General features: G+C 71.0%; 52 protein-coding genes, 7 tRNA genes and 1 pseudogene (1 of these 60 running past the window's edge). 41 read left to right on the forward strand and 19 right to left on the reverse strand.

What is annotated here, in order from left to right; translation table 11 throughout:
- On the forward strand, positions 1-461 hold a 461-nt coding region (locus tag OF819_RS24425), incomplete at its 5' end, for a phosphotransferase family protein (protein WP_267245785.1).
- 68 nt (positions 462-529) lie between these two features.
- On the forward strand, positions 530-823 hold the full coding sequence (locus OF819_RS24430; RefSeq protein WP_267245786.1) for a zf-TFIIB domain-containing protein: 294 nt from the start codon (positions 530-532) through the stop codon (positions 821-823).
- A 70-nt stretch (positions 824-893) separates the two neighbouring features.
- On the opposite strand, the gene OF819_RS24435 is transcribed toward OF819_RS24430, so the two are convergent.
- The 5 genes from OF819_RS24435 to OF819_RS24455 form a co-directional block, all read right to left on the reverse strand.
- Positions 894-965: transfer RNA gene (locus tag OF819_RS24435), tRNA-Val, on the reverse strand.
- Positions 966-999: 34 nt separating this feature from the next.
- Positions 1000-1071: transfer RNA gene (locus OF819_RS24440), tRNA-Val, on the reverse strand.
- A 21-nt stretch (positions 1072-1092) separates the two neighbouring features.
- Positions 1093-1164: transfer RNA gene (locus tag OF819_RS24445), tRNA-Val, on the reverse strand.
- A 1-nt stretch (position 1165) separates the two neighbouring features.
- Positions 1166-1239, reverse strand: a tRNA-Cys gene (locus OF819_RS24450).
- 36 nt (positions 1240-1275) lie between these two features.
- Positions 1276-1348: transfer RNA gene (locus OF819_RS24455), tRNA-Gly, on the reverse strand.
- A gap of 156 nt (positions 1349-1504) precedes the next feature.
- Here OF819_RS24455 and OF819_RS24460 point away from each other — a divergent pair.
- The 3 genes from OF819_RS24460 (at position 1505) to OF819_RS24470 (ending at position 4317) form a co-directional block, all read left to right on the forward strand.
- Positions 1505-2554 carry a chorismate-binding protein gene (locus OF819_RS24460; RefSeq protein WP_267245787.1) on the forward strand — a complete coding sequence of 350 codons (1050 nt, stop codon included), beginning with the start codon at positions 1505-1507 and terminating at the stop codon, positions 2552-2554.
- Positions 2551-3381, forward strand: a complete 831-nt coding sequence (locus tag OF819_RS24465; RefSeq protein ID WP_267245788.1) for an aminotransferase class IV — start codon at positions 2551-2553, stop codon at positions 3379-3381. The genes OF819_RS24460 and OF819_RS24465 overlap by 4 nt, the downstream gene beginning before the upstream one ends.
- A gap of 96 nt (positions 3382-3477) precedes the next feature.
- Entirely contained in the window at positions 3478-4317 is an 840-nt protein-coding gene (locus tag OF819_RS24470) for a GNAT family N-acetyltransferase (protein ID WP_267245789.1), read from the forward strand.
- A 6-nt stretch (positions 4318-4323) separates the two neighbouring features.
- Here the strand turns inward: OF819_RS24470 and OF819_RS24475 are convergent, their stop codons facing one another.
- Complete coding sequence (locus tag OF819_RS24475; RefSeq protein ID WP_267245790.1) at positions 4324-4845, reverse strand: DsbA family protein; 522 nt, start codon at positions 4843-4845, stop codon at positions 4324-4326.
- Between the two features lie 162 nt (positions 4846-5007).
- Here OF819_RS24475 and OF819_RS24480 point away from each other — a divergent pair, with 162 nt between their 5' ends.
- Both OF819_RS24480 and OF819_RS24485 read left to right on the forward strand, forming a co-directional pair.
- Complete coding sequence (locus tag OF819_RS24480; protein ID WP_267245791.1) at positions 5008-5493, forward strand: hypothetical protein; 486 nt, start codon at positions 5008-5010, stop codon at positions 5491-5493.
- A gap of 141 nt (positions 5494-5634) precedes the next feature.
- Complete coding sequence (locus tag OF819_RS24485) at positions 5635-5796, forward strand: hypothetical protein (protein WP_267245792.1); 162 nt, start codon at positions 5635-5637, stop codon at positions 5794-5796.
- Between the two features lie 36 nt (positions 5797-5832).
- On the opposite strand, the gene OF819_RS24490 is transcribed toward OF819_RS24485, so the two are convergent.
- Together OF819_RS24490 and OF819_RS24495 are read right to left on the reverse strand one after the other, a co-directional pair.
- Positions 5833-6390, reverse strand: a complete 558-nt coding sequence (locus OF819_RS24490; protein WP_267245793.1) for a CGNR zinc finger domain-containing protein — start codon at positions 6388-6390, stop codon at positions 5833-5835.
- A 221-nt stretch (positions 6391-6611) separates the two neighbouring features.
- Positions 6612-7025 carry an SsgA family sporulation/cell division regulator gene (locus OF819_RS24495; RefSeq protein ID WP_003959770.1) on the reverse strand — a complete coding sequence of 138 codons (414 nt, stop codon included), beginning with the start codon at positions 7023-7025 and terminating at the stop codon, positions 6612-6614.
- Positions 7026-7215: 190 nt separating this feature from the next.
- On the opposite strand from OF819_RS24495, the gene OF819_RS24500 reads away from it, so the two are divergent.
- The 4 genes from OF819_RS24500 (at position 7216) to OF819_RS24515 (ending at position 8616) form a co-directional block, all read left to right on the forward strand.
- A complete protein-coding gene (locus OF819_RS24500) occupies positions 7216-7737 on the forward strand; it encodes a TIGR02611 family protein (protein WP_267245794.1) in 522 nt (173 codons plus the stop codon).
- Positions 7738-7794: 57 nt separating this feature from the next.
- Positions 7795-7866 (forward strand) — tRNA-Val (locus OF819_RS24505).
- Between the two features lie 186 nt (positions 7867-8052).
- The gene (locus OF819_RS24510) at positions 8053-8505 is read left to right on the forward strand and encodes an SRPBCC family protein (protein WP_267245795.1); all 453 of its coding nucleotides are present in this window, start codon (positions 8053-8055) and stop codon (positions 8503-8505) included.
- Positions 8506-8544: 39 nt separating this feature from the next.
- Positions 8545-8616 (forward strand) — tRNA-Val (locus OF819_RS24515).
- 120 nt (positions 8617-8736) lie between these two features.
- Here OF819_RS24515 and OF819_RS24520 read toward each other — a convergent pair.
- Positions 8737-9465: a 3'-5' exonuclease gene (locus OF819_RS24520; RefSeq protein WP_267245796.1), complete on the reverse strand. Its 729-nt coding sequence runs from the start codon at positions 9463-9465 to the stop codon at positions 8737-8739.
- A gap of 192 nt (positions 9466-9657) precedes the next feature.
- Here OF819_RS24520 and OF819_RS24525 point away from each other — a divergent pair, with 192 nt between their 5' ends.
- The 4 genes from OF819_RS24525 (at position 9658) to OF819_RS24540 (ending at position 14257) form a co-directional block, all read left to right on the forward strand.
- Positions 9658-10224: a DUF4365 domain-containing protein gene (locus OF819_RS24525; protein WP_267245797.1), complete on the forward strand. Its 567-nt coding sequence runs from the start codon at positions 9658-9660 to the stop codon at positions 10222-10224.
- Positions 10224-11504, forward strand: a complete 1281-nt coding sequence (locus tag OF819_RS24530; RefSeq protein ID WP_267245798.1) for a hypothetical protein — start codon at positions 10224-10226, stop codon at positions 11502-11504. The genes OF819_RS24525 and OF819_RS24530 overlap by 1 nt, the downstream gene beginning before the upstream one ends.
- A 148-nt stretch (positions 11505-11652) precedes the next feature.
- On the forward strand, positions 11653-13629 hold the full coding sequence (gene thrS, locus OF819_RS24535; RefSeq protein ID WP_267245799.1) for a threonine--tRNA ligase: 1977 nt from the start codon (positions 11653-11655) through the stop codon (positions 13627-13629).
- 70 nt (positions 13630-13699) lie between these two features.
- Positions 13700-14257 carry an HIT family protein gene (locus OF819_RS24540; protein WP_267245800.1) on the forward strand — a complete coding sequence of 186 codons (558 nt, stop codon included), beginning with the start codon at positions 13700-13702 and terminating at the stop codon, positions 14255-14257.
- A gap of 44 nt (positions 14258-14301) precedes the next feature.
- Here the strand turns inward: OF819_RS24540 and OF819_RS24545 are convergent, their stop codons facing one another.
- Together OF819_RS24545 and OF819_RS24550 are read right to left on the reverse strand one after the other, a co-directional pair.
- The gene (locus OF819_RS24545) at positions 14302-15957 is read right to left on the reverse strand and encodes a hypothetical protein (RefSeq protein ID WP_416370618.1); all 1656 of its coding nucleotides are present in this window, start codon (positions 15955-15957) and stop codon (positions 14302-14304) included.
- Between the two features lie 196 nt (positions 15958-16153).
- Positions 16154-18361 (reverse strand): elongation factor G-like protein EF-G2, encoded by a 2208-nt coding sequence (locus OF819_RS24550; protein WP_267245802.1) that lies wholly within the window; start codon positions 18359-18361, stop codon positions 16154-16156.
- A gap of 235 nt (positions 18362-18596) precedes the next feature.
- On the opposite strand from OF819_RS24550, the gene pgsA reads away from it, so the two are divergent.
- The 15 genes and pseudogenes from pgsA (at position 18597) to OF819_RS24625 (ending at position 35678) form a co-directional block, all read left to right on the forward strand.
- Positions 18597-19274: a phosphatidylinositol phosphate synthase gene (gene pgsA / locus OF819_RS24555; protein ID WP_267245803.1), complete on the forward strand. Its 678-nt coding sequence runs from the start codon at positions 18597-18599 to the stop codon at positions 19272-19274.
- The gene (locus tag OF819_RS24560) at positions 19271-20254 is read left to right on the forward strand and encodes a phosphatidylinositol mannoside acyltransferase (protein WP_267245804.1); all 984 of its coding nucleotides are present in this window, start codon (positions 19271-19273) and stop codon (positions 20252-20254) included. Before pgsA ends, OF819_RS24560 begins: the two co-directional genes overlap by 4 nt.
- A complete protein-coding gene (locus OF819_RS24565) occupies positions 20251-21411 on the forward strand; it encodes a glycosyltransferase family 4 protein (RefSeq protein WP_267245805.1) in 1161 nt (386 codons plus the stop codon). Before OF819_RS24560 ends, OF819_RS24565 begins: the two co-directional genes overlap by 4 nt.
- A gap of 859 nt (positions 21412-22270) precedes the next feature.
- Positions 22271-22813, forward strand: coding sequence for a hypothetical protein (locus OF819_RS24570; RefSeq protein WP_267245806.1), 543 nt, complete (start codon positions 22271-22273; stop codon positions 22811-22813).
- Between the two features lie 108 nt (positions 22814-22921).
- Positions 22922-23842 (forward strand): pyridoxal 5'-phosphate synthase lyase subunit PdxS, encoded by a 921-nt coding sequence (gene pdxS / locus OF819_RS24575; protein WP_267245807.1) that lies wholly within the window; start codon positions 22922-22924, stop codon positions 23840-23842.
- Positions 23843-23848: 6 nt separating this feature from the next.
- Positions 23849-24439 (forward strand): pyridoxal 5'-phosphate synthase glutaminase subunit PdxT, encoded by a 591-nt coding sequence (pdxT, locus tag OF819_RS24580; protein ID WP_267245808.1) that lies wholly within the window; start codon positions 23849-23851, stop codon positions 24437-24439.
- A gap of 62 nt (positions 24440-24501) precedes the next feature.
- Positions 24502-25254: a YebC/PmpR family DNA-binding transcriptional regulator gene (locus OF819_RS24585; protein WP_267245809.1), complete on the forward strand. Its 753-nt coding sequence runs from the start codon at positions 24502-24504 to the stop codon at positions 25252-25254.
- A gap of 124 nt (positions 25255-25378) precedes the next feature.
- Positions 25379-25939: pseudogene (gene ruvC, locus OF819_RS24590) on the forward strand (crossover junction endodeoxyribonuclease RuvC); the annotation flags it as partial.
- 1043 nt (positions 25940-26982) lie between these two features.
- Positions 26983-27600 (forward strand): Holliday junction branch migration protein RuvA, encoded by a 618-nt coding sequence (ruvA, locus tag OF819_RS24595; RefSeq protein ID WP_267245810.1) that lies wholly within the window; start codon positions 26983-26985, stop codon positions 27598-27600.
- A 7-nt stretch (positions 27601-27607) separates the two neighbouring features.
- Complete coding sequence (gene ruvB / locus OF819_RS24600) at positions 27608-28699, forward strand: Holliday junction branch migration DNA helicase RuvB (RefSeq protein ID WP_267245811.1); 1092 nt, start codon at positions 27608-27610, stop codon at positions 28697-28699.
- Between the two features lie 164 nt (positions 28700-28863).
- The gene (gene yajC / locus OF819_RS24605) at positions 28864-29376 is read left to right on the forward strand and encodes a preprotein translocase subunit YajC (protein ID WP_267245812.1); all 513 of its coding nucleotides are present in this window, start codon (positions 28864-28866) and stop codon (positions 29374-29376) included.
- A gap of 147 nt (positions 29377-29523) precedes the next feature.
- Positions 29524-31338 (forward strand): protein translocase subunit SecD, encoded by a 1815-nt coding sequence (gene secD / locus OF819_RS24610; RefSeq protein ID WP_267245813.1) that lies wholly within the window; start codon positions 29524-29526, stop codon positions 31336-31338.
- 1 nt (position 31339) lies between these two features.
- On the forward strand, positions 31340-32419 hold the full coding sequence (secF, locus tag OF819_RS24615) for a protein translocase subunit SecF (RefSeq protein ID WP_267245814.1): 1080 nt from the start codon (positions 31340-31342) through the stop codon (positions 32417-32419).
- On the forward strand, positions 32416-32979 hold the full coding sequence (locus OF819_RS24620) for an adenine phosphoribosyltransferase (protein ID WP_267245815.1): 564 nt from the start codon (positions 32416-32418) through the stop codon (positions 32977-32979). Before secF ends, OF819_RS24620 begins: the two co-directional genes overlap by 4 nt.
- 170 nt (positions 32980-33149) lie before the next feature.
- On the forward strand, positions 33150-35678 hold the full coding sequence (locus OF819_RS24625) for a RelA/SpoT family protein (protein ID WP_267245816.1): 2529 nt from the start codon (positions 33150-33152) through the stop codon (positions 35676-35678).
- Positions 35679-35806: 128 nt separating this feature from the next.
- Here the strand turns inward: OF819_RS24625 and OF819_RS24630 are convergent, their stop codons facing one another.
- On the reverse strand, positions 35807-37036 hold the full coding sequence (locus OF819_RS24630) for a DUF349 domain-containing protein (protein ID WP_267245817.1): 1230 nt from the start codon (positions 37034-37036) through the stop codon (positions 35807-35809).
- A 176-nt stretch (positions 37037-37212) separates the two neighbouring features.
- The gene (locus OF819_RS24635) at positions 37213-38013 is read right to left on the reverse strand and encodes a peptidylprolyl isomerase (RefSeq protein ID WP_267245818.1); all 801 of its coding nucleotides are present in this window, start codon (positions 38011-38013) and stop codon (positions 37213-37215) included.
- Between the two features lie 176 nt (positions 38014-38189).
- Here OF819_RS24635 and OF819_RS24640 point away from each other — a divergent pair, with 176 nt between their 5' ends.
- Positions 38190-38897, forward strand: a complete 708-nt coding sequence (locus OF819_RS24640) for an MBL fold metallo-hydrolase (protein ID WP_267245819.1) — start codon at positions 38190-38192, stop codon at positions 38895-38897.
- Between the two features lie 14 nt (positions 38898-38911).
- Positions 38912-40174 (forward strand): histidine--tRNA ligase, encoded by a 1263-nt coding sequence (gene hisS, locus OF819_RS24645; RefSeq protein ID WP_267245820.1) that lies wholly within the window; start codon positions 38912-38914, stop codon positions 40172-40174.
- 196 nt (positions 40175-40370) lie between these two features.
- Here the strand turns inward: hisS and OF819_RS24650 are convergent, their stop codons facing one another.
- From OF819_RS24650 to OF819_RS24665, 4 genes are read right to left on the reverse strand one after another with little or no spacing between them, the layout of a single operon-like run.
- Positions 40371-41000 (reverse strand): response regulator, encoded by a 630-nt coding sequence (locus OF819_RS24650; RefSeq protein ID WP_267245821.1) that lies wholly within the window; start codon positions 40998-41000, stop codon positions 40371-40373.
- Complete coding sequence (locus tag OF819_RS24655) at positions 40997-42349, reverse strand: sensor histidine kinase (RefSeq protein ID WP_267245822.1); 1353 nt, start codon at positions 42347-42349, stop codon at positions 40997-40999. The genes OF819_RS24650 and OF819_RS24655 overlap by 4 nt, the downstream gene beginning before the upstream one ends.
- Positions 42307-43167 (reverse strand): ABC transporter permease, encoded by an 861-nt coding sequence (locus OF819_RS24660; protein ID WP_267245823.1) that lies wholly within the window; start codon positions 43165-43167, stop codon positions 42307-42309. The genes OF819_RS24655 and OF819_RS24660 overlap by 43 nt, the downstream gene beginning before the upstream one ends.
- Positions 43164-44060, reverse strand: coding sequence for an ABC transporter ATP-binding protein (locus OF819_RS24665; protein ID WP_267245824.1), 897 nt, complete (start codon positions 44058-44060; stop codon positions 43164-43166). The genes OF819_RS24660 and OF819_RS24665 overlap by 4 nt, the downstream gene beginning before the upstream one ends.
- A gap of 140 nt (positions 44061-44200) precedes the next feature.
- On the opposite strand from OF819_RS24665, the gene OF819_RS24670 reads away from it, so the two are divergent.
- Both OF819_RS24670 and OF819_RS24675 read left to right on the forward strand, forming a co-directional pair.
- Positions 44201-44836 (forward strand): vitamin K epoxide reductase family protein, encoded by a 636-nt coding sequence (locus tag OF819_RS24670; RefSeq protein ID WP_267245825.1) that lies wholly within the window; start codon positions 44201-44203, stop codon positions 44834-44836.
- A gap of 104 nt (positions 44837-44940) precedes the next feature.
- A complete protein-coding gene (locus tag OF819_RS24675) occupies positions 44941-46296 on the forward strand; it encodes a replication-associated recombination protein A (RefSeq protein WP_267245826.1) in 1356 nt (451 codons plus the stop codon).
- A gap of 403 nt (positions 46297-46699) precedes the next feature.
- On the opposite strand, the gene OF819_RS24680 is transcribed toward OF819_RS24675, so the two are convergent.
- Positions 46700-47392, reverse strand: a complete 693-nt coding sequence (locus tag OF819_RS24680; protein WP_267245827.1) for a DUF2470 domain-containing protein — start codon at positions 47390-47392, stop codon at positions 46700-46702.
- A gap of 188 nt (positions 47393-47580) precedes the next feature.
- Between OF819_RS24680 and rpsD the strand changes: the two genes are divergently transcribed.
- A complete protein-coding gene (gene rpsD, locus OF819_RS24685) occupies positions 47581-48195 on the forward strand; it encodes a 30S ribosomal protein S4 (RefSeq protein WP_267245828.1) in 615 nt (204 codons plus the stop codon).
- A gap of 34 nt (positions 48196-48229) precedes the next feature.
- On the opposite strand, the gene OF819_RS24690 is transcribed toward rpsD, so the two are convergent.
- Positions 48230-50509 carry an ATP-binding protein gene (locus OF819_RS24690; RefSeq protein WP_267245829.1) on the reverse strand — a complete coding sequence of 760 codons (2280 nt, stop codon included), beginning with the start codon at positions 50507-50509 and terminating at the stop codon, positions 48230-48232.
- A 159-nt stretch (positions 50510-50668) separates the two neighbouring features.
- Here OF819_RS24690 and OF819_RS24695 point away from each other — a divergent pair, with 159 nt between their 5' ends.
- From OF819_RS24695 to OF819_RS24720, 6 genes are all read left to right on the forward strand, one after another.
- Positions 50669-51091 carry a DUF948 domain-containing protein gene (locus tag OF819_RS24695; RefSeq protein WP_267245830.1) on the forward strand — a complete coding sequence of 141 codons (423 nt, stop codon included), beginning with the start codon at positions 50669-50671 and terminating at the stop codon, positions 51089-51091.
- 7 nt (positions 51092-51098) lie between these two features.
- Positions 51099-51461 (forward strand): hypothetical protein, encoded by a 363-nt coding sequence (locus OF819_RS24700; RefSeq protein ID WP_267245831.1) that lies wholly within the window; start codon positions 51099-51101, stop codon positions 51459-51461.
- Complete coding sequence (alaS, locus tag OF819_RS24705) at positions 51461-54130, forward strand: alanine--tRNA ligase (RefSeq protein ID WP_267245832.1); 2670 nt, start codon at positions 51461-51463, stop codon at positions 54128-54130. Before OF819_RS24700 ends, alaS begins: the two co-directional genes overlap by 1 nt.
- Before the next feature lie 29 nt (positions 54131-54159).
- Entirely contained in the window at positions 54160-54624 is a 465-nt protein-coding gene (gene ruvX, locus OF819_RS24710) for a Holliday junction resolvase RuvX (protein ID WP_267245835.1), read from the forward strand.
- Between the two features lie 104 nt (positions 54625-54728).
- Positions 54729-56486 (forward strand): endolytic transglycosylase MltG, encoded by a 1758-nt coding sequence (gene mltG, locus OF819_RS24715; protein WP_267245833.1) that lies wholly within the window; start codon positions 54729-54731, stop codon positions 56484-56486.
- A protein-coding gene (locus OF819_RS24720; protein ID WP_267245834.1) for a shikimate dehydrogenase crosses the window boundary here: on the forward strand, positions 56483-56957 show its 5' portion. The gene runs 359 nt beyond the window's last position; 475 of the gene's 834 nt are visible here — the first part of the coding sequence; the start codon lies at positions 56483-56485; its stop codon lies off the right edge, out of view. The genes mltG and OF819_RS24720 overlap by 4 nt, the downstream gene beginning before the upstream one ends.

Below are 56957 nucleotides of genomic sequence, written 5' to 3' on the forward strand. Positions count from 1 at the left end.
CGTGGGCCCGCGGCGAGACGCCCGCGCCCCGCGGCGGCGCCCTCTGCCACGGGGATCTGCATCTGGGCCAGCTGGTGCGCCACCCCGCGTCCGCAGGAGCCGGGGACGGCCCCTGGCTGCTGATCGACGTCGACGATCTGGGCCTCGGCGACCCCGCCTGGGACCTCGCCCGTCCCGCGGCCTGGTACGCGGCAGGGCTGCTGCCCCCGCACATCTGGCAGCGGTTCCTCGGCGCGTACCAGACCGCGCGGGGGCCCGCCGTGCCCGCCGGGACGGGGGCGGACCCCTGGCCCCGGCTGGATGTGCCGGCCCGTGCGCTGACCGTTCAGACGGCCGCCCTCGCCCTGGCCAAAGCGGCCGCCGAGCGCCGCGAACCGGACGAGGTGGAACAGCTCATGCTCGACGCCTGTGCGCGGATCGCCGCCCTCCCGCCCGAGTTGGGGTGCGCATCCGCCCCGTAGGCTGAACTCCTCGTCACGGGGCAGGAGTCCCGGCGACGTCGACCGACCGGCGAGGAGCTGAGCAGAGCATGCAGTGTCCCAAGTGCCATGCACCCATGCACACGTACAACCGCAGCGGCGTCCAGATCGAGCAGTGCAGCGGGTGCCGCGGCATCTTCCTCGACTACGGGGAGCTGGAGTCGCTGACCCGCCTGGAGGCGCAGTGGCAGCAGCAGGCCCCGCCCCCGCCGCCGGCCCCGCAGGGCTATCCGGCGCCCGCGGCCCCGGCTCCCGCCTGGGGCGCCCCGCACCACGGCGGTCACCACGGCCACCACGGGCACTACCGCAAGAAGGGCTTCGGCCGGATGCTCTTCTCCTCCTGAGCCCCTCAGCCCCTCCAGGGCCCGTTACGCGAGAACCCCGGCCGCTGCATGCGGCCGGGGTTCCGGGCGGTGGACGATACTGGGATTGAACCAGTGACCTCTTCCGTGTCAGGGAAGCGCTCTCCCGCTGAGCTAATCGTCCTCGGGACCGCGGCCAACCGGCCGCGGGCACTGCGTGCGCGATACTGGGATTGAACCAGTGACCTCTTCCGTGTCAGGGAAGCGCTCTCCCGCTGAGCTAATCGCGCGGGGGACCTGTGCAGGTCCAGTGGACGATACTGGGATTGAACCAGTGACCTCTTCCGTGTCAGGGAAGCGCTCTCCCGCTGAGCTAATCGTCCTTGGAGGTGGAGACGGGATTTGAACCCGTGTAGACGGCTTTGCAGGCCGTTGCCTCGCCTCTCGGCCACTCCACCTGGAGCGCAGGGGCCCGGGAAGGATCCCCCACTTCGAGCGGACGACGAGATTCGAACTCGCGACCCTCACCTTGGCAAGGTGATGCTCTACCAACTGAGCCACGTCCGCCTGTCGTTTCCGGCCCGCTCGCGCGTCCCGGCGACGTGTTGAACTCTAGCGGATTCCTGGGCCAGCACAAAAACGCGTTTTCGCAGCGTGCTGAGGTGTGTGCGAGCCGAAGCGGCTGATCCGCCCCTTTTCCCGGGCCGCCCTACACTCGCAGACGTGTACGACCTCGCCCCTCTGGCCCGCTTCGGCCGCATCGTCGCCTCGGATCTGCGCGATGTCACCAGTGACCCGGAAGCCCTTGACTCCACCGGCTTCTGGGCCGTCGCCGCAGACTTCGAAGGCCGTCTGACCTGCGCCCGCTTCGGAGACGTACGCTTCGAACCGGTGCCGGAGCCCATCCCGGGGCGCTGGTGCGGCCCCGGCCCCGACGACTGGGCGTCATCGCTCGACCGCGCCGCGTACACGGCCGGAGTGTGCCGTATCCGCGAGCACATCGCGGCGGGGGAGGTGTATCAGGCCAACCTCTGCCGGGTGCTGTCCGCGCCCCTGCCGGACCCCGCGGGCGCGGACGTCGACGCGCTGACCGCCCTGCTGGCCCGCGGCAACCCCGCGCCGTACGCCGGAACGATCCGGCTGCCCGCCCACGGCGTCGAGATCGCCACCGCCTCGCCCGAGCTGTATCTGCGCCGCACCGGCCGCACCGTCGAGTCCGGCCCCATCAAGGGCACCGGCCGCACCGCGGAGGACCTGCTCGACAAGGACCACGCCGAGAACGTGATGATCGTCGACCTGGTCCGCAACGACCTGGGCCGGGTCTGCGCCACCGGCACCGTCACCGTCCCCGACCTGTGCGCCGTGGAGCCGCACCCCGGACTGGTGCATCTGGTCTCCACCGTGCGCGGCGAGCTGGCCCCGGCCGCCGGCTGGCGCGAGCTGCTCGCCGCCACCTTCCCGCCCGGCTCCGTGACCGGCGCGCCCAAGTCCAGCGCACTGCGGATCATCGAAGCCCTGGAGACCGCGCCCCGCGGCCCGTACTGCGGCGGAATCGGCTGGGTGGACGCCGACCGTGGCCGCGCGGAGCTCGCCGTCGGCATAAGGACCTTCTGGATCGACCGCCCGCAGGGCATGCTGCGCTTCGGCACCGGCGCCGGCATCACCTGGGGCTCCGACCCCGAGAGGGAGTGGCAGGAGACCGAACTGAAGGCGGCCCGGCTGCTCGCGGTAGCGTCGGGAGCGTACGAGGCGATCGGAAGGACGGCCGGATGAAGCTGTGGGTCAATGGCGGGCTCAGGGACGCGGACGACGCGCTGATCTCCGTACTCGACCACGGGCTGACCGTGGGCGACGGCATCTTCGAGACGGTCAAGGCCGTCCGCGGCCGGCCCTTCGCGCTCACCCGCCACCTCGACCGGCTGGCCCGCTCGGCCCGCGGCCTCGGGCTGCCGGAGCCCGACGCCGACACGGTGCGCAGCGCCTGCGCCGCCGTGCTGGAAGCCAACCCGATGGAGCTGGGGCGGCTGCGCATCACCTATACCGGCGGCACCTCCCCGCTCGGCTCCGACCGCGGCGCCGCCGGCCCCACGCTCGTCGTCGCCCTCGGCGAGACCCCGCGCAGACCCGACACCACCTCCGTGATCACCGTGCCCTGGACCCGCAACGAACGCGGCGCCCTGGCCGGACTGAAGACCACCTCGTACGCGGAGAACGTCGTCGCCCTCGCCAGGGCGCTGGAGCACGGCGCCTCCGAGGCGCTGTTCGCCAACACGGTCGGGCAGCTCTGCGAGGGCACCGGCTCCAATGTCTTCGTCGTCCTCGACGGCGAGCTGCACACCCCGCCCGTCGCCAGCGGCTGCCTCGCCGGCATCACCCGCGCCCTGACCGTGGAGTGGACCGGAGCCAAGGAGACGGAGCTGCCCTTCGACGTGCTGGACCGCGCCGAGGAGATCTTCCTGACCTCCACCCTGCGCGACGTCCAGGCCGTCGTCGGCATCGACGGGCGTCCCCTCGGCGACGGGCCGGGGCCGGTGACCGCCAAGGCCATGCGGATCTTCGAGGAGCGCGCGGCCGCGGACTGGGACCCCCTGGCGCGCTGACCGCGGCCCTGGCGCGCTGGCCGCCGTCCTGACCTCACAGGCGCGTTCGCGCAAACGTGGTGACGTACCCGCCGCAGGGCCGGTAGAACTCCCCTGATGACCACCACCCTGCGGCCGACCGGGCCGATTCAGCACCAGGCGGCGGGCGGCCGCTCGCGGACCTACGAGGTCTGTGTCAACGGCCGCCCCGTCGGCGCCGTCGAACTCGCCACCCACCACTCCCTGGGCCCCACTGCCGGAACCATCCGCTCCCTGGCCATCGACGAGGCCGACCGGCGGCGCGGCCGCGGCACGGTCGCCGCCCTCGCCGCCGAAGAGGTGCTGCGCGCCTGGGGCTGCCGTCAGGTGATCGTCTCCATGCCGCCCGAGGCGACCGCCGCGCTCCGGCTGAGCACGGCCCTCGGCTATGTCGAACGCAGCCGCAACATGATCAAGCAGGTGCCGGCCGACCCGCCGCCGCTGCCGCCGGGGACGGTCGCCCGCCCCATGCGCGAGGCGGAGTTCGGGCCGTGGCGGCAGGCGGCCGTCGCGGGCTATGCGCAGAGCTGGGCCGACCGCGGCCTCACCCTCCGGGAGGCCGGCGCCAAGTCGGCGGCCGACCACGACAGAGCCCTTCCGCAGGGCCTGGCCACACCCGGGATCTGGCTGCGCGTGCTGAGCCGCGGAGACGAGCGCCTGGGCACGCTGTTCGTCGGACGGGCCGAGGTACGGCCGGGGGAGCCGGGCGCATATGTGTACGACGTCGAAGTCGCCGCGGCACACCGCGGGCAGGGGCATGGCCGTTCCCTGATGCTGCTGGCCGAGCACATCGCGCGGGACGCGGGCCTGAGCCTGATCGGGCTCCATGTGTTCGCCGGCAACACCCCGGCCGTCCGGCTGTACGAGTCGCTCGGCTACCGGGTCACTGCCGTCAATGCCGCCAAGCCGCTCCTCTGAGGTCGGTCAGGCCGCGGCGAGCAGCCGGTCGGCGATCTCCTCGATGCGCTCCCGCAGCCCGTCCTGGCTCTTGCCGCCGTCCAGTCGCCGGCCGTCGATCACATAGGTCGGCGTGCCGGTGACCCCGATGGCCTTGCCCTCCGCCTGGTCGGCGTCCACGGCCAGAGTGTGCCGGCCGTCGATCAGCGCCGTGTCGAACTCCTCGGCGTCCAGACCCATTTCACGAGCCAGGCGCACCAGGAACCGCTCGCCGTCGGCGTCGAGCTCCGCGATCCGCTCCAGCACCGCCTCCGCGTACGGCCAGCCCCGCCCCTGCACGGCGGCCTCCTCGGCGGCCTGGGCCGCGGCGAAGGCGTGCGCGTGCTTCTCCAGGGGGAAGTGCCGCAGCCGCAGCTCCAGCCGGTCGCCGTAGCGGGCGCGCAGGGCGTGCAGATCGGCCAGAGCGGTCCGGCAGTCGGGGCACTGGAGCTCGCACCAGACCTCGAGGACCGGGCGGGGGGCGGGCTGCGCGGCAGTGGAGTCGTTCATGGGGTCAGTCTCCCAGGCCGTCGCCCGGCGGCCGCGGCCGGGACCGCCGGACGGGACCGGGACCTGCGGAGGAGGCCGCCCCGGAGATCTCCCTGAGGTCGCCTCGGGGGCATGGCCCCCAGACGGCCGCACGGTGCAGGATGGAAGGGGACGTACCCGCTCATGCCGCCGAGCCTGGAGGACCGGATGCTTGCCGAGACCATTTGTTCCGCGGTGTCCGCGGCGGGCCTGGGCATCGCCGCGATCACGGCCTACCGCAAACGCTTCCTCGCCGCGGCCCGGATCACCGCGTATTCGCTGGTGCCCCTCGGGCTGGTGCTGACCGGCGCGGTGGAGTGGGCGGTCGACACCGCCTTCAGCCCGACGGCGTGGGTCGGCTTCGGCCTGCTCGGCGGGGCCTGGCTGTTGTTCATGACCACGCGGGCCGTCGAGCGGCGCTCGCTCGGGGCGCGCAAGGAGAGCCCGGCCGTGGAGTCGGGGGCCTCGAAGCCGTCCCTTGGGGCGGGCAGTCCCGCGGCCGGCGGACAGCGGAAGCCCGCGAAGGGCACAAAGCCCGCGAAGTCTGCGAAGCCTGCGAAGTCCAGGGCAGCCGACGATGGAGACGACTTCAGCGACATCGAGGCGATCCTGAAGAAGCACGGCATCTGATGCGCCTGTGCCCCCGCCCGCGGTGAACCGATCAAGATCTCACAGTTTGGGATCCACTGGGCGGGAAGTGGTGAACTCACCATCCTCCAGGGCGGGTTACGTGATCACCGGGCTGTGTGCTGCGTCATCATCGGCCCCGAGATGCTCGAGACCACCCGGGGCGAGTCCCCCGCACCGACCGAGCCGGACGAGCAGCCGCGAGGCTGTCTGTTCGCGCTCTCCCAGCCGCCGCTGATGATCTTCCTCGGAGTGATCGGCTTTCTGCTGCTCATGGCCGCGGTCCACGATCTCTTCCTGTTGTGAACGCACCCCGGAGCCGCCAGGCGCAGGCGTCAGGGCTCAGCGCGCCGCCTCCCGGCGGCGCGCCCGGTACGCGGCGACATGCAGCCGGTTGCCGCAGGTGCGGCTGTCGCAGTAGCGGCGCGAGCGGTTGCGTGACAGATCCACGAAGGCGCGGCCGCAGTCGGGCGCCTCGCAGCGGCGCAGCCGCTCCTGCTCGCCCGCGACGACGATGAAGGCCAGCGCCATCCCGCAGTCGGCGGCGAGATGGTCGGCGATCGACGCGCCCGGCGCGAAGTAGTGCACATGCCAGTCGTAGTCGTCGTGATCGGTCAGCTGCGGGGTGGTGCCCGCGGCCGCCACCAGCTTGTTGATCAGCCCGGCCGCGGTCCGGCTGTCCGGGGCGGCGAAGATCTCCGAGAACTGGCTCCGCACGGCGTGCACGGCATGCAGATCCTTCGGCCCGAGCGTTCCCACACCGCTCATGGTGTGCCGCTCCGCGTACGCGTACAGCGCCGCGACGTCCGGCAGCGCCTCGTCCCGGTCGTCCGCAGGTTCGGTGTTCACCAGATCGACGACAGCGTCGAGGGCGATACGGGTGTCGTGGGGGATCAGCACGATTCGCTCCCTGGCCGGCTTCGGGCGGGCGCCCGTCGAATTGCGCTGACTCTAGCGGTTCGCCCAAACAGTGCGCCGACGCCGTCACCGCGGCGGGAATACGGGCGGTGACGGCGTCGGCGTCCGGCGTATATGACTCTGCGCGTCAGTCCTGATGCGTGGTCTTGGTGCGCGGCGCCGTCTCCCCGAGTAAGACGGCGCCGTGCGGCGCTCGGCCTGGCTCAGCTCTCGGCCAGGATGTGCGACAGCTCCGTGTCGAGATCGAAATGGCGATGCTCGGTGCCGGGCGGCACGGCCGCGTCCGTCCGCTTCAGAAACGACTCCAGGGCCCGCGCCGGGGCCTCCAGCAGCGCCTCGCCCTCCGGAGAGCTGAGCGCGATGCAGACGACGCCTTGGCCGTGACTGCGGGACGGCCAGACCCGGACGTCGCCGGTGCCGGTGGGCCGGTGCAGCCCCTCGGCGAGAAGGTCGCGGGCGAACACCCACTCGACCGTCTCCTCGGCTCCGGTGTGGAAGGTGGCATGCACGGCATAGGGGTCGGCCGTGTCATACCGCAGGCCCGCGGGTACAGGCAGTGAAGACTCGCTCGAAACTACGAGGCGCAGGTGCAGCTCGCAGCTGACCGTGGTGTTCATAAGCGCCAGGGCCTTTCGCTCAGTGTGCGCTCGGGGATTCGCACGTCGGCGAAATCGACATGCCACCTACGGTGCCGTTGTAAACCCCTCTGACCGTTTTGTGTTTCTTCAAGTCGCTCATACGGGCCTGGACTGCTTTGTGCTATACGGCCATTCCAGTGAAGTCGATCGATCCGGTAGGTTTGGCTCTATGAGCGCGGAGAGTGACGAGCGGGGGAAGGGCGTCGCGGCGACGGCCTCACAGCCCGCGACGGGGGATGTGACGGCCTCGGCCGAGGCCGGTCGGGACAAGGCCGCTCCCAGGGGAATCGCCGAGGCGGCGAGTGCCCCGGCCGAGGAGGAGCCGCGGCTCGGCTCGCGGGCGCCGGAGTTCATCCAGCGCTCCAGGACCCTCCACCTGAGCTGGCAGGTCGGCGTGTTCGTCGTCGGTCTCGCCGTCGTGGGGGCCGGCGCCGCGATGCTGGTGCTCCCCGGCCCCGGCTGGCTGGTGATCTTCGCAGGCATGGCGATCTGGGCCACCGAGTTCGTCTGGGCCCAGATCGTGCTGCGCTGGACCAAGCGCAAGGTCACCGAAGCCGCCCAGCACGCCCTGGACCCCAGGGTCCGGCGGCGGAACATCATCCTCACCACCGTGGGGCTGATCCTCGCCGGCGGGCTGCTCGCGATCTACGTGTGGAAGTTCGGCATCGTCATGCCATGGGCCATCGACTAGTCACCGAAAAGTGGTCAGAAGCACCCGCTGACATGGGGTAATGTTTGCGGTGCGCCCGGGCGATTAGCTCAGCGGGAGAGCGCTTCGTTCACACCGAAGAGGTCACTGGTTCGAACCCAGTATCGCCCACTTGCCCGGACCGAAGGCCCTGGAGACACCCGTCCCCAGGGCCTTCGGCGTCCCCGCCCCGCCGCGGCAGTCCGGCCGCCGCAGCGCGCCTGACAGGCACGGGCGGCGGCGGGCCGGACCCCTCGCACGGCATGCTCGGCAGCTGCGCCCGGAGTGCGGCAACTGAGCCCGGCGCACACTTTCCCCATGCGCTTCAGCCACTTCCGCTTCCGCACCGTCTGGCAGCTGCCCGCGCCGCCCGACACCGTCTACGCCGTACTGGAGCGCGCCGGGGAATACCCGCGCTGGTGGCCCCAGGTCCGCTCCGTCACCGCCCGCGGCGACGACGGCGGCAGCGCGCGCTTCCGCTCATTCCTCCCGTACGACCTGCGCGTCACCGCACGCGCCACCCGACAGGACCCGCACGCCCGCGTCCTGGAGATCGCCCTGCACGGCGACCTGGAAGGCTGGGCGCGCTGGACGGTCACCGCGCACGGCTCGGGCGCCCGGGCCGTGTACGAGCAGGAGGTCGATGTCCGCAGACCCCTTATGCGGGTGCTCGCACTGCCCTGCCGGCCGCTCTTCCGCGCCAACCACGCCGTCATGATGCGCAGCGGCAGACGCGGCCTCACCGCCCTCCTCAGCAGGGGCGGAGTTTGAACGAACGCCTCGGCAGCCTGTATGGTTCAGTGCGTTCCCGGGCGATTAGCTCAGCGGGAGAGCGCTTCGTTCACACCGAAGAGGTCACTGGTTCGAACCCAGTATCGCCCACAGCAGCAGGCCGGTCCGTCACTGACGGACCGGCCTGACGCGTCTGACACACTCAGCCGCGGTCAGCCGCACGCGGCCCCGCCGCGCACGCGGTCCTGCGGCTGATCCGGCTCGTACGGCTCAAGCGGCGGCGGGCAGTTCAGGCCGCAGCGGCCACGCCGGATCCACCGACTCCTCCGGCATCCCGCTGCGCGCGAACCACGCCTGCAGACCGCGCGCCTGCGCCGCATGCCACACCGCCTGCAGCGTATGCAGCTCCGCGGGCGACAACCGCTCCAGCCGCGAGGTGAACCGCCGCCCCACCGCCCGCACGACCTCCAGCGCCGCCGTGGCATCCGCCGCCGCGTCATGCGCACCCGCCAACTCCACCCCGTACTGCGCGCAGAGGTCCGCGAGCGTGCGCCGCCCCTTGCGATAGCGGTCCAGATGCTTGTCCAGCACCCGGGGATCGAGCACGCACAACGGCACATTCTCCAGATAGCGGCACAGCGACGACGCCCGGTGCCTGCGCAGCTCCCGGTCCAGCAGCGTCAGATCGAAGGGGGCGTTCATCACCACCAGCGGCCGCGCCGCCGCGCACTGTTCGGCCAGCGCACGCGCTATCTCCTCCATCACCGGGGCCGGCCACCGGCCATGGCGGTGCAGATGCTCCTCCGTCAGACCGTGCACCTCGGTCGCCTCCGCCGGCACCGGCACACCCGGATCGACCAGCCACCGCGTGATCCGCGGCCGCCCGCCCGCCAGGTCCTGCACGACCAGCGCTGCCGAGACGATGCGGTCCTCCTCGACGTCCACACCCGTCGTCTCCGTGTCAAATGCGGCCAGGGGGCCGTCATACCAGCGCGTCATCCCCGAACTCCTCGCACGTGCCGGGCAGATGGCGTCGTCCGCCTGCCCGAAACGGTGATACCCGGGCTGTTTGCCCCGTACGCCGTTTGCGCAGAGGACTGTCGGGTCACAACACAGATGACGGGCAGAAATGTTGATGTTCCGTCACGGGGAATCGATCGGCACAGCACTGCCGGGAAGGCACACGGAGCCATGGCGCTCGCGCAGCCTGAATCGGGCGGGCTGCTGCCCCAGCGGACCGCACCGCTGCGCGGCGCACTCGCCACCACCGCCTGTATGGAGACCCTCCAGGTGGGCTATCTGCACGCCGTCGCGGCGGCGGCCGGATGCTCGCTCTCCCAGCCGTTCCCGGACAACGGCATCGACTGGCATGTCAGCCACAGCTCGGCAGGCCATGCCGTCGACGACGAGGTCACCATCAAGGTGCAGCTCAAATGCACTTACCAGATCCCCCCGCACCCACCGGCCCCGGCGTTCTCCTTCACCCTCGACAACGACCATCTGGTGAAGCTGGCCCGCACCCCGGTCTCCGTGCACAAGATCCTCGTCGTGATGCTCGTGCCGCGCACCCGCGACGAGTGGCTGCGGGCCAGTCATGACCGGCTCGATCTGCGCCACTGCTGCTACTGGACCAATCTGGCCGGCCACCCCGTGACCGGCCGGCGCAGAACCAATGTGCGGATACCGACTTCGCGGATCTTCGACGACCGGGCGCTCTGCGAGATCATGACCCGGGTCGGGGCGGGAGGGAGACCCTGATGCACGGTCCACACACCCCACACATCCCACACAGCCCACGTGAGCATCCCCGCCCCACAGGCGAACCGCCCGCCGCCGGCTGGCATCCGACGGCCGCGCGCCCCGACCCGGCGCGCCCAGACACCGCGCCTCCAGACCCCGCCCGGATCGACCCCGCGGTCCTCAGCGCACTCCTCGCCCGCCACGGCTGGCGACGCCGGGGCGGCGCCCCCGGACGGTACGCCCGCTGGACCCCACCCGGCGGCTCCGCCACGGTCGGCACCAGCCTCCTCGTCCCCGACAGCCGCTCCTTCCCCGACTGCGACGACCTCATCGGCGAAGCCCTCACCGCCCTTGAACGCAGCTCAGCCCCCTCCGCCCGCGAGGTCCTCCTCGGCCTCACCCTCGCCGCCGACGAGATCCGCTGGCACCGCGACGTACCCCAGGGGCCCTCCGGAGCCGCCGCCTGGACCGTGCAGGAACAACTGCGCACCGCCGCCCGCCAGACGCTGCTCGCCGCCGCCCTCGCCGTCCGCGGCCGTGCCGGCTACTACGGCGCGCGCCACCGCAGGCAGGCCCAGGCGTCCCTGGAAGGCGTCCTCGTCGCCCCCGCCGCCGGCGGCCGCACGCTCACCGCGTTCGCCCCCGTCGACACCTGCCGCCCCATCGCCGTACGCCTCTACCACGCCCTCCAGGCCGCCCGGGAAGCCATCGACTACCAGCGCGCGACCGGCGGCATGGAAGCCTTCGACACCGCGGTGCAGGCGGGCGTCAGCCGGGAGCTCACCGAGGCCGTCATCGCTCTGGTCCGCGGATCGGAAGGGGCGCGGATCGCGGTCGAGTGGTCGCCCGCCGCCGGAGTGCCACAGGGCTGCGCGCCCCGGGGCGAGCCCGTCGAGTTCTCACCCGGTGACCTCCCGGCCCTCCGCGAGGCCGGCGCGCGCTACCTCAAGGACGAGCCCTCAGTGCCCGTCCGCATCACCGGCGCGGTCGTCCGCATGCGCCGCTCCGGGCCGCGCGGCGAGGGCACCGTACGGCTGCGGGTGCTCGCTGGGGCCGAGGTGCCGCACGTCCGCGTGGCCCTGGACGAGGACGCGTACCGCACCGCGGGCCACGCTCATCTGGTCGGACTGCCGATCCGCGTCGTCGGCCGGCTGGAGAGCCGCGGCGGCTTCCGCAGGCTCAGCGACGCCTCCCATGTGGTGCCCGTCCAGGTCGACGAGGCTGAGCGGGACCGCCTGATGAAATCGCTCTACGAGAACCTGGACTTCTTCGAGGACGCCTGCGGCTCCGGCGATTGAGCGCCGTGTGTCGGGAAGGCTGCGTGACGTGAGGGGCGTGTGACGGGAGGGGCGGCAAACCGTTTCGCGCGCGGTCGGCCCGGCTCGGTACGATTCGACGTGCGCACGCGAGCCAGCGCGGCGCTTCCCCTTCAGTCAGGAGAGACCGGTGTCAGACGTCCGTGTGATCATCCAACGCGATTCCGAGCGGGAAGAGCGCGTGGTGACGACGGGCACTACGGCCGCCGACCTCTTCTCCGGCGAGCGCACGATCATCGCCGCACGTGTCGCGGGCGAGCTGAAGGACCTGGCGTACGAGATCAAGGACGGCGAGGAGGTCGAGCCGGTCGAGATCTCCTCTCCGGACGGCCTCGACATCCTGCGCCACTCCACCGCGCATGTGATGGCCCAGGCCGTGCAGGAGCTCTTCCCGGAGGCCAAGCTCGGCATCGGCCCGCCGGTCAAGGACGGCTTCTACTACGACTTCGACGTCGAGAAGCCGTTCACCCCCGAGGATCTCAAGGCCATCGAGAAGAAGATGCAGGAGATCCAGAAGCGGGGCCAGCGCTTCTCGCGCCGCGTGGTCACCGACGAGGCGGCCCGCGAAGAGCTCGCGGACGAGCCGTACAAGCTGGAGCTGATCGGCCTCAAGGGCTCCGCCTCCAGCGAGGACGGCGCGGATGTGGAGGTCGGCGCGGGCGAGCTGACCATCTACGACAACCTGGACGCCAAGACCGGCGAGCTGTGCTGGCGAGATCTCTGCCGGGGCCCGCACCTGCCGACCACCCGGAACATCCCGGCGTTCAAGCTGATGCGGAACGCCGCCGCGTACTGGCGCGGCAGCGAGAAGAACCCCATGCTTCAGCGCATCTACGGCACCGCCTGGCCGTCCAAGGACGAGCTGAAGGCCCACCTCGAATTCCTCGCGGAGGCCGAGAAGCGCGACCACCGCCGCCTGGGCGCTGAGTTGGACCTCTTCTCCATCCCGGAGCAGATCGGCTCCGGCCTCGCGGTCTTCCACCCGCGCGGCGGCATCATCCGCCGGGTGATGGAGGACTACTCGCGGCGTCGTCACGAGGAGGCCGGGTACGAGTTCGTCTACACCCCGCATGCGACCAAGGGGAAGCTCTTCGAGACCTCGGGCCATCTGGACTGGTACGCCGAGGGCATGTACCCGCCCATGCAGCTCGACGAGGGCGTGGACTACTACCTCAAGCCCATGAACTGCCCGATGCACAATCTGATCTTCGATGCGCGGGGCCGCTCGTACCGTGAGCTGCCTTTGAGGTTGTTTGAGTTCGGGACGGTGTACCGGTACGAGAAGTCGGGTGTGGTGCACGGTCTGACCCGCGCCCGGGGCTTCACTCAGGACGACGCGCACATCTACTGCACCAAGGAGCAGATGGCCGAGGAGCTCGACTCGCTCCTCACCTTCGTCCTCAACCTGCTCCGCGACTACGGCCTCACCGACTTCTATCTGGAGCTCTCCACCAAGGACGAGACGAAGTACGTCGGCTCGGACGAGGTCTGGGAAGAGGCGACCGAGGTGCTGCGCAAGGCTGCGGAGAAGCAGGGCCTGCCGCTCACCCCGGACCCGGGCGGCGCTGCGTTCTACGGTCCGAAGATCTCCGTCCAGGCCAAGGACGCGATCGGCCGGACCTGGCAGATGTCGACCATTCAGCTCGACTTCAACCTGCCCGAACGCTTCGACCTTGAGTACACCGCGCCTGATGGCTCCAAGCAGCGTCCGGTCATGATCCACCGGGCCCTGTTCGGAAGCATCGAGCGGTTCTTCGCCGTGCTGCTGGAGCACTACGCGGGCGCGATGCCGCCGTGGCTGGCCCCGGTGCAGGCGGTCGGCATTCCGGTCGGCGACGCGCATGTGCCGTACCTGGAGGAGTTCGCCGCCGAGGCGAAGCGGAAGGGCCTGCGGGTCGAGGTGGACGCCTCCTCCGACCGTATGCAGAAGAAGATCAGGACCAATCAGAAACTCAAGGTGCCGTTCATGATCATCGTTGGGGACGATGACATGGCGGCGGGCACGGTCTCCTTCCGCTACCGAGACGGATCACAGGAGAACGGGATCCCGCGCGATGAGGCGCTGGCCAAGCTGGCGGACGTCGTGGAGCGTCGCGTCCAGGTGTGATCTTGTACATGCCGAGGGGCGGTCCTTCCCGGACCGCCCCTCGGCGCTTTCCACCCTCCCACGGGCGAATATGCTGGCCGGTATGACGACTGAGCCGGAGCAGCAGATCGGGGTGGGGACGCCGGACGCCTTTCAGCGCCTGTGGACGCCCCACCGGATGGCCTACATCCTGGGGGAGAACAAGCCGAGCGGGCCGGGGGCCGACGACGGCTGCCCCTTCTGCTCTCTTCCGGCCAAGTCGGATGAGGACGGGCTGATCATCGCCCGCGGCGAGAGCGTCTACGCCGTGCTGAACCTCTACCCGTACAACGGCGGCCATCTCATGGTCGTGCCGTTCCGGCATGTGGCCGACTACACGGATCTGACCGATGCCGAGACCGTCGAGCTGGCGGCGTTCACCAAGCAGGCCATGCACACTCTGCGTGCCGCCTCCGGTGCGCACGGTTTCAACATCGGCATGAACCAAGGCGTGGCCGCGGGCGCGGGCATCGCCGCGCATCTGCATCAGCACATCGTTCCCCGCTGGGGCGGAGACACCAATTTTATGCCCGTGGTCGGCCACACCAAGGTGCTGCCGCAGCTGCTCGCCGACACCCGCACCATGCTCGCGGAGGCGTGGCCCGCCTAGCGCGCGGGCGACATGCCCGGCGATGAGCCCGGTGACGCCTCCGGCTATGCGTCGTAGACGTCCGCCTTCTTCGGGGCGGCGTCCTGGACCGCCCCGCTGACGGCCATCGAGCGGTTGCCGAAGCGCTCCGTGTCCACGCCGTTCTCCTCAAGCACCTTCAGGGCGGCGGCGTGGGCCACGCGCAGCACCGGGGTGGCCGCGCGCATCGCGTCGTCGGCCATGAAGCGGTGCCGCCAGGGCTTCTCGGCCCAGGCGTGGCGCAGCCCGAAGGGTTCGGGCAGGACGAGTTTGCCGCCGAGGAACTCCAGCAGCGGGGGGTACCAGGTCAGCGGTGCGCGCACCATGAGCCGTACGACTTCCCGGGTCTCGACCAGCGGCAGGGCGATGCTGCGGGTCTCCCAGAAGCGGATCGTCTTGCTCACGGTCTTGGTCTTCGGCTCCGGCTTGCTGGTGAAGAGAGAGTGCACGGGGCCGAGGGCGTGGCCGGTGACCTCGACGCGCAGGGTCTCGTGCAGCACGGTGACGTTGATCATCATGGTGAGTACGAGCTGGCCGTCCCAGAGGGTGAACTGCACGCCCAGGTAGTGGCGGTTTCCGCTGCCGAACTGCTGCTCGTTGCAGATGCGCTGTATTTCGTGGCTGCGGATCTGGAAGGCGTCGACTTCCTGGCCTTCGGGGCGGGAGACGGCGCCAGCGTTCTCGCCGACGGGGGCGACGATCCAGTGCTTGACGGACGGCGTGGGGAAGCCGCCGGAGTGCAGGGGGCCGCGCTGGAGCAGCTTGAGCCGGTCGTGGATGGCCCGTATGACGTCCCAGCTGCGGAACTGGTTGATGTCCTTGCCGGGTTCCTTGGAGATGAGCTCTTCGGCGAGCTGCCAGCTTCCCCAGCGGGTGCCCATGCCGAGTATGCCCTTGGGGCCGGCGTAGAAGACGACGTTGGACTGCTGCTCGGCGCTGAGCTTGGACAGGCCCTGGCGCAGTTGCTCGGCGGCGGTCTCGCCGGGGTTGCCGGGGACGGCTTCGGGGACCTTCGCGCCGATGCCTCCGCCGGAGAGCAGGCCCTCCCAGCGGTCGCGCAGGTCTTTGGCGGTGGCCTCGCAGATCCGTTTGGCGAGGAACCAGCCGATGACCGGGGCGATGACCATGGCGCGGAGGTAATAGCCGAGGAAGCCGGTGAAGGGCAGCCGGATGAAGAAGACCAACCCCACGACGCCGATGCCGATGAGCAGGAGGGCGCCGAGCAGCCCCGCGTTCTTGTTCTGGGCGCCGGCCAGGGTGCGGCGGAGCTGGAAGACCGCCGCCCACAGCAGCAGTCCGGGCAGGAAGAGCAGCCCGCAGATGACCGTGATGGCGGTCAGTTTGGCGTCGCGTTCCTTGCGGATGCGGCTGGCGGCGAGGGCGTGTTCGACGACGACCTGGGGTTCGATGCCGAAGGACTGGATGAGCGCGCCGCGTCCGCCGCCGAGCATGCGCGTCTGGACGGCGCGGGAGAAGGCTTCTCCGAGGTTGGGTTCAAAGAGCGAGAACTTGCCCTTCTTGACCTCTGATTTATGCCATTCGCTGTTGGCTTTGAGGATGTCCTCGGCGGGGCTGTCGCGATAGGCGGCGGAGGCGAGGGCGTGGGTGGCGGCGGTCTGTCCGGCCGAGCCGATGAGCGGGATCTGTGCCCCGGGAGTGAAATCGAATCCGTCGTCCGCCACATCCGCCCCCATCGCCCCGCGTCGCCGTATGCCTGTCGCATCTCGGCCTTTTCCCAACTGCCGTGCCCCGCACACCTGATGAGCTGGGCACTCCAGCCTATCGGGGGCGGGGCTGCGGCGTCTTGGGCGTCTTCTGGCTTTCGGCTACAGGCCGCTGTGTACCGCCATGTGTCGCTGTCGCCGCGCGATGTCGTGCCTATGAGCCGTTCTCGGCTTGTTCGCGGAGCTTCTCGGCGAGTGGGGCGGGCATGGGCTCGTGGCGGGCGTAGCTGCGGCTGAACTGGCCGGTGCCGTGGGAGATGGAGCGCAGGTCGATGGCGTACCGGCCGATCTCCAGCTCCGGCACTTCGGCGCGGACGAGGGTGCGGCCGCCCCCGGCCTGTTCGGTGCCGACGACGCGGCCGCGCCGTCCGGACAGATCGCTCATCACGGAGCCGACGTAGTCGTCGGAGACGAGGACCTGGACTTCGGCGACCGGTTCCAGCAGGTCGATGCGGGAGTCCGCGGCGGCTTCGCGGAGGGCAAGGGCGCCTGCGGTCTGGAAGGCGGCGTCCGAGGAGTCGACGGAGTGGGCTTTGCCGTCGCGCAGGGTGATGCGTACGTCAACGAGGGGGTAGCCGGCGGCGACTCCGCGTGCGGCCTGGGCGCGTACGCCTTTTTCCACGGAGGGGATGAACTGGCGGGGCACGGCGCCGCCGACGACCTTGTCGACGAATTCGATGCCGGAGCCGGCGGCCAGGGGTTCCACGTCGATCTCGCAGATGGCGTACTGGCCGTGGCCGCCGGACTGTTTGACATGGCGGCCGCGTCCGGCGGCGGGTGCGGCGAAGGTCTCGCGCAGGGACACCTTGTGGGGGACGACGTCGACCTGGACGCCGTAGCGGCTGCGGAGCCGTTCGAGCGCGACGTCGGCGTGGGCTTCGCCGAGGCACCAGAGCACGACCTGGTGGGTGGCCTGGTTCTGTTCCAGGCGCATGGTGGGGTCTTCGGCGACGAGCCGTGCGAGCCCCTGGGAGAGTTTGTCCTCGTCGGCTTTGCTGTGGGCCTGGATGGCGAGCGGGAGCAGCGGGTCGGGCATGCTCCAGGGCTCCATGAGCAGGGGGTTGTCCTTGGCGGAGAGGGTGTCTCCGGTCTCGGCGCGGCTGAGTTTGGCGACACAGGCCAGGTCGCCCGCGATGGCGTGGGCCATGGTGCGCTGCTGTTTGCCGAAGGGGGAGGTGAGGGCGCCTACCCGTTCGTCGACGTCGTGGTCTTCGTGGCCGCGGTCGGCGAGGCCGTGTCCGGAGATATGGACGGTCTCGTCGGGCCGGAGGGTGCCGGAGAAGACGCGGACGAGGGAGATGCGGCCGACGTAGGGGTCGGAGTCGGTCTTGACGACTTCGGCGACCAGGGGCCCGTCCGGGTCGCAGGTGATCTGCGGGCGGGACTTGCCTTCGGGGGTCGTGACGGCCGGGGGAGTGGTCTCCAGGGGGGTGGGGAAGCCCCGGGTGATCAGCTCCAGGAGTTCCATGGTGCCCAGGCCCTGGCGGGCGCCGTTGACGGCGGGCGCGGCGGCGAGGACGGGGTGGAAGGCGCCGCGGGCGACGGCCTTCTCGAGGTCGTCGATGAGGGTGGTGAGGTCGATGTCCTCGCCGCCGAGGTAGCGGTCCATGAGGGTTTCGTCCTCGCTCTCGGAGATGATCCCCTCGATGAGCCGGTTGCGGGCCTCTTCGATGACGGTGGTCTGTTCGGCGTCGGGCGGGGTGTCCTTGCGTTCGCCGGAGGAGTAGTCGAAGACCTTCTGGGAGAGCAGTCCGATCAGTCCGGTGACGGGCGCGTGGCCGTCGGCGTGCTGGGGGCCGTACAGGGGGAGGTACAGGGGCAGTACGGCGTCGGGGTCGTCGCCTCCGAAGATCTCGGCGCAGACGCGGGTGAGTTCCTCGTAGTCGGTGCGTGCGGTGTCCAGGTGGGTGATCACGATCGCGCGGGGCATGCCGACGGCGGCGCACTCCTCCCATACGGCGCGGCAGGAGCCGGCGACGGCGTCGGCCTCCTGGGCGGCCGAGACGACGAAGAGGGCCGCGTCCGCCGCTCGCAGACCGGCCCTCAGCTCTCCGACGAAGTCGGCGTATCCGGGGGTGTCGAGTAGGTTGATCTTGTAGCCGTCCCATTCGAGGGGGACGAGGGAGAGCTGTACGGAGCGCTGCTGCCGGTGTTCGATCTCGTCGTAGTCGGAGACGGTGGCGCCGTCCTCGACGCGCCCGGCGCGGTTGAGTGCCCCGGTGGCCTGGGCGAGAGCTTCGACCAGGGTGGTCTTTCCCGATCCGCTGTGGCCGACCAGCACCACATTCCGTACGGAGGCGGGCCGGTCGGCCGTTGTAGCCCTGCCGGCGGCTCCGGGGTGCGTGTTCGTCTTGTCGCCCATGATGTGTTCCTCCCGACTCAGTGCACGGTGAGGTGTGGGCGCGGGACGCGGGAGCCGCGTGCAGCTCCGTCGATGCCCGCGGTGGTCTTTCGAGCTTTCCACTCAGGCCATGGTGCGTCCATACGTCGTACGCCGCCGTGGGGGCGGGTGCGCGCGGTGCGGGGGCGGGGCGTGGCTACGATGGGCCAGCCGGTGGCCGAAGGGGCCATGCGGCCCACCGACCCTCGGGAAGGCCATGCTGAACAAGTACGCGCGTGCGTTTTTCACGCGTGTCCTCACGCCGTTCGCCGCGTTTCTGCTCCGCCGGGGGGTGAGTCCCGACGCGGTCACGCTGGTCGGCACCGCCGGGGTGGTGGCGGGTGCGCTGGTCTTCTTCCCCCGGGGCGAGTTCTTCTGGGGCACGGTCGTGATCACGCTGTTCGTGTTCTCGGATCTGGTCGACGGGAACATGGCGCGGCAGGCGGGGGTGTCCAGCCGCTGGGGCGCGTTCCTGGACTCGACGCTGGACCGGGTTGCGGACGGGGCGATCTTCGGCGGCTTCGCGCTCTGGTATGCGGGCGCGGGGGACGACAATGTGTTGTGTGCCGTCGCCATTTTCTGTCTGGCGAGCGGGCAGGTCGTGTCGTACACGAAGGCGCGCGGTGAGTCGATCGGTCTGCCGGTCGCGGTGAACGGCCTGGTGGAGCGCGCCGAGCGGCTGGTGATCTCGCTGGTCGCGGCGGGCTTGGCGGGGCTGCACAAGTTCGGCGTGCCCGGGATCGACGTGCTGCTGCCGATCGCGTTGTGGCTGGTGGCCGTGGGCTCGCTGGTGACGCTGGGGCAGCGCGTGGTGACGGTGCGCCGGGAGGCGGCCGAGGCGGACGCGCAATCCGGTGCGGACGCCGCGCAGGACAGTGGGGCTGAGACGACATGACGCAGAACCACGGGGAGCACGGGGCACGCGAGGCACGCGGGGAGCGCACAGACCGCGGGGAGCGGCAGACGGCGCAGGAGCGGATCGTGGACGCGCTGTACGGGCTCGGCTGGAGCACGGTCAAGAGGCTCCCGGAGCCCGTGGCCGCCCGGCTGGGCCGGCGCATCGCCGACACCGCGTGGAAGCGGCGCGGCAAGAGCGTGCTGCGTCTGGAGTCCAATCTGGCGCGGGTGGTTCCCGACGCGAGCCCGGCGCGGCTGGCCGCCCTGTCGCAGGCCGGCATGCGCTCGTACATGCGCTACTGGATGGAGTCGTTCCGGCTGCCCACGTGGAGTGCGGAGCGGGTCAGGGACGCCTTCCAGCCGAAGGACGTGCACTATCTGACCGACGGCCTGGCAGCCGGGCGCGGGGTGATCCTGGCGCTGCCGCACCTGGCGAACTGGGATCTCGCCGGTGTCTGGGTGACGCGCACCCTGGGCGTCCCGTTCACGACGGTGGCCGAGCGGCTGCGGCCGGAGTCGCTGTACGACCGGTTCGTGGCCTACCGCGAGAGCCTCGGCATGGAGGTGCTGCCGCACACCGGAGGGTCGGCCTTCGGGACGCTGGCGCGGCGGCTGCGCGCGGGCGGTCTGGTGTGCCTGGTCGCGGACCGCGATCTGTCGGCGTCCGGGGTGGAGGTGAAGTTCTTCGGCGACACGGCGCGGATGCCGGCCGGTCCTGCGATGCTGGCACAGCAGACAGGGGCGCTGCTGCTGCCGGCGACGCTCTGCTACGACGAGCCGCCTGTGATGCGCGGCCGGGTGCATCCGCCCATCGAGGTGCCCCAGACGGGTACGCGAGGCGAGAAGACGGCCGTCATGACGCAGGCGCTGGCGGACGCCTTCGCCACGGGCATCGCGGACCATCCGGAGGACTGGCACATGTTGCAGCGGCTGTGGCTGGCGGACCTCGATCCCGACCGGGGACAGGGGTCGCTGTGAAGATCGGCATCGTGTGTCCGTACTCATGGGATGTGCCGGGCGGCGTCCAGTTCCACATCAGGGATCTCGCGGAGCATCTGATCCGTCTCGGCCACCAGGTGTCCGTGCTGGCGCCCGCGGACGACGACACGCCGCTGCCGCCGTACGTCGTCTCGGCGGGCCGGGCGGTGCCCGTGCCGTACAACGGGTCGGTCGCGCGGCTGAACTTCGGCTTCCTGTCAGCGGCGCGGGTCCGGCGCTGGCTGCAGACCGGGACGTTCGACGTCATCCACATCCATGAACCGGCCTCGCCGTCGCTGGGGCTGCTGAGCTGCTGGGCGGCGCAGGGTCCGATCGTGGCCACCTTCCACACCTCGAACCCGCGCTCCCGCGCGATGATCGCGGCGTATCCGATCCTCCAGCCCGCGCTGGAGAAGATCAGCGCGCGGATCGCGGTCAGCGAGTACGCGCGGCGCACGCTGGTGGAGCATCTGGGCGGGGACGCGGTGGTCATCCCGAACGGAGTGGACGTCGCCTTCTTCGAGAAGGCAGAGCCGAAGGCGGAGTGGCAGGGGCAGACGATCGGCTTCATCGGCCGTATCGACGAACCCCGCAAGGGCCTGCCGGTGCTGATGAAGGCCCTCCCGCGGATTCTCGAAGCCTGCCCGGGGGCCCGGCTGCTGGTCGCGGGGCGCGGCGACGAGGAGGAGGCCGTCGCCACGCTGCCGCGTGAGATGCGGGAGCGGGTGGAGTTCCTCGGGATGGTCAGCGACGAGGACAAGGCGCGGCTGCTGCGGAGCGTGGACGTGTATGTGGCCCCCAACACCGGCGGGGAGAGCTTCGGCATCATCCTCGTCGAGGCGATGTCGGCGGGCGCGCCGGTGCTCGCAGCGGACCTCGACGCCTTCGCCCAGGTCCTCGACCAGGGTGCGGCCGGCGAGCTCTTCGCCAACGAGGACGCGGACGCGCTGGCCGACGCGGCGATCGCCCTGCTGCACGACCCAGTCCGGCGCGCCGAGCTGCGGAAGCGGGGGAGCGCGCATGTGCGGCGCTTCGACTGGTCGACGGTGGGCACGGACATCCTGGCGGTCTACGAGACGGTGACGGACGGCGCGGCGTCGGTCGCCGCGGACGAACGCACGGGTTTCCGCGCGCGATTCGGCCTGGCCCGCGACTGACCCTCCGGGCGGGCCGGGGCTGTGCCCCCGGCCCCCCTTCGGGGGGGGAGGAGCGCGGCTCGGCCTGGCTGCCGCGGGCGGCAGCTCTGTGGTGTCTGGCGGTTCGCGTTTCACTGGTGACGGTTCCGGCCGGTGTGTTGGGTCCGTGCCTGCGGCCCGGCCGCCGCGGGTGGCAGCCGTGCGTGCTCGTACGGTGCGGCGTGACGGCGCCGCGCCGAGCGCGTCCCGCCCGCGCCCCGCCCTCAGCGGCGGCCCGGCGGCTGGGGCAGGCCCGGTCATACCGCCGCCGGCGGGCAGCGGCCCCGGCGGCGACGGCTTGCTCTGCTTCCTGCGACGGCCGCGTCCGTTGCGCGGGTGCGCCCGCTCGCCCCCGCGCGCCTTCTGTGGCTGAGCCCGGCTCTCGAGTTCAGCTCCGTCCTGGCTCCGGTCGTCCCCACCCGCCGTACACCCACCCCCCCGGAGCGGGCGCGCGCGACGCTGGGGCGGGCGTCGGGAAGTGGCCCCTGCGACGGCCGGGCAGGCGGTGCCTGCCCCTTCCTCCAGGGGACCGGAGAGAGCTGGACGCGTCGGCCCGCTGCCTTCGCACCGGGAGGAGCGGGCATGTGCGGTCGGCGGCGCGGAGCCCCCGCCCCTGGGGGCGGCCGCTTCCCGCTCCCTCCGCCCGAAGGGGGTCCGGGGCTTGCCCCCGGTTACGGGATGGGAGGGCCCTGTGCCCCCCGGGGGGCACGGGGGAAGGGCAGGGCTGGGGACACGCCCCGCGGGGGCCCGCGCCCCGGGGACCAGGGGCGGCGGGAAGCCCCCGGGCACCTGGGACCGGGGCTGAAAGCGGGCCGCAGGCCCACCGGTAGCCTTGGCCGCCGTGACCGCAACCCTGATCTGGATTTTCGTCGCCCTCGTGGCCATCGGCCTGTACCTCAGCTGGACCGCCGGACGGCTCGACCGGCTGCACGCCCGCATCGACGCCGCCCGCGCCGCCCTCGACGCGCAGCTGCTGCGGCGCGCCTCGGTCACCCAGGAGCTGGCCACCTCCGGGGTACTCGACCCCGCCGCGTCGATCGTGCTGTACGAAGCCGCGCACGCCGCTCGCCAGGCGGAAGAGGAGCAGCGGGAAGTCGCGGAGAGCGAGCTGAGCGCCGCGCTGCGGGCGGTGTTCGGCGAGCCGGAGCAGGTGGAGGCGGTCCGTGAGGTCCCCGGCGGCGAGGAGGCCGCGGGTGAGCTGGCGCAGGCGGTGCGCCGGGTGCCCATGGCCCGCCGGTTCCACAACGACTCCGTCCGCGCCGCCCGCGCACTGCGCCGCCACCGCAAGGTCCGCTGGTTCCGGCTCGCCGGCCACGCCCCGTTCCCGATGGCGTTCGAGATGGACGACGAGCCCCCGGCCGCGCTCGCGGACCGCGCCGCCTGACGCGGGGGTAAAACGATCCACCGGGTCATCATTGGCCCTTGCCGTGGACTGGGAGGCACATGTTGCATCGGGGAGGCAACACACCGTCTTCATCGAGTGAGGTCTTCCGTGTCCACGCAGTCCACCACCTCGCAGGCCGCTGACACCCCGGCGACTGGCACCGCGCGCGTCAAGCGCGGCATGGCCGAGCAGCTCAAGGGCGGTGTGATCATGGATGTGGTCACCCCCGAGCAGGCCAAGATCGCCGAGGACGCGGGCGCGGTCGCCGTCATGGCGCTGGAGCGTGTCCCGGCCGACATCCGCAAGGACGGCGGGGTGGCCCGGATGTCCGACCCGGACATGATCGAGGGCATCATCGACGCCGTGTCGATCCCGGTCATGGCCAAGTCCCGGATCGGTCACTTCGTCGAGGCGCAGGTGCTGCAGTCGCTCGGCGTCGACTACATCGACGAGTCCGAGGTGCTCACCCCCGCCGACGAGGTCAACCACTCCGACAAGTGGTCCTTCACCACCCCGTTCGTGTGCGGCGCCACCAACCTGGGCGAGGCTCTGCGCCGTATCGCCGAGGGCGCGGCGATGATCCGCTCCAAGGGCGAGGCCGGCACCGGCAACGTCGTGGAGGCCGTCCGCCATCTGCGCCAGATCAAGAACGAGATCGGCCAGCTGCGGGCCCTGGACAACCATGAGCTGTACGCCGCCGCCAAGGAGCTGCGCGCCCCGTACGAGCTGGTCAAGGAGGTCGCCGAGCTGGGCAAGCTGCCGGTCGTGCTGTTCTCCGCGGGCGGTGTGGCCACCCCGGCCGACGCCGCGCTGATGCGCCAGCTGGGCGCCGAGGGCGTTTTCGTCGGCTCCGGCATCTTCAAGTCCGGCGACCCGGCCAAGCGTGCCGCCGCGATCGTGAAGGCCACCACCTTCTACGACGACCCGAAGATCATCGCGGATGCGTCGCGGAACCTGGGCGAGGCCATGGTGGGCATCAACTGCGACACCCTGCCCGAGGCCGAGCGCTACGCCAACCGCGGCTGGTAAGCAGCGATGAGCACCCCCGTCATCGGAGTCCTGGCCCTCCAGGGCGATGTCCGGGAGCATCTGATCGCCCTGGCCGCGGCGGACGCCGTGGCCAGGCCGGTCAGACGCCCCGAGGAGCTGGCCGAGGTCGACGCGCTGGTGATACCCGGCGGTGAGTCGACCACCATGTCCAAGCTGGCCACGCTGTTCGGCGTGGCGGAGCCGCTGCGCGCCCGCATTAGGTCGGGCATGCCCGTCTACGGCACCTGCGCCGGACTGATCATGCTCGCGGACAAGATCCTCGACCCCCGCTCCGGCCAGGAGACCTTCGGCGGCATCGACATGATCGTGCGCCGGAACGCCTTCGGACGGCAGAACGAGTCCTTCGAGGCGGCCGTCGAGGTCGCGGGCGTCGCGGGCGGCCCGGTCGAGGGCGTCTTCATCCGCGCCCCGTGGGTGGAGTCCGTGGGCGCACAGGCCGAGGTGCTCGCCGAGTACGACGGCCATATCGTCGCCGTGCGCCAGGGCAATGTCCTGGCGACCTCGTTCCACCCGGAGCTGACCGGCGACCACCGGCTGCACGCGCTGTTCGCAGAGATGGTGCGCGCGGCGGGCTGAGCCCATCCCGGTAGGATCTCTGGCGAACACAGCAGGTTGGGTAACGCGAAGGAGACAGGCAGATGTCCGGCCACTCTAAATGGGCTACGACGAAGCACAAGAAGGCCGTGATCGACGCCAAGCGCGGCAAGCTCTTCGCGAAGCTGATCAAGAACATCGAGGTCGCGGCCCGCACCGGCGGGGCCGACCCGGACGGCAACCCGACGCTGTACGACGCCATCCAGAAGGCCAAGAAGCAGTCGGTTCCGAACAAGAACATCGACTCGGCGGTCAAGCGCGGCGGCGGCCTTGAGGGCGGCGGCGTCGACTATGAGACGATCATGTACGAGGGTTACGGCCCGAACGGCGTCGCGGTGCTGGTCGAGTGCCTCACCGACAACCGCAACCGCGCCGCCTCCGACGTCCGCGTGGCGATGACCCGCAACGGCGGTTCGATGGCCGACCCGGGCTCGGTGTCGTACCTGTTCAACCGCAAGGGCGTCGTCGTCCTGCCCAAGGGCGAGCTGACCGAGGACGATGTGCTCGGCGCGGTGCTCGACGCGGGCGCCGAGGAGGTCAATGACCTCGGTGAGAGCTTCGAGGTCATCAGCGAGGCCACCGACCTGGTCGCGGTCCGCACCGCGCTCCAGGAGGCCGGCATCGACTACGAGTCGGCCGAGGCCAGCTTTGTCCCGACCATGCAGGTCGAGCTGGACGAGGACGGCGCGCGGAAGATCTTCAAGCTGATCGACGCGCTGGAGGACAGCGACGACGTGCAGAACGTCTTCGCCAACTTCGACGTCGCCGACGACATCATGGCGAAGGTGGACGCCTGACCCTGCGTCATACGCGGGAGCCGCACAGGCCGATGACGGACGGGCCGACGGGACACACCCCCGTCGGCCCGTCCGTTGTCAGTGCCGGGCGATAGCCTGCACAAACAGACGAAGGGAGGGGCACGTGCGCGTTCTCGGGGTGGACCCGGGGCTGACCCGGTGCGGCGTCGGCGTGGTCGAGGGGGTGGCCGGCCGCCCGCTGACCATGCGCGGCGTCGGCGTCGTACGCACCCCTGCCGACGCGGACCTCGGCAGCCGTCTCGTCGCCGTCGAGCGCGGCATCGAGGAGTGGCTGGACGAGCACCGGCCCGATGTGGTCGCGGTGGAGCGGGTGTTCAGCCAGCACAATGTGGCCACGGTCATGGGCACCGCCCAGGCCAGCGCCATCGCCCTGCTGTGCGCCTCGCGCCGTGGACTGCCGGTGGCGCTGCACACCCCCAGCGAGGTCAAGGCCGCCGTCACCGGCAGCGGCCGCGCCGACAAGGCGCAGATCGGCCAGATGGTGACCCGCCTGCTCCGGCTGGCCGCCCCGCCCAAGCCCGCGGACGCGGCCGACGCGCTCGCGCTCGCGATCTGCCATATCTGGCGGGCGCCCGCGCAGAACCGACTGCAACAGGCCGTCGCCGCCCAGACGGCCCGGACCCGTCGCCCCGCGCCCACGCAGGCGTCTTCCGGCCGGTCGGCGACGCCCCGCGAGCCCGAGCCGGTGCGGAAGGCGACGCCTCCCGCTGGTCCGCCGACCGCCGCCGGACGTTCGACGGCACCCGACCGCCGGAACGCGACCACCGTCCAGCAGCCGTCACCCATCGAGCAAACCGGGCCGACGGCGCAGCCCGCGCGTCGGGCGGCCCCCGGCGGACCGGCGTCGTCTCCCGGGGAGTCCGCCGCGGATGCCCGACGAGGGCGGCAGGCGGTGGCCGCCGCAGGCGCGCGTGGGTCCGTGGGGGAATCCGCCGCGTCCGCCAATGGGCCGCACCCGGCCGCCCGGCAGGGGCCGGTGCCCGGCGGGCCGGTGTCGCGTCCTGGAGAGGCCGCTGACTCTGCCCAGCGAGGGCGGAACTCGGCTGCGCGGCAGATGGCGGTCACCGGAGTTGAGTCCGGGCCTGCGGGGCAGCCCGTGTCGGCCCGTAGGGCGGCAGTCGGCGGGGAGTCCGCCGCGGCTGCCCGGCAAGGGCAGAACTCGGTCGCCGCCCGGCAGGCGGCGGGGCCCGGCGGGGAGCCCGAGTGTCAGTCGGCACCCGCCGGGCAAGCGTCGCTTTCCGGGGAGTCCGCCGCGGATGCCCGACGAGGGCGGCAGGCGGTGGCCGCCGCAGGCGCGCGTGGGTCCGTGGGGGAATCCGCCGCGTCCGCCAATGGGCCGCACCCGGCCGCCCGGCAGGGGCCGGTGCCCGGCGGGGAGCCGCCGCGTCGGGCCGTGCCTGCCGACCAGCAGGCGCGTCCCGGGGAATCCGCCTCGTCCGCCCAGAGGCCGCACCCGGCTGCGCGGCAGGCGGTGACCGACGCAGGCGCGCCCGGGTCTGCGGGGCAGCCTGTGTCGGCCCGCGGGGCGGCTGCCGCGGGTGCCCGGCAAGGGCTGGACCCGGTCGCCGCCCGGCAGGCGGCGGGGCCCGGCGGGGAGTCCATGCGTCGGGCGGCCCCCGCGGCCGCGGCGCGCGAGTCCGGGCCCGCGCCCGGGTGCCAAGCGGCGTCTACCAGCTCGACCACGCACACAGCGAAAGGCCATACCGCATGATCGCCTTTGTTCGCGGCCCCGTGGCCGCCCTCGCGCCGACCGCCGCGGTGATCGAGGTCGGCGGCGTCGGCATGGCCGTCCAGTGCACCCCCGACACGCTCTCGCAGCTGAGGGTCGGTCAGGAGGCCAGGCTCGCCACGTCCCTTGTCGTACGGGAGGACTCGCTCACCCTCTACGGCTTCGCCGACGACGACGAGCGGCAGGTCTTCGAGCTGCTCCAGACAGCGAGCGGCGTCGGGCCGCGGCTCGCCCAGGCGATGCTCGCCGTCCACCGCCCGGACGCCCTGCGGCTGGCCGTGACGACCGGCGACGAGAAGGCCCTGACGGCCGTGCCCGGGATCGGGAAGAAGGGCGCGCAGAAGCTGCTGCTTGAGCTGAAGGACCGGCTCGGCGAGCCCGCCGGCGCGCACATCGGCCGGCAGAACGCCCCCGCGGCGGCCGCCGCGTCCTGGCGCGACCAGCTCCATGCCGCGCTCATCGGCCTCGGCTATGCCGCCCGCGAGGCGGACGAGGCGGTCGCGGCCGTGACCCCGCAGGCCGCGGAGGCGGGCGGCGAGCCGCAGGTGGGCCGGCTCCTCAAGGCCGCCCTGCAGACCCTGAACCGCACGAGGTGATCATCCAGTGAACTGGGACGACACGGCAGCCCCGGCCGAGGCCCCTGATGGCGACCACATCGCCGACCGGCTCGTCGGCGCCGCCGCCGACGGCGAGGACCAGGCGGTCGAGGCCGCCCTGCGGCCCAAGTCGCTCGACGAGTTCGTCGGCCAGGAGCGGGTCCGCGAACAGCTCGACCTGGTCCTCAAGGCCGCCCTGGCCCGCGGCGCCACCGCCGACCATGTGCTGTTGTCGGGCGCGCCCGGCCTCGGCAAGACCACCCTCTCCATGATCATCGCGGCGGAGATGAACGCCCCGATACGGATCACCTCGGGCCCCGCCATCCAGCACGCCGGCGATCTCGCCGCGATCCTGTCCTCCCTCCAGGAGGGCGAGGTCCTCTTCCTCGACGAGATCCACCGCATGTCCCGGCCCGCCGAGGAGATGCTCTACATGGCGATGGAGGACTTCCGCGTCGACGTGATCGTCGGCAAGGGGCCGGGGGCCACCGCCATCCCCCTGGAGCTGCCCCCGTTCACCCTGGTCGGCGCGACCACCCGGGCCGGACTGCTGCCGCCGCCGCTGCGCGACCGCTTCGGCTTCACCGCGCATATGGAGTTCTACGAGCCCGTGGAGCTGGAGCGGGTCGTTCACCGTTCGGCGCAGCTCCTCGACGTGACCATAGAAGGGGACGGCGCGGCCGAGATCGCCGGGCGCTCCCGCGGCACGCCCCGTATCGCCAACCGGCTGCTGCGCCGGGTGCGCGACTACGCCCAGGTGAAGGCCGACGGCGTGATCACCCGGGAGATCGCCGCCGCCGCGCTGCGGGTCTACGAGGTCGACACCCGCGGCCTCGACCGGCTGGACCGGGCCGTGCTCAGCGCGCTGCTCACCCTTTTTTCCGGGGGCCCGGTGGGACTGTCGACGCTGGCGGTGGCCGTGGGGGAGGAGCGCGAGACGGTGGAGGAGGTGGCCGAGCCGTTCCTGGTACGGGAGGGGCTGCTGGCCCGAACCCCGCGCGGCCGGGTCGCCACCCCCGCCGCATGGGCCCACCTCGGCCTCGTACCGCCTCAGCAGTCCCCCGGTGCAGGCGGACAACAGGGGCTGTTCGGGACGTGACGGCGAGGAGACTCGCCCGGGCAGGAACCAGGGTGCGATGCTGGGCGTTGTTCCATTGATGCGGACTCGCTTAGACTCCGCCGATGCCGCCCTTCCAGGTCGGCACGCCCACCCCCGTAGATCAGGCCGCTCACCAGCGCGGTCGTGCGAAGGAATTCCGTCCCGTGGATATCGTGACCCTCCTCCCCTTCATCGTGCTCATCGGGGCCATGTTCCTGATGACCCGCTCCGCCAAGAAGAAGCAGCAGCAGGCTGCGGCCATGCGGGATCAGTTGCAGCCCGGCACCGGCGTACGGACGATCGGGGGGATGTACGCCACCGTCAAGGAAGTGCACGCCGACATGGTCCTCCTTGAGGTCGCCCCCGGCGTGCACGCCGTCTACGCGAAGAACGCCATCGGCGCGGTCCTCGCCGACGATGAGTACAACCGCATCGTCCACGGCGACGACGACCTCAAGACCGACGGCACGGTCGTGCCGGATGACGCGTCCTCGCTGACCGACGTGGCGGACAAGTCGGAGGACGCCAAGATCGACCTCGGCAAGAAGCCGGAGGCCGACGGCGATGCGGCCGACGAGGCGGACGAGGCGAAGGAGACGGCAGGGGAGGCCGTTTCCAAGGACGCCGCCGCCAAGGACGGCAAGGCCGGCGACAACGCGGCGGACGACGCGAAGTAACCGCGTTCCGGGGACCGCAGGGCTGCCCACAGGCGCCCGGCGGTCCCCGGTCGTGCTGACGTCTGCGGGGGCAGGTCCCCACAAGATTTCGTGGCCGCCCCGGCACACATTCCGGCACGGGGCGGTTGGACAGGGAGAAACGAGAAGGTGGCAGCACCGAACAGGGGCCGAAGGCCCGCGGGGGCGCAGGGGAAGCCGGGGCGCGCCCTGGCATTCATCCTGATCGCCATGGTCGCGCTCACAGGCGGCATGTTCTGGGCGGGTCAGCTCACGCCGCGTCTGGGCATCGACCTGGCGGGCGGTACGACCATCACGCTTGAGGCCAAGAGCCAGCCCGGCAAAGAGGACGCCGTCAACGAGACCAATATGAAGACGGCGGTCGGCATCATCGAGCGCCGTGTCAACGGTCTGGGCGTCTCCGAGGCCGAGGTGCAGACCCAGGGCGATCGCAACATCATCGTCAATATCCCGCGGGGCACGGACTCCGAGACGGCCCGCAAGCAGGTCGGCACCACCGCCCAGCTGTACTTCCGCCCGGTGCTCTCCGTCACCGCCGGCGGCGTCGAGGCCCCCGGGGCCAGCCCGAGCCCCTCGACGTCCCCCAGCCCCTCGGCGTCCTCCGGCGACAAGGCCGAGGACGGCAAGAAGGAGGACGGCAAGAAGGACGAGGAGACGGCGGGCGACACCGCCTCCTCGCCGTCCGGGACCCCCACGGCGACCGCCACCACCCAGGGCCGTGCGGTGACCGACGCCCTGAAGAAGGACGAGACGCCGTCGCCGAGCGCCTCCGCCTCCGGGGACGGAAAGCCTTCCGCGGACCCCAAGCCGTCGGAGAAGCCCACCAGCGACGCGGACGCCATCGCCAAGCTCCAGGACCGCTTCGCCAAGCTCGACTGCACCGACGAGAAGGTCCGCAGCACCCTCGGGGACGGCGTCAAGCCCAGCGACTACATCCTCGCCTGCGGTGAGCAGGACGGCGTCTGGCTGAAGTACATCCTTGGCCCGGCCGAGGTCGAGGGCAAGGACGTCGACGACGCCCAGGGCGCCTTTGACCAGCAGCGAGGCATCTGGCTCGTCCAGATGGAGTTCACCGACAGCGGCTCCAAGAAGTTCCAGACGATCACCAGCCGCCTCTCGCAGCAGCCGTCCCCGCAGAACCAGTTCGCCATCGTCCTCGACGGCGAGGTGGCCTCCGCGCCGCAGGTGAACACCACGCTCAGCGCCAGCGCCGAGATCACCGGCAGCTTCGACCAGGAATCCGCCAAGGAACTGGGCAACATCCTGTCCTACGGCGCCCTGCCGCTCTCCTTCGAGGAGCAGAGCGTCACCACCGTCACCGCCGCCCTCGGCGGCGACCAGCTCCGGGCCGGTCTGATCGCCGGCGCCATCGGCCTCGCCCTTGTGGTGATCTACCTGCTGGTCTACTACCGCGGCCTGTCGCTGATCGCGATCCTCAGCCTCATGGTCTCCGCGGTCCTGACCTACACGATCATGGCTCTGCTCGGGCCCGGCATCGGCTTCGCGCTGAACCTGCCGGCCGTCTGCGGCGCCATCGTCGCGATCGGCATCACCGCCGACTCGTTCATCGTGTACTTCGAACGCATCCGGGACGAGATCCGCGAGGGACGCACCCTCCGCCCGGCCGTCGAGCGTGCCTGGCCGCGCGCCCGGCGCACGATCCTGGTCTCCGACTTTGTGTCCTTCCTGGCCGCCGCGGTGCTGTTCGTCGTCACCGTCGGCAAGGTGCAGGGCTTCGCGTTCACACTCGGACTGACCACGCTGCTCGATGTGGTCGTCGTCTTCCTCTTCACCAAGCCGATCATGACGATCCTGGCGCGGAAGAAGTTCTTCGCGAACGGCCACCCCTGGTCCGGGCTGGACCCGAAGCGGCTCGGCGCCAAGCCCCCGCTGCGCCGGTCCCGTCGCACCGCTCCCGCCACCGTCGACCCGAAGGAGGCGTGAGATGTCGCGACTCGGCACCCTCGGCGCCCGTCTCTACAACGGCGAGGTCGGCTATGACTTCGTCGCCAAGCGGAAGCTCTGGTACGGGATCTCGATCCTGATCACCATCACGGCCATCGTCGGCCTGGCGGTGCGCGGTCTGAACATGGGCATCGAGTTCGAGGGCGGCGCGGTCTTCACCACCCCGAAGACCACCGCCTCCGTCTCCCACGCCCAGGAAGCCGCCACCGAGGCCTCCGGCCATGAGGCGATCGTCCAGAAGCTCGGCAACGGCAGCCTCCGCATCCAGGTCGCCGAGCTGGACACCCAGCAGGCCGACCGGGTCAAGCAGGAACTCGCCGACGACCTCAAGGTCCCCGCGGAGAAGATCAACGCGGAGCTGGTCGGACCGAGCTGGGGCGCCCAGATCGCCAACAAGGCATGGACCGGCCTCGCCGTCTTCATGATCCTCGTGGTGCTCTATCTGGCGATCGCCTTCGAGTGGCGCATGGCGCTTGCCGCGCTGATCGCCCTGATCCACGACCTCACTATCACCGTCGGCGTCTACTCGCTCGTCGGATTCGAGGTCACGCCCGGCACCGTGATCGGTCTGCTCACGATCCTCGGCTACTCCCTCTATGACACCGTCGTCGTCTTCGACGGTCTCAAGGAAGGGGCCCGGGGGATCACCAAGCAGAGCCGCTGGACCTACAGCGAGATCGCCAACCGCAGCCTGAACGCCACTCTGGTCCGCTCGATCAACACCACCGTCGTGGCGCTGCTCCCGGTCGCCGGCCTGCTGTTCATCGGCGGCGGCGTCCTCGGTGCCGGCATGCTCAACGACATCTCGCTCTCCCTCTTCGTCGGCCTTGCCGCCGGCGCGTACTCCTCGATCTTCATCGCCACACCGCTGGTCGCCGACTTCAAGGAACGCGACCCGCAGATGAAGGCGCTGAAGAAGCGGGTGCTCGCCAAGCGGGCCAAGAGCGATGCAGCGGACGCCGAGGGCGATGACGGCACGGAGACCCCCGAGGACGCCGTGCCCGCCGGAGCGGTCGTCGGCCAGCGCAAGGCCGGCCGCACCGCACGGAAGCGCTCATGACCGCCGTGCCGCAGGACCCGGCCGGCTCACCGCGGGAGCTGCTGCTCAGCCGCATCCGGGATGTGCCGGACTATCCAAAGCCGGGAGTGCTGTTCAAGGACATCACCCCGCTGCTGGCGGATCCGGCGGCGTTCACCGCCCTGACCGGCGCGCTGGCCGAGCTGTGCGCCCGGCACCAGGCGACGAAGATCGTCGGCTTGGAGGCGCGCGGCTTCATCCTCGGCGCACCCGTCGCGGTGCGCGCGGGTCTGGGCTTCATCCCCGTACGCAAGGCGGGCAAGCTCCCCGGAGCCACCCTGTCCCAGGCGTACGAGCTGGAGTACGGCACGGCCGAGATCGAGGTGCACGCCGAGGACCTGGCCGCGGGTGACCGGGTCATGGTCATCGACGACGTTCTGGCCACCGGCGGCACCGCCGAGGCGTCGCTGGAGCTGATCCGCCGTTCCGGGGCCGAGGTAGCCGGGGTCGCGGTGCTCATGGAGCTTGGATTCCTCGGCGGGCGTGCCAGGCTGCAGACCGCGCTGCGCGGGGCCCCGCTGGAGGCTCTGATCACGCTCTGACCTGCGGCGGAACCACCGTCGCCGGATCTGGACGGGCGTCTGGGAACACCCAGGCGCCCGTCGTGCGTTGTGTCTGCCCTCCGGTCCCGAGGCGAGAGAGACGCCCGAGGTCGATACCATGGCTGTTCCGGAGCCTGACCGGGGGACCCGGAACCGCACGAGGAGCGCTCTTGCCAGACGAGGCCCAGTCCGCAGCCGCGCAGCCCGACCAGCAGGCCGAGAGGGCCGCGGCAGCCCCTGTCACGCCCAGGAACCAGCCGGCCGCGAAGGCCGCGAAGCCCGCACCGGCCCCGCCCGAACGCGCCCAGCCTCTCCCCCCGCTCTCCGCGCCCAAGCCGACGCCCCCGGCCGGGACCGCACCGGTCAGCCGGCCCGCGCCCCCGCCCGCCACCACCCGGTCCGGCGGCTCCTCCAACCGGGTGCGAGCCCGCCTCGCCCGGCTGGGCGTCCAGCGCTCCTCCCCGTACAACCCGGTCCTCGAACCGCTGCTGCGCATCGTCCGCAGCAACGACCCCAAGATCGAGACCTCCACGCTCCGCCAGATCGAGCGCGCCTACCAGGTCGCCGAGCGCTGGCACCGCGGTCAGAAGCGCAAGAGCGGCGACCCGTACATCACCCATCCGCTGGCCGTCACCACGATCCTCGCCGAGCTTGGCATGGACCCGGCGACCCTGATGGCCGGGCTGCTGCATGACACCGTCGAGGACACCGAGTACGGCCTCGACACGCTCCGCCGTGACTTCGGCGACCAGGTCGCCCTCCTCGTCGACGGCGTCACCAAGCTGGACAAGGTCAAGTTCGGCGAGGCCGCACAGGCCGAGACCGTGCGCAAGATGGTCGTCGCCATGGCCAAGGACCCGCGCGTCCTGGTCATCAAGCTCGCCGACCGGCTGCACAACATGCGCACCATGCGCTACCTCAAGCGGGAGAAGCAGGAGAAGAAGGCCCGCGAGACCCTGGAAATCTACGCCCCGCTGGCCCACCGGCTGGGCATGAACACCATCAAATGGGAGCTGGAGGACCTCGCCTTCGCGATCCTCTACCCCAAGATGTACGACGAGATCGTCCGGCTCGTCGCCGAGCGGGCCCCCAAACGCGACGAATATCTGGCCATAGTGACCGACGAGGTCCAGGCCGATCTGCGCGCCGCCCGCATCAAGGCCACCGTCACCGGACGCCCCAAGCACTACTACAGCGTCTACCAGAAGATGATCGTCCGCGGGCGGGACTTCGCGGAGATCTATGACCTGGTCGGCATCCGCGTCCTCGTCGACACCGTCCGCGACTGCTACGCCGCCCTCGGCACCGTCCATGCGCGATGGAACCCGGTCCCCGGCCGGTTCAAGGACTACATCGCGATGCCGAAGTTCAATATGTACCAGTCGCTGCACACCACGGTGATCGGCCCCAACGGCAAGCCCGTCGAACTGCAGATCCGCACCTTCGACATGCACCGCCGCGCCGAGTACGGCATCGCCGCCCACTGGAAGTACAAGCAGGAGGCGGTCGCCGGAGCGTCCAAGATCCGCACCGATGTGCCCAAAGGTTCCGGCAAGGACAAGGACGCCGTCAACGACATGGCGTGGCTGCGGCAGCTGCTGGACTGGCAGAAGGAGACCGAGGACCCCTCGGAGTTCCTGGAGTCGCTGCGCTTCGACCTCTCCCGCAACGAAGTCTTCGTCTTCACCCCGAAGGGCGACGTCATAGCACTGCCCGCCGGGGCGACGCCCGTTGACTTCGCGTACGCGGTGCACACCGAGGTCGGCCATCGCACGATAGGCGCACGGGTCAACGGCCGGCTCGTGCCGCTTGAATCGACCCTCGACAACGGCGACCTGGTGGAGGTCTTCACCTCCAAGGCCGAAGGCGCGGGGCCGTCCCGCGACTGGCTCGGCTTCGTCAAATCGCCGCGCGCCCGCAACAAGATCCGCGCCTGGTTCTCCAAGGAGCGGCGAGACGAGGCCATCGAGCAGGGCAAGGACGCGATCGCGCGGGCCATGCGCAAGCAGAACCTGCCGATCCAGCGCATCCTCACCGGAGACTCGCTTGTCACGCTCGCGCACGAGATGCGGTACAGCGACATCTCCTCGCTCTACGCGGCGATCGGCGAGGGCCATGTCACCGCCCAGTCCATCGTGCAGAAGCTGGTGCAGGCGCTGGGCGGCGAGGAGGCCGCCACCGAGGACATCGCCGAGGCCGCCCCGCCCACCCGCGGCCGCACCAAGCGGCGCTCCAGCGCGGACCCGGGCGTGGTCGTCAAGGGCGTCGAGGACGTCTGGGTCAAGCTGGCCCGCTGCTGCACGCCCGTGCCCGGCGACCCGATCATCGGCTTCGTCACCCGCGGCAGCGGGGTCTCCGTCCACCGGGCGGACTGTGTGAACGTGGACTCGCTGTCGCAGCAGCCCGAGCGGATTCTCGACGTCGAATGGGCCCCGACGCAGTCGTCGGTCTTCCTGGTAGCCATCCAGGTCGAGGCTCTGGACCGCTCCCGGCTGCTGTCGGACGTCACACGCGTACTGTCCGACCAGCACGTCAACATCCTCTCCGCGGCCGTGCAGACATCGCGGGACAGAGTGGCCACGTCGCGCTTCACCTTCGAGATGGGGGACCCCAAGCACCTCGGGCATGTGCTGAAGGCGGTACGGGGAGTGGAAGGGGTGTACGACGTGTACCGGGTGACGTCGGCGAGGCGGCCGTAGGCTTCAGGGGGCTTCGTGCCGCCAGGGCCCCAGGTGTGCCGGGTGCGCAAAACGCCGGACGGGTGGTCAAGACCAGCCCGTCCGGCGTTTGAGCACCGGGGTCTCGGGGGCGGAGCCCCCGAGAAACCTCAGCCGCCGAACTCCTCCAGGCCCTTCAGCGCCTGGTCCAGAAGCGCCTGGCGGCCCTCCAGCTCCTTCGACAGCTTGTCGGCCTTCGCGTTGTTGCCCGCCGCCCGCGCCGTGTCGATCTGCTCGCGGAGCTTGTCCACCGCGGCCTGGAGCTGGCCGGTCAGACCCTCGGCGCGGGCCCGCGCCTCCGGGTTTGTCCGCCGCCACTCCTTCTCCTCGGCCTCCTGCAGGGCGCGCTCCACGGCGTGCAGACGGCCCTCGACCTTGGGACGGGCGTCGCGCGGGACATGGCCGATGGCCTCCCAGCGCTCATTGACCGACCGGAAAGCCGCACGCGCGGCCTTCAGATCCGTCACCGGCAGCAGCTTCTCCGCCTCGGCGGCCAGCTCCTCCTTCAGCTTGAGGTTCTCGGACTGCTCGGCGTCACGCTCGGCGAAGACCCCGCTGCGCGCCGCGAAGAAGACGTCCTGCGCGCCCCGGAAGCGGTTCCACAGATCCTCTTCCGCCTCGCGCTGCGCCCGGCCCGCCGCCTTCCACTGGGCCATCAGCTCGCGGTAGCGGGCCGACGTGCCGCCCCAGTCGGTGGAGCTGGACAGCGCCTCCGCCTCCGCGACCAGCTTCTCCTTCGCCTTGCGCGCCTCCTCGCGCTGCGCGTCCAGCGCGGCGAAGTGGGCCTTGCGGCGCTTGGAGAACGCCGAGCGGGCGTGCGAGAAGCGGTGCCACAGCTCGTCGTCGGACTTGCGGTCCAGCCGCGGCAGCCCCTTCCAGGTGTCCACCAGGCTTCGCAGCCGCTCGCCCGCGGCCCGCCACTGCTCGCTCTGCGCGAGCTCCTCGGCCTCCGCGACCAGCGCCTCCTTGGCCTTCCTGGCCTCGTCGTGCTGCTTGGCCTTCTGCGCCTTGCGCTCCTCGCGCCGCTTCTCCACCGCCTCGACCAGTGCGTCAAGGCGCTTGCCCAGCGCCTCCAGGTCGCCCACCGCATGGTGCTCGTCCACCTGCTGGCGCAGATGGCCGATGGCCGTCATGGCGTCCTTGGCCGACAGATCGGTGGTCTTCACCCGCCGCTCGAGGAGGCCGATCTCGACCACCAAGCCCTCGTACTTGCGCTCGAAATAGGCCAGGGCCTCCTCGGGAGATCCCGCCTGCCACGATCCGACGACCTTCTCGCCCTCGGCAGTACGCACGTACACGGTGCCCGTCTCGTCGACGCGGCCCCACGGGTCGCTGCTCACAGCGCCTCCTCAACCTGATGCCTGCGAGGGGGTCCACCCCCGGGCATCGTCCACAGTTTCCCGGAACGGGCCTCGCCCGCCCTCCGCAGCGTGGTTCCAGACCACGCTGCACAACGCCAATCTAGGCGACCGGCCGCCCGGCTGTCCGCAGTCAGCGCGACCGAAATTCCCTTCTCTCACACCTTGGGGACGGTGGCCTTCTCCATGGTGACGGGCTTCTTCGGGGCGCCGTCGGACGCTCCGCCCTCGACTCCGGCCTTCGCCACGTCCTGCACGAGCTTCAGCCCGTCTTTGTCCATCGTGCCGAACGGCGTGTACGTGGGCGTCAGCTTGCTGTCCTTGTAGACCAGGAAGAACTGGCTGCCGCCGGAGTCCGGGGCGCCCGTGTTGGCCATCGCGACCGTGCCCGCCGGGTAGGTGACCTGCCCGTCCTCGCCCGCCTTGCCCAGCGCGTCCAGGTTCTCGTCGGGGATCGTGTAGCCGGGGCCGCCCGTCCCGTCGCCCTTGGGGTCGCCGCACTGCAGCACGTAGATGCCCTGCGTGGTCAGCCGGTGGCACTTCGTGCCATTGAAGAAACCTTTGTCTGCGAGGGTCTTGAACGAGTTGACTGTGTGCGGGGTCTTCGCCGCGTCCATCGCGATCGAGATGGCGCCCTCGTTCGTCTCGATCGAGAAGGTGTACTTCGCCTTCTTGTCGATGGTCATCTCCGGCGCGGGCGAGCTGCTCTCGGCAGCCGTGGGCTCCGGCGACGGAGTGCTGCCCGCGGCGTCGGCGACGCTCTCCTTGTCCTTGTTGCCGTCCCCGGAGAGCCATCCCGCGCCGGCGGCGACCGCGCCGCCGATCAGCACCACGCCCAGGGCGGACGCGATCGCCGCATTGCGCCGCCTGGCCTTCTTGCGGGCTTCCTCCCGCCGCTGCTGCTGGCGCTCGAACTTCTTCCGGGCGAGCTCCCGCCGCCGCTGGTCGCTGCTGGCCACCGGGTGTTCTCCTTCTCCTGCGATGAGTGGTCTGTCCGGCTGACTGTGCCCGTACCGTATACGGGTTGGCTGTGCGACGAGCACCGCCGGTAGGCTCTGAGCTGTTGCAATCCAATCGTCAACAGGGCTTGCCAGGGCTTGCGGCATTCCTGTCGGACGACAAGCGAAGGACGAATGTGCTTATTGCCGGGTTCCCCGCCGGGGCCTGGGGGACCAACTGCTATCTGGTCGCCCCGGCCGCAGGCGAGGAGTGCGTGATCATCGACCCGGGCCACCAGGCGGCCCAGGGAGTCGAAGAAGCGCTGAAGAAGCATCGGCTCAAGCCCGTCGCCGTCGTGCTCACCCATGGCCATATCGACCATGTCGCCTCCGTCGTCCCGGTGTGCGGCGCGCACGACGTGCCCGCGTGGATCCACCCCGCCGACCGCTACATGATGAGCGACCCGGAAAAGGCGCTCGGCCGCTCCATCGGCATGCCGCTCATGGGCGAGCTGACCGTGGGGGAGCCGGACGACGTCCAGGAGCTCGCCGACGGCGCGACGCTGAGCCTCGCGGGGCTGGACTTCTCCGTCGCCCATGCGCCCGGTCATACCAAGGGGTCGGTGACCTTCCAGATGCCCGAGACGGCGGACATCCCGTCGGTCTTCTTCTCGGGCGATCTGCTCTTCGCCGGCTCCATCGGACGCACGGACCTGCCCGGCGGCGACCACGCCGAGATCCTTGAGTCGCTGGCACGGGTGTGCCTGCCGCTCGACGACTCGACCGTGGTGCTGTCCGGCCACGGCCCCCAGACGACCATCGGCCGCGAGCGTGCGACCAACCCGTACCTTCGGGACGTCGCCGCCGGCCTTGGGAGCGCCGCCGCTCCCCGACGAGGAATGTGACGAGAGACTTCCACGTGAGCACCTTCCAGGCCCCCAAGGGCACCTACGATCTGCTTCCGCCGTCCTCCGCGACCTATCTCGCCGTGCGCGAGGCCATCTCCGCGCCGCTGCGGAACGCGGGCTACGGCTATGTCGAGACGCCCGGATTCGAGAACGTCGAACTGTTCGCGCGCGGCGTCGGCGAATCCACCGACATCGTCACCAAGGAGATGTACGCCTTCGAGACCAAGGGCGGCGACAAGCTGGCGCTGCGCCCCGAAGGCACCGCCTCCGTGCTGCGCGCCGCACTGGAGGCCAACCTCCACAAGGCCGGCAATCTGCCGGTCAAGCTCTGGTACTCGGGCTCGTACTACCGCTACGAGCGCCCCCAGAAGGGCCGCTACCGCCACTTCTCACAGGTCGGCGCGGAGGCGATCGGCGCGGAAGACCCGGTCCTCGACGCCGAGCTGATCATCCTGGCCGACCAGGCGTACCGCTCCCTGGGCCTGAGCCGCTTCCGCATCCTGCTCAACTCGCTCGGCGACAAGGAGTGCCGCCCCGTCTACCGCGAGGCGCTCCAGGACTTCCTGCGCGGGCTCGACCTGGACGAGGACACCCGGCGGCGGGTCGAGATCAACCCGCTGCGGGTCCTCGACGACAAGCGCGCCGAGGTGCAGAAGCAGCTCGTGGGCGCGCCGCTGCTGCGCGACTCCCTGTGCGGGGCGTGCCGGGACTACCACGCCCAGGTGCGGGAGCTGCTCACCGCGGCGGGTGTGGCCTTCGAGGACGACGAGAAGCTGGTGCGTGGTCTCGACTACTACACGCGCACCACGTTCGAGTTCGTCCACGACGGCCTCGGCTCGCAGTCCGCGGTGGGCGGCGGCGGCCGCTACGACGGCCTCTCCGAGATGATCGGCGGCCCCGCGCTGCCGTCCGTCGGCTGGGCGCTCGGCGTCGACCGCACGGTCCTGGCGCTGGAGGCGGAGGGCATCACCCTGGATCTGCCCGCTGCCACGAGCGTGTTCGCCGTGCCGCTCGGCGACGAGGCGCGGCGCGTGCTGTTCGACGTGGTGACCCGGCTGCGCAAGGCGGGCGTCGCCACGGACTTCGCCTTCGGCGGCAGGGGCCTCAAGGGCGCGATGAAAGCCGCCAACCGCAGCGGGGCGCGGTACGCCGTCGTGGCCGGCGAACGCGACCTGGCCGAGGGAGTCGTCCAGCTCAAGGACATGGAGTCCGGCGAGCAGGAGCCCGTCGCCCTCGACGCGATCGTGGAGAAGCTCACCTCACGCCTGGCCTGACGCCACCCGTCAGCTGACGCCCTGGACCGGCACGGGATCGGTCCGGGGCGTTGCGCCCACCGGGCGGCGGCCCGGAGGAGGCGGCCGCGAGCTGACTCCCCCCTGCTAGGGCTCCGCCCCCGCCCCCTTTCTCCTCAAGCGCCGGAGAGGCTGAAATTCAGCCACACCCGCTACACCGCCTACACCGCCTACACCGTCACTCCGGCAGCAGGCCCTGCCGCAGCGCGGTGGTCACCGCCGCCGTGCGGTCGTCGACGCCCAGCTTGCCGAAGATCCGCAGCAGATGGGTCTTGACCGTGGACTCGCCGATGAACAGCCGCCGGCCGATCTCCGCGTTCGTACAGCCCTCGGCCACCAGCCGCAGCACCGCCGTCTCCCGCTCCGAGAGCCTGGGACGCTCGGACCGGCCGCCGCGCAGCTGGTCGACCAGGCGGGCCGCCACGGAGGGGGCGAGGACCGTCTCGCCGCGGGCCGCCGCGCGAATCGCGTCGGCCAGTTCCGTACGGGCGAGGTCCTTGAGCAGATAGCCCGCCGCGCCCGCCTCCACCGCACGGAGGATGTCGGAGTCCGTCTCATACGTCGTCAGCACGATCACCCGGCACGGCAGCCCCGCCGCCCGCATCCGGTTGATCGACTCGACTCCTCCGCCGCCGGGCATCCGCAGATCCATCAGCACGATGTCCGGCCCCAGTTCGGCGCTGAGCGCCTCCGCCTCGGGGCCGCTCGACGCCTCCGCCACCACCTCAAGATCGGGCTCCGCGCCGAGCATCCCGCGCAGGCCCTCCCGTACGACGGGATGGTCGTCGGCGAGCAGAACGCGGATCATGGAAGACTCCTGTCGTCGGCGGACGCCGGGACCGGCTCCGGCGGCCGGCGCTCCGGCGCCGGCAGTCGTACGGACACGGCGGCCCCGCGGCCGGGTGCGCTGACCACCTCCGCGCTGCCGCCCACCTCCGCGGCTCGGGCACGCAGCCCGTTGAGGCCGTACCCCGCGAGCGGTGCCGAGGCGTCGAAGCCGCGCCCCGTGTCCCGTACCGAGAGCCGCAGCTCGGTCTCACCGTATGTGAGCGAGATCGTCACCCCGGCGTCGGGGCCCGCGTGTTTGGTGACATTGGCCAGGGCTTCCTGGCAGGTGCGCAGCGCCACCACCTCCAGCGCCGCGGGCAGCGGCCGGGCCGCGCCGGAGATCCGCACGGCCGCGGTCGGCCCATGGCGTGCGGCGAGCCGTCGCAGTGCGTCCGGCAGCGAGCCGCCGTCGAGATCCGCGGGCGCGCCTCCGGAGACCAGTGCGCGCGCCTCGGCGAGATTCTGCCGGGCGGTGGCGGCCATCAGCTCCAGATGCCGCCGGGCCTGGGGCAGATCCCGCTCCAGCTCCGAGTCGACGGCCTGCACCAGCATCAGCAGACTGGTGAAGCCCTGCGCGAGCGTGTCATGGATCTCCCGGGACATCCGCTCGTGCTCGGCCAGCGCACCCCGTTCCGCCGACAGCCGGGCGATCTCCTCGCGGCTTGCCTCCAGCTCGGCGATGAGGGCCGCCCGCTCCTCGCTCTGCTCGATGATGCGGGTGATCCAGCTGCCGAAGATCGCGGAGAAGGCCAGGGTGACGAGAGCGAAGAGAGTCTGGAGGAACAACTCCCGGCCGTCCGGACGCCACAGCAGGGCCCACCCGGCGACCGGGCCGATGCTGACGGCCGTCACCGCGATCAGCGCCGGCCGCGTCGGCAGCAGCATGAAGCACTGCGGCACCAGGGCGAAGGCGGCGAGCCGCATCTCGCCCGCCAGAGCCGCGGCCGGGAGGAACAGCAGCGCCGCGCCGGTCAGATACCGCCGGGCGCTGCGGCCGTCCGGCCCGAGCACGATCAGCTGGCGGCGGCCGGCCCAGAGGTACCAGGGGGCGAGCAGGGCGAAGAGCGCTCCGGCCGTCACCCGCACGGCGTGCGAGGGCTGGGGCGCGGCGAGGGTGAGGACGAGCGTGGCCACCCAGACGACGGCGTAGTACGCGTCCCAGAGGCGGAAGTCGCGGATCCAGGCGTGGGCCTCGTCCGCCCGGCCCGGAGTGGTCCCGCGTATCGCGTCAGGGCAGGGCCCGCGTACCGCGTCGGCCGCTGCCCCGCGCGCGCTCCCCGGCTCCGTCAGCCGTCCCGGCGGCTTTTCCATCGGAAGGTCATCAGACACAGCGCCAATCCTCCGATGCACCAGGCCCCCAGCACCAAGGCGACCCGTCCGTACTCCCAGCCGCCCGCCTGCTCCAGCACCATGGCCGACTCGGGAAGGAACACCCCGCGCAGCCCCTGGGCCAGCCACTTCAGCGGGAACAGCGCTCCGATGTTCAGCATCCACGAGGGGATGGTGTCGATCGAGATATAGACGCCGGAGATGAACTGGAGCACCAGAAAGGGCAAGACCACCACGGAGCTCGCGCTCTGCCCCGATTTCGGCACGCTGCTGATGGCGATGCCGAGCAGCGCGCAGCCGGTCAGTCCGAGCAGGAGAATCCAGCCGAACCGCAGCCAGGCGCTTGGCTCCGTCGGCAGGTCGACGCCGTAGAAGACCGCGCCCACGGTCAGCAGCGCGGCGGTCTCCAGCAGCCCGGTGACCAGGACCAGCCACACCTTGCCCAGGAAGTAGGCCGCGGGCGGCATCGGAGTGCCGCGCAGCCGCCGCAGCTGCTTCTCGTCCCGCTCGATGGCGATGGAGATGCCCAGCGACTGGAAGCTCGTCGCCATGATGCCCGCCGCGATCATCGCCGGCACATAGAGCTGCGACGCGGTGATGCCCGCGCCCTCCACATCGTCGCTGAAGATCGACGCGAAGAGGAAGAGCAGGACGATCGGGAAGGCGAAGGTGAACACGGCCTGATCCCGCTGGCGGAAGAACTGCTTCACCTCCAGCGCTCCCCGTGCCAGCCCGAGCCGCCAGGCGCCCGGCGGGGTGCCGGGGGCGGTGTGGTGTGCCGCGCCGCGCTCGCCGGCCGCGGTGGTCGCCGTGCTCATCGCGCCTCGCCTTCCGCCGCCATTGCTGTCGCCGTTGCCGCCGCGGACTGCCGCTGTCCGATCAGGCCCAGATAGACGTCCTCCAGGGAGGGCCTGCTGATGGTCAGATCCGGGATCTCGCCGTCGAAGCGCCGCATCAGCTCGGCGACCGTACGGGTCGGCGTGTCCGTCGTACGGGAACGGGCCGTGCCGTCCGGGTCAGTCCAGGCCACCGTCGCCTCAAGGCCATGCGCCTGACGCAGCTGCGCCGCGGTGCCCTCGGCGACCACCCGCCCGGCCGCGACAACCGCCAGCCGGTCGGCGAGCGCCTCGGCCTCCTCCAGATAGTGGGTGGTCAGGACGATGGTGGTGCCCTCGTCGGCCAGCAGCCGGATCAGCTCCCAGAACCGGCGGCGCGCCGCCGGGTCGAACCCGGTCGTCGGCTCGTCGAGGAGCAGCAGCTCCGGAGCGCCGATCACCCCCAGCGCCACATCCAGCCGCCGCCGCTGGCCGCCGGACAGTTCCTTGATCCGCTTGCGTGCCTTCTCCTGGAGGCCGACCAGCGAGATGACCTCGTCCGGATCGCGGGATATCGGGTAATAGCGGGCGAAATGGGTCACAGTTTCGCGTACCGTCAACTCGGCGGGGGCTGATTCATCCTGCCAGACGATGCCGATCCGCGAGCGCCACCGGCGGCCTGAGGACGCCGGGTCCGCGCCCAGAACGCTCACCTCGCCCGCGTCCCGGGAACGGTGGCCCTGGAGGATCTCCACGGTCGTGCTCTTGCCCGCGCCGTTGGGGCCGAGGATGCCGAAGACCTCACCGTGGCGGATGGCCAGGTCCAGACCGTTCACGGCGGTCACATCGCCGTATCGCTTGCGCAGGCCGCGTACGTTCACCGCAAGTTCTGTCATGGACCCCAGCTTTCCGGCAGCACGCGGGCGCCGGGGACGACCAACCAGCCATCCTTATGTCAACCGAACGGTGGATGCTTGGGTGGGTACGGCACAATGTCCGTGCCCAGCAGCTACTGAGCGATGGAACGGATTGACGGATGGCGACTGCAGCGGTTGACGACGTGTCCTCCGACCGGAAGACGGACGGGGACAAGGGGCTGATCGGCGGCGGTCGCGCGTTCGCCTGGATGCTGATCGTCACGGGTGCGGCGGGGCTGCTGGCCGCCTGGGTGATCACGATCGACAAGTTCAAGCTGCTGGAGGATCCGGATTTCACGCCGGGGTGCAGTCTGAATCCGATTGTGTCCTGCGGAAACATCATGGAGAGCGAGCAGGCGTCGGCGTTCGGGTTCCCCAATCCGATGCTGGGGCTGGCCTCGTACGCGGCGGTGATCGCGATCGGGGCGGGGCTGCTCGCGGGGGCGCGGTACCGGCGCTGGTTCTGGCTGGGGCTGAATGCCGGGACGCTGTTCGGGGTGGGGTTCTGCACATGGCTGCAGTACCAGTCGCTGTATGTGATCGGTTCGCTGTGCCTGTGGTGCTGCCTGGCGTGGGTCGCGACGATCGTGATGTTCTGCTATGTGACGCTGCACAACATCCGGCACCGGATCATCAAGGTGCCTGAGGGGCTGCGGCGGGGCCTGCTGGAGTTCCACTGGGTGCCGCCGGTGCTGTGGATCGGGATCATCGGCATGCTGATCCTGACCCGCTGGTGGGACTTCTGGACCAGCTGAACCGCGGGACCAGCTCAACCACGGGGCCAGCTGGACCGCCCCGGACCGGCTGAACCGCGGGCGGCTTGACGGCATTGTCAGTGCCCTGACCTAGGCTTCATCGCGTGGAGCCCGATCTGTTCACCGCAGCAGCCGAGGAGCGCCGGGAGAAGGACCCGTCCGGCAGCCCCCTGGCGGTCCGCATGCGCCCGCGCACCCTCGACGAAGTCGTCGGCCAGCAGCATCTGCTGAAGCCCGGCTCGCCGCTGCGCCGCCTCGTCGGCGAGGCCGGCGGCGGGCCCGCCGGGGCGTCGTCCGTGATCCTGTGGGGGCCTCCCGGCATCGGCAAGACGACTCTCGCCTATGTCGTCTCCCAGGCGACCGACAAGCGCTTCGTCGAGCTGTCCGCGATCACCGCGGGCGTCAAGGAGGTGCGGGCCGTCATCGACGGCGCGCGCCGCGCCGCCGGAGGCTTCGGCAAGGAGACCGTCCTCTTCCTCGACGAGATCCACCGCTTCAGCAAGGCCCAGCAGGACTCACTGCTGCCCGCGGTGGAGAACCGCTGGGTGACGCTGATCGCCGCCACCACCGAGAATCCGTACTTCTCGGTGATCTCACCGCTGCTGTCCCGCTCGCTGCTGCTGACCCTGGAGCCGCTGACCGACGACGATCTGCGCGGGCTGCTGCGCCGGGCCCTGACCGAGGAGCGCGGACTCGGCGGGGCGCTGGAGCTGTCCTCGGAGGCCGAGGCCCATCTGCTGCGGATCGCGGGCGGCGACGCACGCCGCGCGCTGACCGCCCTGGAGGCCGCAGCCGGGGCCGCGCTCGACAAGGGCGAGCAGGAGGTGTCCCTCGCCACCGTCGAGGAGACCGTCGACCGGGCCGCGGTGACCTACGACCGGGACGGCGACCAGCACTATGACGTGGCAAGCGCCCTGATCAAGTCCATCCGCGGCTCGGACGTGGACGCGGCGCTGCACTATCTGGCCCGGATGATCGAGGCGGGGGAGGACCCGCGGTTCATCGCCCGGCGGCTGATGATCTCCGCCAGCGAGGACATCGGCCTGGCCGACCCGACCGCGCTGCCCACCGCGGTGGCCGCCGCGCAGGCCGTGGCGATGATCGGCTTCCCCGAGGCGGCCCTCACCCTCAGCCACGCCACCATCGCCCTGGCGCTGGCCCCCAAGTCGAACGCGGCGACGACCGCGATAGCCGCGGCCCGGCAGGACGTGCGCAACGGGCTGGCGGGTCCCGTCCCGGCCCATCTGCGCGACGGCCACTACAAGGGCGCGGCCGAGCTCGGCCACGCCCAGGGCTATGTCTATCCGCACGATGTCCCCGGCGGCATCGCGGCCCAGCAGTACGCGCCGGACGCGGTGCAGGGGCGGCGCTACTACGAGCCCACGCGGTATGGCGCGGAGGCGCGGTACGCGGACGTGGTGGACCGGGTCCGCGCCCGCCTCCGCGACGACCCCCGCTGAAGCCTCTGCCTCTCCGGGGGCTCCGCCCCCGGACCCCCGGCGCCTCAATCTCCCCCAGCTGCCTCCCCCAGACTCCGTCCGGGGGTACCCCCACGGGGCTTGAATGTGCGGCCTCTTGCGCCTCAAACGCCGGCGGGGCTGGTTTCTGGTCCTTGTGCCTTAGGTGTCGACGGGGCTGGGTGTGGGCGCTCAAGGGGCGGCGGAGCTGGGGTGCGGGCCCCAAGGGGTTGGCGAGCGGGGTTTCCGGTTCCCGCGCCCTCAAGCCCCGGTGGGGCCGGATGTGCGCGCCCAAGCGCTGGGGGCGCGGGGCGGCAGCCCCGTAGCCCTCGCCCGAAGGGGGCTGGGGGCGGAGCCCCCGGTTTCGGGAAGGGGCGGGGGAGGGGAAACAACCCGCCCCGCCCCTTCAGGCCGCCGCCGCCTCGAACAACGCATGCATCGCACGCCGCAGCCCGCTGACATCCCGTACCGGCTCGGGAAAGTCGAAGCGCGCATCGAAACAGCGTTCCCCCGTGATCCGCACCCGCAGACCGAACCGGTCCAGCGCCAGCGGCACCGCCCGCTGGGACGGGTCGCCGGGCGTTTCCGCGCGCTCGCCCAGCAGCCCGCAGAGCGACTGCACCTGGTCGCTGTGCGCGGCGTGCAGATGCTGCAGCAGCTCCGCCTCGTGTGCCACGAGCGGGTCGACGGACGCCCGGGCGAACTCCTCGGGCTCGATCTGCTGCGCGCCCCACAGATCGTCCACCGACGCCTCGCCGACCTCCAGACGGAGCATCATCAGACCCGGCTCGGCCACTCCGGGGGCCGTGGTGAGCCAGCCGGAGACCCACGCGCGCCCGCGGATACGGTGGGGGACGGACACCGGCGCCACATCGGTGATCTCCAGCACAGCGGGCAGCTCGTCGTCCTGGGCGTGGGTGGCGGCCCGCACGGCGGGGGAGTCCGCCGGATACAGCAGGAAAACCTCGCCCTCCGGGCCCGTCGCACGGGCGTGCGGCATCAGCAGCTCGGGAGGCACCCCCTCCAGCCCGGGGATGAGGAGCACCGCGGAGCATGTACTCTGTACGAGAGTTCGTGTGCGCTCGGCTGCTGACGGCATCCGGGCGGTTTCAAGCCCGCTGGGACGCGGCTGACCACGATCTGATCGGACCTCCGTCATGATGTCGATGCTCTGGGCGTCGGCACTGTCTGCGTTGTCTGTGATGGGCGTGGTGTTCCCAGGGCGAGACATGCGATCTCCTTTACTAAGGTGAGCCTAACCTAACCTATATCGGAGGTCTGGAGAACGTGCCTAACCAGTCGCGTCCCAAGGTCAAGAAGTCTCGTGCGCTCGGCATCGCTCTGACGCCGAAGGCCGTCAAGTACTTCGAGGCCCGCCCCTACCCGCCGGGCGAGCACGGCCGCGGTCGCAAGCAGAACTCGGACTACAAGGTGCGTCTGCTTGAGAAGCAGCGTCTGCGCGCCCAGTACGACATCAGCGAGCGCCAGATGGCGCGCGCCTACGACCGCGCCCGCAAGGCCGAGGGCAAGACCGGTGACGCCCTGGTCATCGAGCTTGAGCGCCGCCTCGACGCCCTGGTCCTGCGTTCGGGCATCGCCCGCACCATCTACCAGGCCCGTCAGATGGTCGTCCACGGCCACATCGAGGTCAACGGCACCAAGGTCGACAAGCCGTCCTTCCGTGTCCGTCCCGACGACGTCGTGATGGTCCGCGAGCGCAGCCGTGCCAAGCACCCCTTCCAGGTCGCGCGTGAGGGCGGCTACGCCCCCGAGGGCGAGACCCCGCGCTACCTGCAGGTCAACCTGAAGGCCCTGGCCTTCCGGCTGGACCGCGACCCGCAGCGCAAGGAGATCCCGGTGATCTGCGACGAGCAGCTGGTCGTCGAGTACTACGCCCGCTGATCGAAGGCCTCCGGGCCGTCAGAGCGAGCGCGCTTCAGCCCGCCGCCTCCCCGCCTTGTCCGGTCGGGGAGCCGGCGGGCTCTCGCGTTCCCGAGCTGGTGCCGGAGCTGGCGCCAGCGCCTGTGTCGGCGCCCGTGCCGGTTCCGGCGTCGGTGCCCGCGCCGACGCCCGTGCCTGTCCCTGTGGTCGTACGGCCGCAGGCGATGCCCTCAGCGCCGCCGGGGGCCTCCACAGCCCTCCGCCGCGCCGGAGGCGACGCCAGCGCACGCCGTACGGCCGCCTCCGGCGTCAGCGCACGGCCCTCGCGTTCACAGGCCGCATACCGCTCGGCGCCCAGCGCCTCCCCCGCCCGCCGGGCGCACAGCTCCCGCGGGGCCCCGAAGTGGCCCGACCCGAACAGCGGCAGCCCCACGGCCTCCCACATCGGGGCCGCGGCCCCCTGCAGCACGGCCGCTTCCGCCGGGTCGCCCTCGCTCGCCGTGACCAGAGCCAGCAGCTCGATCGCCAGCACCAGCCCCACTAGGTCGTTGAAGCGGTGATTGATGGCGATGCACTGCGACAGCAGAGTGCGCGCCCGCTCAAGGTCCCCGTCCGTCCACGCCGCATACGCCAGTACGTACAGCGCATACGCACGGGTCCACACCTCCCCGCGGTCCTCGCAGATGCCGCGCACGTCCTCGCACAGCGCCGCCGCGTCCGCCAGCCGGTTCTGGAAGACCAGCGCCATCGCCAGCTCCACCTGGGCCATCAGCACATTGCTGTTCAGCTCGCCGGCCCGCCGATAGGCGCCGAGGGCCGACCGCAGCAGCCTCTCGGCGCGCGGCATGTCGTCCGACACCAGCGCCAGACAGCCCATCCGGTGTTCGGCATAGGCGGCGGCGACCGGATGGTCCGCCCGGGCGGCGCGCTCCCGGCACTCGTACAGCGCTCCCGCGGCCGCCGCGCTGTCGCCCTGCAGAATCGCCACATAGCCCAGCACCCACAGGGCCTTGAGCCGCGCCTCCTCATGGACCGGACGGCCGGGGCCGAGAGCGTCCGGGGCCGCCGCCAGGGCCCTGTCCAGCCAGTGCCTGCCCTCCGCCAGCCGGCCGCATCCCACCCAGCAGAACCACAGCGTCCCGGCCAGATGCTGTCCCAGGTGCGCCTCGTCATCGGTGTCCAGGCACAGTTCGAGCGCCGCCCGCAGATTCGGCAACGCGCTCTGCACACACGCGGCCACCTCGCCCTGACGCGGACTGAACCAGTCCAGTTCGCACCAGGTGGCGAGCCCCACGTACCAGTCCCGGTGGCGTCGGCGCAGCCGCTCGGCGTCCCCCAGCGCCGCCAGCCATGCGGCCCCGTAGACACGCACCGTGTCCAGCATCCGGTAGCGCACGCCCGCCGGGGTCTCCTCGCGGCAGACCACCGACTGGGCGATCAGCTCACCCAGCACATCCAGCACGGACTCCACGGGAAGATCGGGCCCGGTGCAGATGTACTCCACCGCCTCCAGGTCGAACTCACCCGCGAACACCGAAAGCCGCGCCCACAGCAGCCGCTCCTGCGGACTGCACAGCTCATGGCTCCAGCCCACCGCGGCGCGCAGCGTCTGATGGCGCGGCAGGGCGCCGCCGGCCCCGCAGGTCAGCAGTCGGAAGCGGTCGTCAAGGCGCTGCACCAGCTGGGTCAGGGACAGCACCGGCAGCCGGGCCGCCGCGAGTTCCAGCGCCAGCGGAATCCCGTCGAGCCGCCGGCACAGCTCCCGCACCAGATCGCAGTCGTCTCCCCCGGGGCCAAAGCCCGGCAGCACACGGGCCGCGCGGTCAGTGAAGAGCGCCGCGGCATCCGCCTCGGGCAGCGGCGTCAGCGGGAACACCTGCTCGCCCGCCAGCCGCAGCGGTCGGCGGCCCGTCGCGAGCACCGTCAGCCCCGGCGAACCGCGCAGCAGCTCCCGCAGCACCTCCGCGCACTCCTGGGCGAGCTGCTCGACGCCGTCGACGACGAGCAGCAGCTCACGCCGGGCGAGTCGGCGGGCCAGGATCTCGTGCGGCGGCCTGCTGGTGTGGTCGGTGACGCCGAGCGCCTCGATCAGCGTGTGCGCCAGCAGCGTCGGATCGCGCAGCATCGACAGATCGGCGATCCACACCCCGTCGCCGTACCGATTCTGCAGAGCGGCCGCAGCCCGCTCGGCCAGTCGTGACTTGCCCACCCCGCCCGCTCCGACGACCGTCACCAGTCGGCTGTGGGACAGCAGCCTGCCGAGCTCGGCCAGCTCGTCGGCCCGTCCGATGAATCGGTTCAGCTCGGCCGGTAGGTCACTGCGGGAGCGTCGCATGAGACACGGAGCGTACCGGCGTGTATGCGCTGCGTACAGTCCGCTTGCATAACCCCCTTCCCCGGCAGGGCAAATGCGGTATGGGGTGCGACCTGAGGCGCGATAAGGTCGGAGGGCGACGCCAGAAACAACACCAGAAACACAGAAAGCGGTGGAGACGTGTCCGGTGGAGAGGTGGCCGGGATCCTGGTGGCCGTATTCTGGGCGATCCTGGTCTCCTTCCTCGCGGTGGTGCTCGTGAGGCTGGCCCAGACGCTCAGGGCGACCACCCGGCTGGTGACCGAGGTGACCGACCAGGCGGTGCCGCTGCTCGCGGACGCCTCGGCGACGGTCCGCTCCGCCCAGACCCAGCTCGACCGGGTCGACGCCATCGCGTCGGACGTCCAGGAGGTCACCTCCAACGCCTCCGCGCTGTCCACTGCCGTCGCCTCCGCGTTCGGCGGGCCGCTGGTCAAGGTCGCGGCCTTCGGCTACGGAGTGCGCCGGGCCATCGGACGCAGGGCGCCCGCCGAGCCGGAGCGCCGTACCGTGATCGTCGGACGCACCGTGCCGTCCGCGCGGCGAAAGAAGCGGAAGGGCTGACGCTGCGATGTTCCGCCGTACGTTCTGGTTCACCGCGGGCGCGGCAGCCGGCGTGTGGGCCACGACCAAGGTCAACCGCAAGCTCCGGCAGCTGACCCCGGAGAATCTGGCGGCGCAGGCCGCGGACAAGGCCCGGCACAAGGCCGTCGAGACCGGCCAGCGGCTCAGGGACTTCGCGCTGGACGTCCGTACGTCCATGAACCAGCGCGAGGCCGAACTCGGTGAGGCCCTGGGTCTGCACACGCCCGTCGACGCGCCGCCGCGAGCGCGCGCGCTTCCGCCGCAGCGGACGCGGGCCGCCCTCGAACACAGCGAGCCTTCGCAACCCCAGCACCCCAAGAAGTCATACGACCGGAATGAGGACCACTGATGGAGTCGGCTGAAATCCGCCGCCGCTGGCTGAGCTTCTTCGAGGAGCGCGGGCACACCGTCGTGCCTTCGGCGTCGCTCATCGCGGACGACCCGACTCTGCTGCTGGTCCCCGCGGGCATGGTGCCCTTCAAGCCGTACTTCCTCGGCGAGGTCAAGCCGCCCTTCCCGCGCGCCGCCAGCGTGCAGAAGTGCGTGCGCACCCCGGACATCGAAGAGGTCGGCAAGACCACACGGCACGGCACGTTCTTCCAGATGTGCGGCAACTTCTCCTTCGGCGACTACTTCAAGGAAGGCGCCGTCAAGCTCGCCTGGGAGCTGCTGACCACCCCGGTCGAGCACGGCGGCTACGGCCTCGCCGAGGAGAAGCTGTGGATCACCGTCTACGAGGAGGACGACGAGGCCGAGCGGCTCTGGCGTGATGTCGTCGGCGTCCCCGCCGAGCGCATCCAGCGCCTCGGCAAGAAGGACAACTACTGGTCCATGGGCGTCCCCGGCCCCTGTGGCCCCTGTTCCGAGATCAACTACGACCGCGGCCCGGAGTTCGGCGTCGAGGGCGGACCCGCCGTCAACGACGAGCGGTACGTGGAGATCTGGAACCTCGTCTTCATGCAGTACGAGCGGGGCGAGGGCACCGGCAAGGACGACTTCGAGATCCTCGGCGAGCTGCCCAGCAAGAACATCGACACCGGTCTCGGCCTTGAGCGCCTGGCGATGATCCTCCAGGGCGTGCAGAACATGTACGAGACCGACACCCTGCGGGTCGTCATCGACAAGGCCACCGCGCTGACCGGCGTTCAGTACGGGGCCGCCCACGACAGCGATGTCTCCCTGCGCGTGGTCGCCGACCATATGCGCACCTCCGTCATGCTCATCGGCGACGGCGTCACGCCCGGCAACGAAGGCCGCGGCTATGTCCTGCGCCGCATCATGCGCCGCGCCATCCGCAACATGCGGCTGCTGGGCGCTTCCGGGCCGGTCGTCGGAGAGCTCGTCGACACCGTCATCACGACGATGGGCGAGCAGTACCCGGAGCTGGAGACCGACCGCAAGCGCATCGAGACGGTCGCCCTCGCCGAGGAGGCCCGCTTCCTCAAGACGCTCAACGCCGGCACCAACGTCCTCGACGGCGCGGTCAGCGAGGCCAGGAGCGCCGGCTCCACGGTCCTGTCCGGCGACAAGGCCTTCCTGCTCCACGACACCTGGGGCTTCCCGATCGACCTCACCCTGGAGATGGCCGCCGAGCAGGGCCTCACCGTGGACGAGGACGGCTTCCGCCGCCTGATGAAGGAGCAGCGGGAGCGCGCCAAGGCCGACGCCAGGGCCAAGAAGACCGGACATGCCGACGTCTCCGCCTACCGCGAGATCGCCGACGGCTCCGGCGCGACGGAGTTCACCGGCTACACCAACACCGAGGGCGAGACCACCGTCGTCGGCCTCCTGGTCAACGGCGTGCCGTCCCCGGCCGCCTCCGAGGGCGACGAGGTCGAGGTCGTACTCGACCGCACCCCCTTCTACGCCGAAGGCGGCGGCCAGCTCGCCGACACCGGCCGGATCAAGCTGCACAGCGGCGCCGTCGTCCAGGTCCGCGACGTCCAGCAGCCGGTCCCGGGCGTGTCCGTGCACAAGGGCTCCGTCCAGGTCGGCGAGGTGACCGTGGGCTCCACCGCGTACGCCGCGATCGACGTCAAGCGCCGCCGCGCCATCGCCCGCGCCCACAGCGCCACCCACCTCACCCACCAGGCGCTGCGCGACGCCCTGGGCCCCACGGCCGCCCAGGCCGGTTCGGAGAACTCTCCGGGCCGCTTCCGCTTCGACTTCGGCGCTCCGTCCGCCGTGCCCGGCACGGTTCTCACCGATGTCGAGCAGAAGATCAACGAAGTGCTCGCCCGCGAGCTCGAGGTGCATGCCGAGGTCATGCCGATCGACGAGGCCAAGCGGCAGGGCGCCATCGCCGAGTTCGGCGAGAAGTACGGCGAGCAGGTGCGTGTGGTCACCATCGGCGACTTCTCCAAGGAGCTGTGCGGCGGCACGCATGTGCACAACACCGCCCAGCTGGGCCTGGTGAAGCTGCTCGGCGAGTCCTCGATCGGCTCCGGCGTGCGCCGTATCGAGGCGCTGGTCGGCGTGGACGCCTATAACTTCCTCGCCAAGGAGCACACGGTCGTCGCCCAGCTCCAGGAACTGGTCAAGGGCCGTCCCGAGGAGCTGCCCGAGAAGATCTCCGGCATGCTCGCCAAGCTCAAGGACGCCGAGAAGGAGATCGAGAAGTTCCGCGCCGAGAAGGTCCTGGCCGCCGCCGCCGGGCTCGCCGAGGGCGCCCGGGACGTCCGGGGCACGGCCCTGGTCACCGGCCAGGTCCCGGACGGCACCTCCGCCGACGATCTGCGCAAGCTGGTCCTCGACGTCCGCGGCCGCATCCCGGGCGACCGCCCCGCGGTGGTCGCCCTGTTCACCGTGGCGGGCGGCCGCCCGCTGACCGTGATCGCCGCCAACGAGGCCGCCCGTGAGCGCGGACTCAAGGCCGGCGACCTGGTGCGCGCCGCCGCCAAGACGCTGGGCGGCGGCGGTGGCGGCAAGCCGGACGTCGCCCAGGGCGGCGGCCAGAACCCGGACGCCGTAGCCGACGCCATGGCCGCCGTCGAGCGGCTCGTCGCCGAGACCGCGTAAGAGGGCAGGGCAGAGGTATGACCGCCGCGATGCGCAGAGGCCGCCGCCTCGCGATCGACGTCGGGGACGCCCGGATCGGGGTCGCCTCGTGCGACCCCGAAGGGGTCCTCGCCACGCCGGTGGAGACCGTGCCGGGACGCGATGTCCCGGCCGCCCACCGGCGACTGCGCCGACTCGTGGAGGAGTACGAGCCGATCGAGGTGATCGTGGGCCTGCCCCGCTCGCTCAGCGGGCGGGAAGGCCCCGCCGCGGCCAAGATCCGCATCTTCGCGCAGCACCTGGCCCGCTCCATCGCCCCCGTGCCCGTCCGATTGGTCGACGAGAGGATGACCACAGTGACGGCCAGTCAGGGGCTGCGGGCTTCGGGCGTTAAGTCCAAAAAGGGCCGTTCTGTCATCGATCAGGCGGCCGCCGTGGTGATCCTGCAGAACGCTCTGGAGGCCGAACGGGCGTCAGGGGCCCCGCCCGGCGAGGGCGTCGAAGTGGTTGTCTGATCGCGATACGGTAACGTTCCGCGCCAAGCGGCGGTGTTCGAACAGCCGCCGCTCAGCGAAGAGGACGGCTCGTCGGATGGCTGCCTCGTGGCCCTAGGGGATCGATGACTGAGTATGGCCGGGGCCCCGGCTCCCAACCATGGCACCCTGAGGACCCCCTGTACGGGGACCAGGGATGGTCAGGACAGCAGGCCTCGGCCGGCCATGCTCCGTACACCGGCCAGCCGGAGCAGGGCTATGGCCAGTACCCCCAGCAGCCGCAGCAGTACGGCGGTCAGCACGATCCGTATCAGCAGTACGACGCCCAGCAGCACGGCGCACAGCAGTACAACGAGCAGCAATACGGGCAACAGCAGCCACAGGGCCGGTCCGAGCAGTACGGCCAGGACTACGGACAGCAGCAGTACGATCAGCAGTCGTACGGGCAACAGTACGGTGCCTGGGACACCGGACAGCAGACGGCCATGCCCTACGGGGCGGGCATGGCCGACACCTACGGGGGGCAGCAGCCCGGCTATGGCGGCCCTGACGCCGACCCCTACGCCACAGCCGATGCGTACCCCCCACCGCAGCCCCCGCGCCAGCGCCGCAGCGCCCCCGAGCCCGACCCCGCCCCGCAGGCCGGTTCGGACTGGGAGTCCGGGGACCAGGAAGAGGAGAAGCACCCCTTCTTCACAGGCGCCGATGACGACGGCGACGATGTCGCCGCCCCGTCCCGGCGCGGCGGCGGCCGTGACGGCCGCGGCAAGGGCAAAGGACACGGCCCGGGCAAGAAGAAGAGCCGCAACGGACTCGCCTGCCTTGTCGTCGCAGCGGTGTTCGCGGGCGCCCTCGGCGGCGTCGGCTACTTCGGCTACCAGTTCTGGCAAGGGCGCTTCGGCGCGCCCGAGGACTACGCGGGCGGCGGCGCCGGCCAGGTGGACGTCGAGATCCCGGCAGGAGCGGGCCTGGGCGAGATCGGCTCCATCCTCAAGAAGGCGGGCGTCGTCAAGAGCACCGACGCCTTCGTCTCGGCCGCCAACGCCAACCCCAAGGGCAAAACCATCCAGGCGGGCGTCTACCTCCTCAAGAAGGAGATGTCCGCAAAGAGCGCCGTCGAGCTGATGCTCAGCCCGGCCAGCCGCAACAACCTCGTCATCCCCGAGGGCAAGCGGAACGCCTTCATCTACGACCAGATCGACAAGCGGCTCGAAGTGAAGGCGGGCACCACCGCCGCCGTCGCGAAGAAGGAGGCCAAGAACCTCGGCCTTCCGGAGTGGGCCAACGACAACAAGGACATCAAGGACCCGCTCGAAGGCTTCCTCTTCCCGGCCAGCTACCCCGTCGCCAAGGGGATGAAGCCGGAGGACGTCCTGCGGAAGATGGTCGCCCGCGCCAATGAGGAGTTCGGCCGGCAGGACCTCAAGGCGGAGGCGAAGCGGCTCGGGCTCGACTCCCCGCTCCAGGTGCTCACCGTGGCGAGCCTCGTCCAGGCCGAGGGCAAGTACAAGCACGACTTCGACAAGGTGTCCCGCGTCGTCTACAACCGGCTCAAGCCGGACAACGTCGAGACCGTCGGACGCCTGGAATTCGACTCGACGATCAACTATCTCAAGGACCAGAGCAGGCTGGACATCGGCGCGGTCGACGATCTGCGCAAGATCGACGACCCGTACAACACCTACGACATCAAGGGCCTGCCGCCCGGCCCCATCGGCAACCCCGGTCAGTCCGCGTTCAATTCGGCGCTCAAGCCCACACCGGGACCGTGGTATTACTTCGTCTCGATCACCGAGGACGAGACGCTGTTCGCGGTCACCAACGAAGAGCACGAACGCAACCGGCGGAAGTACGAAGAGGCACAGGAGAACAAGGGTCAGTGAGCAGCAGCACAGCCAAGCGCGCGGCAGTCCTCGGATCACCCATCGCCCACTCGCTCTCCCCGGTGCTGCACCGCGCCGCATACGCCGCGCTCGGCCTCGACCAGTGGTCCTATGACCGCTTCGAGGTGGACGAGGCGGCGCTCCCCGGCTTTGTCGCCGGTCTCGACGACAGCTGGGCCGGGCTCTCGCTGACCATGCCGCTGAAGCGGGCGATCATCCCGCTGCTCGACTCCATCACCGAGACCGCGGCCTCCGTGGAGGCCGTCAACACGGTCGTCTTCACCGACGACGGCCGCAAGGCCGGCGACAACACCGACATCCCCGGCATGGTCGCCGCCCTGCGGGAGCGAGGTATCGAGAAGGCCGACGAGGCCGCGGTGCTGGGGGCGGGCGCCACCGCCTCCTCGGCGCTGGCCGCACTGGCCCGGATCTGCACCGGCCCCGTCACCGCCTATGTACGCAGCGAGGCCC

Origin of the sequence: Streptomyces sp. PR69 (assembly GCF_026420845.1) — a bacterium.
Classification (GTDB): Bacteria; Actinomycetota; Actinomycetes; order Streptomycetales; family Streptomycetaceae; genus Streptomyces.

Coding starts and splice junctions, on each gene's coding strand:
- OF819_RS24430 (WP_267245786.1), top strand. CDS start 530: ATGCAGTGTCCCAAGTGCCATGCACCCATGCACACGTACAACCGCAGC.
- OF819_RS24465 (WP_267245788.1), top strand. CDS start 2,551: ATGAAGCTGTGGGTCAATGGCGGGCTCAGGGACGCGGACGACGCGCTG.
- OF819_RS24470 (WP_267245789.1), top strand. CDS start 3,478: ATGACCACCACCCTGCGGCCGACCGGGCCGATTCAGCACCAGGCGGCG.
- OF819_RS24475 (WP_267245790.1), bottom strand. CDS start 4,845: ATGAACGACTCCACTGCCGCGCAGCCCGCCCCCCGCCCGGTCCTCGAG.
- OF819_RS24480 (WP_267245791.1), top strand. CDS start 5,008: ATGCCGCCGAGCCTGGAGGACCGGATGCTTGCCGAGACCATTTGTTCC.
- OF819_RS24485 (WP_267245792.1), top strand. CDS start 5,635: ATGCTCGAGACCACCCGGGGCGAGTCCCCCGCACCGACCGAGCCGGAC.
- OF819_RS24495 (WP_003959770.1), bottom strand. CDS start 7,025: ATGAACACCACGGTCAGCTGCGAGCTGCACCTGCGCCTCGTAGTTTCG.
- OF819_RS24500 (WP_267245794.1), top strand. CDS start 7,216: ATGAGCGCGGAGAGTGACGAGCGGGGGAAGGGCGTCGCGGCGACGGCC.
- OF819_RS24510 (WP_267245795.1), top strand. CDS start 8,053: ATGCGCTTCAGCCACTTCCGCTTCCGCACCGTCTGGCAGCTGCCCGCG.
- OF819_RS24520 (WP_267245796.1), bottom strand. CDS start 9,465: ATGACGCGCTGGTATGACGGCCCCCTGGCCGCATTTGACACGGAGACG.
- OF819_RS24525 (WP_267245797.1), top strand. CDS start 9,658: ATGGCGCTCGCGCAGCCTGAATCGGGCGGGCTGCTGCCCCAGCGGACC.
- OF819_RS24530 (WP_267245798.1), top strand. CDS start 10,224: ATGCACGGTCCACACACCCCACACATCCCACACAGCCCACGTGAGCAT.
- OF819_RS24540 (WP_267245800.1), top strand. CDS start 13,700: ATGCTGGCCGGTATGACGACTGAGCCGGAGCAGCAGATCGGGGTGGGG.
- OF819_RS24550 (WP_267245802.1), bottom strand. CDS start 18,361: ATGGGCGACAAGACGAACACGCACCCCGGAGCCGCCGGCAGGGCTACA.
- pgsA (WP_267245803.1), top strand. CDS start 18,597: ATGCTGAACAAGTACGCGCGTGCGTTTTTCACGCGTGTCCTCACGCCG.
- OF819_RS24560 (WP_267245804.1), top strand. CDS start 19,271: ATGACGCAGAACCACGGGGAGCACGGGGCACGCGAGGCACGCGGGGAG.
- pdxT (WP_267245808.1), top strand. CDS start 23,849: ATGAGCACCCCCGTCATCGGAGTCCTGGCCCTCCAGGGCGATGTCCGG.
- OF819_RS24585 (WP_267245809.1), top strand. CDS start 24,502: ATGTCCGGCCACTCTAAATGGGCTACGACGAAGCACAAGAAGGCCGTG.
- ruvA (WP_267245810.1), top strand. CDS start 26,983: ATGATCGCCTTTGTTCGCGGCCCCGTGGCCGCCCTCGCGCCGACCGCC.
- secF (WP_267245814.1), top strand. CDS start 31,340: ATGTCGCGACTCGGCACCCTCGGCGCCCGTCTCTACAACGGCGAGGTC.
- OF819_RS24620 (WP_267245815.1), top strand. CDS start 32,416: ATGACCGCCGTGCCGCAGGACCCGGCCGGCTCACCGCGGGAGCTGCTG.
- OF819_RS24650 (WP_267245821.1), bottom strand. CDS start 41,000: ATGATCCGCGTTCTGCTCGCCGACGACCATCCCGTCGTACGGGAGGGC.
- OF819_RS24660 (WP_267245823.1), bottom strand. CDS start 43,167: ATGAGCACGGCGACCACCGCGGCCGGCGAGCGCGGCGCGGCACACCAC.
- OF819_RS24665 (WP_267245824.1), bottom strand. CDS start 44,060: ATGACAGAACTTGCGGTGAACGTACGCGGCCTGCGCAAGCGATACGGC.
- OF819_RS24670 (WP_267245825.1), top strand. CDS start 44,201: ATGGCGACTGCAGCGGTTGACGACGTGTCCTCCGACCGGAAGACGGAC.
- OF819_RS24680 (WP_267245827.1), bottom strand. CDS start 47,392: ATGCCGTCAGCAGCCGAGCGCACACGAACTCTCGTACAGAGTACATGC.
- OF819_RS24690 (WP_267245829.1), bottom strand. CDS start 50,509: ATGCGACGCTCCCGCAGTGACCTACCGGCCGAGCTGAACCGATTCATC.
- OF819_RS24700 (WP_267245831.1), top strand. CDS start 51,099: ATGTTCCGCCGTACGTTCTGGTTCACCGCGGGCGCGGCAGCCGGCGTG.
- alaS (WP_267245832.1), top strand. CDS start 51,461: ATGGAGTCGGCTGAAATCCGCCGCCGCTGGCTGAGCTTCTTCGAGGAG.
- ruvX (WP_267245835.1), top strand. CDS start 54,160: ATGCGCAGAGGCCGCCGCCTCGCGATCGACGTCGGGGACGCCCGGATC.
- mltG (WP_267245833.1), top strand. CDS start 54,729: ATGACTGAGTATGGCCGGGGCCCCGGCTCCCAACCATGGCACCCTGAG.